The sequence below is a fragment of the Burkholderia sp. YIM B11467 genome, from assembly GCF_052952715.1.
Map to the genome: position 1 here is coordinate 340,057 of NZ_JBQVSQ010000006.1, position 57,671 is coordinate 397,727.

The 57,671-nt window shown below is 66.6% G+C and carries 52 protein-coding genes and 1 tRNA gene (2 of these 53 only partly in view); 16 read left to right on the plus strand and 37 right to left on the minus strand.

Going from position 1 to position 57,671, the window contains the following annotated elements:
* The 10 genes from ACTRWB_RS22525 to ACTRWB_RS22570 all read right to left on the minus strand — a co-directional run.
* Positions 1-105 carry the start of an MBL fold metallo-hydrolase gene (locus ACTRWB_RS22525; protein WP_446903252.1) on the minus strand. It extends 672 nt beyond the left edge of the window, so only the first 105 of its 777 coding nucleotides appear in the window; its start codon is at positions 103-105; the stop codon falls past the left edge of the window.
* A 4-nt stretch (positions 106-109) separates the two neighbouring features.
* A complete protein-coding gene (gene bamC, locus ACTRWB_RS22530; RefSeq protein ID WP_193098673.1) occupies positions 110-1,255 on the minus strand; it encodes an outer membrane protein assembly factor BamC in 1,146 nt (381 codons plus the stop codon).
* Positions 1,256-1,366: 111 nt separating this feature from the next.
* Entirely contained in the window at positions 1,367-2,272 is a 906-nt protein-coding gene (gene dapA / locus ACTRWB_RS22535) for a 4-hydroxy-tetrahydrodipicolinate synthase (RefSeq protein ID WP_048248727.1), read from the minus strand.
* Positions 2,273-2,320: 48 nt separating this feature from the next.
* Positions 2,321-2,923, minus strand: a complete 603-nt coding sequence (locus ACTRWB_RS22540; RefSeq protein WP_412021570.1) for a class I SAM-dependent methyltransferase — start codon at positions 2,921-2,923, stop codon at positions 2,321-2,323.
* A gap of 5 nt (positions 2,924-2,928) precedes the next feature.
* Entirely contained in the window at positions 2,929-4,131 is a 1,203-nt protein-coding gene (locus ACTRWB_RS22545) for a tryptophan--tRNA ligase (protein WP_048248731.1), read from the minus strand.
* Between the two features lie 8 nt (positions 4,132-4,139).
* Complete coding sequence (locus tag ACTRWB_RS22550; RefSeq protein ID WP_048248732.1) at positions 4,140-4,802, minus strand: site-2 protease family protein; 663 nt, start codon at positions 4,800-4,802, stop codon at positions 4,140-4,142.
* A gap of 47 nt (positions 4,803-4,849) precedes the next feature.
* Positions 4,850-5,482 carry an L-threonylcarbamoyladenylate synthase gene (locus tag ACTRWB_RS22555; RefSeq protein WP_129512480.1) on the minus strand — a complete coding sequence of 211 codons (633 nt, stop codon included), beginning with the start codon at positions 5,480-5,482 and terminating at the stop codon, positions 4,850-4,852.
* A gap of 71 nt (positions 5,483-5,553) precedes the next feature.
* Positions 5,554-6,384 (minus strand): 3',5'-nucleoside bisphosphate phosphatase, encoded by an 831-nt coding sequence (locus tag ACTRWB_RS22560; RefSeq protein WP_193098675.1) that lies wholly within the window; start codon positions 6,382-6,384, stop codon positions 5,554-5,556.
* Positions 6,385-6,466: 82 nt separating this feature from the next.
* Positions 6,467-7,357, minus strand: a complete 891-nt coding sequence (locus ACTRWB_RS22565; protein WP_446903253.1) for an alpha/beta fold hydrolase — start codon at positions 7,355-7,357, stop codon at positions 6,467-6,469.
* A 199-nt stretch (positions 7,358-7,556) separates the two neighbouring features.
* Positions 7,557-8,423 (minus strand): ferritin-like domain-containing protein, encoded by an 867-nt coding sequence (locus tag ACTRWB_RS22570; protein WP_446903254.1) that lies wholly within the window; start codon positions 8,421-8,423, stop codon positions 7,557-7,559.
* 143 nt (positions 8,424-8,566) lie between these two features.
* On the opposite strand from ACTRWB_RS22570, the gene ACTRWB_RS22575 reads away from it, so the two are divergent.
* From ACTRWB_RS22575 to ACTRWB_RS22585, 3 genes are all read left to right on the plus strand, one after another.
* A complete protein-coding gene (locus ACTRWB_RS22575; RefSeq protein WP_193098678.1) occupies positions 8,567-9,091 on the plus strand; it encodes a gamma carbonic anhydrase family protein in 525 nt (174 codons plus the stop codon).
* A 25-nt stretch (positions 9,092-9,116) separates the two neighbouring features.
* Complete coding sequence (gene hslO, locus ACTRWB_RS22580; RefSeq protein ID WP_129512485.1) at positions 9,117-10,067, plus strand: Hsp33 family molecular chaperone HslO; 951 nt, start codon at positions 9,117-9,119, stop codon at positions 10,065-10,067.
* A gap of 137 nt (positions 10,068-10,204) precedes the next feature.
* Positions 10,205-10,561 (plus strand): hypothetical protein, encoded by a 357-nt coding sequence (locus ACTRWB_RS22585; protein ID WP_129512486.1) that lies wholly within the window; start codon positions 10,205-10,207, stop codon positions 10,559-10,561.
* Positions 10,562-10,650: 89 nt separating this feature from the next.
* Here the strand turns inward: ACTRWB_RS22585 and ftsB are convergent, their stop codons facing one another.
* The 9 genes from ftsB to ACTRWB_RS22630 form a co-directional block, all read right to left on the minus strand.
* Positions 10,651-11,076, minus strand: coding sequence for a cell division protein FtsB (ftsB, locus tag ACTRWB_RS22590; protein ID WP_446903255.1), 426 nt, complete (start codon positions 11,074-11,076; stop codon positions 10,651-10,653).
* Positions 11,077-11,158: 82 nt separating this feature from the next.
* Positions 11,159-12,442, minus strand: a complete 1,284-nt coding sequence (eno, locus tag ACTRWB_RS22595; protein WP_006751590.1) for a phosphopyruvate hydratase — start codon at positions 12,440-12,442, stop codon at positions 11,159-11,161.
* Between the two features lie 106 nt (positions 12,443-12,548).
* Positions 12,549-13,403, minus strand: coding sequence for a 3-deoxy-8-phosphooctulonate synthase (kdsA, locus tag ACTRWB_RS22600; protein ID WP_446903256.1), 855 nt, complete (start codon positions 13,401-13,403; stop codon positions 12,549-12,551).
* Complete coding sequence (locus tag ACTRWB_RS22605) at positions 13,400-15,058, minus strand: CTP synthase (RefSeq protein WP_446903257.1); 1,659 nt, start codon at positions 15,056-15,058, stop codon at positions 13,400-13,402. The genes kdsA and ACTRWB_RS22605 overlap by 4 nt, the downstream gene beginning before the upstream one ends.
* A 190-nt stretch (positions 15,059-15,248) precedes the next feature.
* Positions 15,249-16,094 carry an alpha/beta fold hydrolase gene (locus tag ACTRWB_RS22610; RefSeq protein ID WP_048248748.1) on the minus strand — a complete coding sequence of 282 codons (846 nt, stop codon included), beginning with the start codon at positions 16,092-16,094 and terminating at the stop codon, positions 15,249-15,251.
* A 136-nt stretch (positions 16,095-16,230) separates the two neighbouring features.
* A complete protein-coding gene (locus ACTRWB_RS22615) occupies positions 16,231-18,714 on the minus strand; it encodes a DNA internalization-related competence protein ComEC/Rec2 (protein WP_446903258.1) in 2,484 nt (827 codons plus the stop codon).
* 57 nt (positions 18,715-18,771) lie between these two features.
* Complete coding sequence (locus ACTRWB_RS22620; RefSeq protein ID WP_129512489.1) at positions 18,772-19,560, minus strand: TatD family hydrolase; 789 nt, start codon at positions 19,558-19,560, stop codon at positions 18,772-18,774.
* A 64-nt stretch (positions 19,561-19,624) separates the two neighbouring features.
* Entirely contained in the window at positions 19,625-20,383 is a 759-nt protein-coding gene (gene lolD / locus ACTRWB_RS22625; protein WP_080970919.1) for a lipoprotein-releasing ABC transporter ATP-binding protein LolD, read from the minus strand.
* Entirely contained in the window at positions 20,376-21,629 is a 1,254-nt protein-coding gene (locus ACTRWB_RS22630; RefSeq protein WP_446903259.1) for a lipoprotein-releasing ABC transporter permease subunit, read from the minus strand. The genes lolD and ACTRWB_RS22630 overlap by 8 nt, the downstream gene beginning before the upstream one ends.
* A 162-nt stretch (positions 21,630-21,791) precedes the next feature.
* Here ACTRWB_RS22630 and ACTRWB_RS22635 point away from each other — a divergent pair, with 162 nt between their 5' ends.
* From ACTRWB_RS22635 to ACTRWB_RS22655, 5 genes are all read left to right on the plus strand, one after another.
* Positions 21,792-22,856, plus strand: a complete 1,065-nt coding sequence (locus tag ACTRWB_RS22635) for a regulator (RefSeq protein WP_412021563.1) — start codon at positions 21,792-21,794, stop codon at positions 22,854-22,856.
* A 14-nt stretch (positions 22,857-22,870) separates the two neighbouring features.
* Positions 22,871-24,568, plus strand: a complete 1,698-nt coding sequence (gene recJ / locus ACTRWB_RS22640) for a single-stranded-DNA-specific exonuclease RecJ (RefSeq protein ID WP_129512492.1) — start codon at positions 22,871-22,873, stop codon at positions 24,566-24,568.
* A 152-nt stretch (positions 24,569-24,720) separates the two neighbouring features.
* Positions 24,721-25,825, plus strand: a protein-coding gene (gene prfB, locus ACTRWB_RS22645) for a peptide chain release factor 2 (protein ID WP_193098685.1) whose coding sequence is annotated in 2 segments (ribosomal slippage) — positions 24,721-24,801 and positions 24,803-25,825 — 1,104 coding nt in all. Because the reading frame shifts where the segments join, the coding sequence is not laid out codon by codon here.
* Between the two features lie 71 nt (positions 25,826-25,896).
* The gene (gene lysS / locus ACTRWB_RS22650; protein WP_129512494.1) at positions 25,897-27,423 is read left to right on the plus strand and encodes a lysine--tRNA ligase; all 1,527 of its coding nucleotides are present in this window, start codon (positions 25,897-25,899) and stop codon (positions 27,421-27,423) included.
* A gap of 348 nt (positions 27,424-27,771) precedes the next feature.
* Complete coding sequence (locus ACTRWB_RS22655; RefSeq protein WP_446903260.1) at positions 27,772-28,509, plus strand: glycine zipper 2TM domain-containing protein; 738 nt, start codon at positions 27,772-27,774, stop codon at positions 28,507-28,509.
* Positions 28,510-28,628: 119 nt separating this feature from the next.
* On the opposite strand, the gene iscX is transcribed toward ACTRWB_RS22655, so the two are convergent.
* The 12 genes from iscX to ACTRWB_RS22715 form a co-directional block, all read right to left on the minus strand.
* A complete protein-coding gene (gene iscX / locus ACTRWB_RS22660; protein WP_010091957.1) occupies positions 28,629-28,838 on the minus strand; it encodes a Fe-S cluster assembly protein IscX in 210 nt (69 codons plus the stop codon).
* Between the two features lie 19 nt (positions 28,839-28,857).
* The gene (gene fdx / locus ACTRWB_RS22665; RefSeq protein WP_006478392.1) at positions 28,858-29,199 is read right to left on the minus strand and encodes an ISC system 2Fe-2S type ferredoxin; all 342 of its coding nucleotides are present in this window, start codon (positions 29,197-29,199) and stop codon (positions 28,858-28,860) included.
* An 88-nt stretch (positions 29,200-29,287) separates the two neighbouring features.
* Positions 29,288-31,156: a Fe-S protein assembly chaperone HscA gene (gene hscA / locus ACTRWB_RS22670; RefSeq protein ID WP_193098686.1), complete on the minus strand. Its 1,869-nt coding sequence runs from the start codon at positions 31,154-31,156 to the stop codon at positions 29,288-29,290.
* Between the two features lie 54 nt (positions 31,157-31,210).
* On the minus strand, positions 31,211-31,738 hold the full coding sequence (hscB, locus tag ACTRWB_RS22675; protein WP_048248918.1) for a Fe-S protein assembly co-chaperone HscB: 528 nt from the start codon (positions 31,736-31,738) through the stop codon (positions 31,211-31,213).
* A 94-nt stretch (positions 31,739-31,832) separates the two neighbouring features.
* Entirely contained in the window at positions 31,833-32,156 is a 324-nt protein-coding gene (gene iscA / locus ACTRWB_RS22680; RefSeq protein ID WP_014896627.1) for an iron-sulfur cluster assembly protein IscA, read from the minus strand.
* 65 nt (positions 32,157-32,221) lie between these two features.
* Positions 32,222-32,629: a Fe-S cluster assembly scaffold IscU gene (iscU, locus tag ACTRWB_RS22685; protein WP_006481982.1), complete on the minus strand. Its 408-nt coding sequence runs from the start codon at positions 32,627-32,629 to the stop codon at positions 32,222-32,224.
* 67 nt (positions 32,630-32,696) lie between these two features.
* On the minus strand, positions 32,697-33,920 hold the full coding sequence (locus tag ACTRWB_RS22690) for an IscS subfamily cysteine desulfurase (RefSeq protein WP_193098687.1): 1,224 nt from the start codon (positions 33,918-33,920) through the stop codon (positions 32,697-32,699).
* Positions 33,921-33,985: 65 nt separating this feature from the next.
* Entirely contained in the window at positions 33,986-34,525 is a 540-nt protein-coding gene (gene iscR, locus ACTRWB_RS22695) for a Fe-S cluster assembly transcriptional regulator IscR (RefSeq protein ID WP_048248765.1), read from the minus strand.
* A gap of 114 nt (positions 34,526-34,639) precedes the next feature.
* Positions 34,640-35,122 (minus strand): low molecular weight protein-tyrosine-phosphatase, encoded by a 483-nt coding sequence (locus ACTRWB_RS22700; protein ID WP_193098688.1) that lies wholly within the window; start codon positions 35,120-35,122, stop codon positions 34,640-34,642.
* A 101-nt stretch (positions 35,123-35,223) separates the two neighbouring features.
* Positions 35,224-35,451 (minus strand): hypothetical protein, encoded by a 228-nt coding sequence (locus ACTRWB_RS22705; RefSeq protein ID WP_343494630.1) that lies wholly within the window; start codon positions 35,449-35,451, stop codon positions 35,224-35,226.
* Positions 35,452-35,580: 129 nt separating this feature from the next.
* Complete coding sequence (locus ACTRWB_RS22710; RefSeq protein ID WP_343494629.1) at positions 35,581-36,993, minus strand: lactate utilization protein B; 1,413 nt, start codon at positions 36,991-36,993, stop codon at positions 35,581-35,583.
* 36 nt (positions 36,994-37,029) lie between these two features.
* The gene (locus ACTRWB_RS22715; RefSeq protein WP_412021559.1) at positions 37,030-37,752 is read right to left on the minus strand and encodes a (Fe-S)-binding protein; all 723 of its coding nucleotides are present in this window, start codon (positions 37,750-37,752) and stop codon (positions 37,030-37,032) included.
* A gap of 183 nt (positions 37,753-37,935) precedes the next feature.
* Here ACTRWB_RS22715 and ACTRWB_RS22720 point away from each other — a divergent pair, with 183 nt between their 5' ends.
* Entirely contained in the window at positions 37,936-38,745 is an 810-nt protein-coding gene (locus tag ACTRWB_RS22720; protein ID WP_129512502.1) for an IclR family transcriptional regulator, read from the plus strand.
* Between the two features lie 97 nt (positions 38,746-38,842).
* Here ACTRWB_RS22720 and pbpG read toward each other — a convergent pair whose 3' ends face one another.
* A complete protein-coding gene (pbpG, locus tag ACTRWB_RS22725) occupies positions 38,843-40,009 on the minus strand; it encodes a D-alanyl-D-alanine endopeptidase (protein ID WP_129512503.1) in 1,167 nt (388 codons plus the stop codon).
* A gap of 654 nt (positions 40,010-40,663) precedes the next feature.
* On the opposite strand from pbpG, the gene ACTRWB_RS22730 reads away from it, so the two are divergent.
* Positions 40,664-41,230, plus strand: a complete 567-nt coding sequence (locus ACTRWB_RS22730; protein WP_048248776.1) for a phasin family protein — start codon at positions 40,664-40,666, stop codon at positions 41,228-41,230.
* Between the two features lie 205 nt (positions 41,231-41,435).
* Here the strand turns inward: ACTRWB_RS22730 and lpdA are convergent, their stop codons facing one another.
* The 3 genes from lpdA to aceE all read right to left on the minus strand — a co-directional run bounded on the left by lpdA (position 41,436) and on the right by aceE (position 47,908).
* Entirely contained in the window at positions 41,436-43,205 is a 1,770-nt protein-coding gene (gene lpdA / locus ACTRWB_RS22735; protein ID WP_446903261.1) for a dihydrolipoyl dehydrogenase, read from the minus strand.
* Positions 43,206-43,484: 279 nt separating this feature from the next.
* Positions 43,485-45,143 carry a dihydrolipoyllysine-residue acetyltransferase gene (gene aceF / locus ACTRWB_RS22740; protein WP_446903262.1) on the minus strand — a complete coding sequence of 553 codons (1,659 nt, stop codon included), beginning with the start codon at positions 45,141-45,143 and terminating at the stop codon, positions 43,485-43,487.
* Between the two features lie 68 nt (positions 45,144-45,211).
* Entirely contained in the window at positions 45,212-47,908 is a 2,697-nt protein-coding gene (aceE, locus tag ACTRWB_RS22745; protein ID WP_129512506.1) for a pyruvate dehydrogenase (acetyl-transferring), homodimeric type, read from the minus strand.
* Positions 47,909-48,181: 273 nt separating this feature from the next.
* Here aceE and fixL point away from each other — a divergent pair, with 273 nt between their 5' ends.
* From fixL to ACTRWB_RS22765, 4 genes are all read left to right on the plus strand, one after another.
* Positions 48,182-50,698, plus strand: coding sequence for an oxygen sensor histidine kinase FixL (gene fixL, locus ACTRWB_RS22750; RefSeq protein ID WP_419684442.1), 2,517 nt, complete (start codon positions 48,182-48,184; stop codon positions 50,696-50,698).
* Positions 50,695-51,333 carry an oxygen response regulator transcription factor FixJ gene (gene fixJ / locus ACTRWB_RS22755; protein WP_006493245.1) on the plus strand — a complete coding sequence of 213 codons (639 nt, stop codon included), beginning with the start codon at positions 50,695-50,697 and terminating at the stop codon, positions 51,331-51,333. The genes fixL and fixJ overlap by 4 nt, the downstream gene beginning before the upstream one ends.
* A 264-nt stretch (positions 51,334-51,597) precedes the next feature.
* On the plus strand, positions 51,598-52,458 hold the full coding sequence (gene folD / locus ACTRWB_RS22760; RefSeq protein ID WP_129512508.1) for a bifunctional methylenetetrahydrofolate dehydrogenase/methenyltetrahydrofolate cyclohydrolase FolD: 861 nt from the start codon (positions 51,598-51,600) through the stop codon (positions 52,456-52,458).
* 243 nt (positions 52,459-52,701) lie between these two features.
* Complete coding sequence (locus ACTRWB_RS22765) at positions 52,702-54,789, plus strand: M3 family metallopeptidase (RefSeq protein WP_446903263.1); 2,088 nt, start codon at positions 52,702-52,704, stop codon at positions 54,787-54,789.
* A 58-nt stretch (positions 54,790-54,847) separates the two neighbouring features.
* On the opposite strand, the gene dinB is transcribed toward ACTRWB_RS22765, so the two are convergent.
* Positions 54,848-56,011: a DNA polymerase IV gene (dinB, locus tag ACTRWB_RS22770; protein ID WP_446903264.1), complete on the minus strand. Its 1,164-nt coding sequence runs from the start codon at positions 56,009-56,011 to the stop codon at positions 54,848-54,850.
* 150 nt (positions 56,012-56,161) lie between these two features.
* Here dinB and ACTRWB_RS22775 point away from each other — a divergent pair, with 150 nt between their 5' ends.
* A complete protein-coding gene (locus ACTRWB_RS22775) occupies positions 56,162-56,854 on the plus strand; it encodes an aspartate/glutamate racemase family protein (RefSeq protein WP_446903265.1) in 693 nt (230 codons plus the stop codon).
* Between the two features lie 94 nt (positions 56,855-56,948).
* Here ACTRWB_RS22775 and ACTRWB_RS22780 read toward each other — a convergent pair.
* Positions 56,949-57,025 (minus strand) — tRNA-Met (locus ACTRWB_RS22780).
* 181 nt (positions 57,026-57,206) lie between these two features.
* Between ACTRWB_RS22780 and xth the strand changes: the two genes are divergently transcribed.
* On the plus strand, positions 57,207-57,671 hold the 5' portion of the coding sequence (gene xth, locus ACTRWB_RS22785) for an exodeoxyribonuclease III (protein WP_446903266.1). It continues 312 nt past the right edge of the window; the window shows 465 of its 777 coding nt (coding positions 1-465); it begins with the start codon at positions 57,207-57,209; its stop codon lies off the right edge, out of view.

A 57,671-nucleotide genomic window follows, 5' to 3' on the forward strand; every position in this document is an offset into this window, starting at 1 on the left:
GGAAAAGCCGCAGTCGAGCAGCACGCGGGTGGTCGTCGTGCCGCTCGAGGCCTCGACGACCAGCGCGTTGCCTTCGCTGCCGCTTCCGAGGCTGGCGAATCGCACGCGCTCAGTTCAGCTGCGCGTGGAGCAGCGAAATGATCCGCTGCGCGTCCGACGAGTTGTCGACCTGGCCGTCTGCGCCGACCACCGCGACCTGCGTGCCGCCGCTGCCTTGCGCGCGCACGTTGACCATGAATTCCTTGCCCGGCTTCGCGGCCGACGGGCCGCCGTAGAACAGCTTGCCGAACAGGCCGTCGCGCTTGAGCTCTTCCATCGAATTCGCATAGCGCACGGTGTACACACCCTTCTCGCGGTCGCGATTGTCGACCGTGAAGTTGGTACGGTCGAGCGCAAGGCCCACGCGCAGCCACGCACGGTCGAACGATTCAGCCAGCTGCAGCGTCGCGGCACCGCTGCTGGTATCGCTGACCTGCGCCGGTGCCGTCGCGGGATGCGCATCGGTCAGCAGTTGCTTCGCCTGCGCGTCGGTCAGGCCGAACTTCTGCATCAGCTTCGACAGGAACACGGCTTCGAGCACCGGGTTGCGCGGACGCTCTTCCCAGCGCGACGACGTGCCGCCCTGCGGACCGACCATCATTTCTTCCATCGCGCTGTGCGTGATCGAGATGTCGGTGTTGCCGTCCGACGTGCGGTTCACGAGCGTACGGAAGCGGTCGCGCGTGCCGGACGAGTACGCGAAATCGATGACCTTGCCGATCGTGCGGCGGAACCAGTCGTCGGGAATGTTCGCGCGGTTTTCAGCCCAGTCGGTGGCCATGATGCCCGTCGACGGTGCATCGGTCTTCAGCGAGAAGCCGTTCTCCTGCCAGAACTCCTTCAGGATCGGCCACAGCTGCTCGGGCGTCCGGCCATCGACGACGAGCCAGCGGCGATCGCCGTCGCGCTCGATGTGCATGCCGAGCGGATCCTGCGCGCTCGGGATGCCGTCGGTCGCGTTGCCGGCCTGCGTCGTGACCCGCGGCGGCAGCGTGCCGAGCCCCGCGTTGGTCGGCGGCGCGACGAACTGCTGGGTCGTCGGCACCGGCTTCAGGTCGCTCGGCACCGCGAGCGGCGGCGCCGAACCGGTGTTCTTGTAGTTGACCCGGTCGGGGGCCAGATAGTCGTTCAGCGTATCGCAGCCAGCGAGCGCGCCCAGCGCCAGCGCCACCACCGACATCTGGATGGCGCGAGAGGAAAAGGCGAAACGTTTCATGAAATCCTTCGTCTTGCTAGAACGCTCGTCAGGAGCGGCGCCGGACGGAGCCGGCCGGTGCGGGTTGATCAGGGGTCGAGCCGGCGGCCGCAGGACGCGGCCGCCTCGGCATCAGGCGAGGACGCCGGCCTCGACAAGGGCCGAACGCACGGCATCGTGGCAGCGCTCGTCGAGCGCCGTGAGCGGCAACCGGATGCCGCCCTGCATCTTGCCCATCGCCTGCAGCGCCCACTTCACCGGGATCGGGTTCGCCTCGATGAACAGGTTCTTGTGCAGCGACAGCAGCTTCATGTGCAACTCGCGGGCCGTCTTCACGTCGCCGGCCAGCGCAGCGCGGCACAGCTCGCTCATCGCGCGCGGCGCGACGTTCGCCGTCACCGAGATGTTGCCGTGGCCGCCGAGCAGCATCAGCGCGATCGCGGTCGGATCGTCGCCGCTGTAGATCGCGAAATGCTTCGGCGCCGCCTTGATCAGCTGCGCGGCGCGATCGATGTTGCCGGTCGCTTCCTTCACGCCGATGATGCCCGGCACCTGCGCGAGGCGCAGCGTCGTCTCGTTCGCCATGTCGGCGACCGTGCGACCCGGCACGTTGTACAGGATCACCGGCAGATCGACCGCTTCGGCGATCGTCTTGAAGTGACGGTACATGCCTTCCTGCGTCGGCTTGTTGTAGTACGGCACGACCTGCAGCGTCGCGTCCGCACCGACAGCCTTCGCGTGTTTCGTCAGCTCGATCGCCTCGGCGGTCGAGTTGCCGCCCGCGCCCGCGATGATCGGGATGCGTTTCGCCGCATGCTCGACCGCCGTGCGGATCATCAGGATGTGCTCTTCGACGTTGAGCGTTGCCGACTCGCCGCTCGTACCGACCACGACCAGCGCATCGGTGCCTTCCGCGATGTGCCAGTCGATCAGTTTGCGAAACGCCGGCAGGTCGAGACTGCCGTCTTCGAGCATCGGGGTGACGATCGCGGGGATGCTGCCGCGGATTTGAATGCCGTCTTGGGTGCCGTTAGCCATGAAACGCGATTGAGATTATGTACCGGTAAACATTGTGATTGTAGCGGATTAGCCGGGCAGTTCGTAACGTGGAATTCCCGCCCCCGCCTTCGGGGTCGCGCCCTCGCGCACCGCGCAGAGACGCTGGACAAACGCCTCGCGCGGCGCGGCAACGAAACCGTCCTCGTACGCAACCACCCGCAGGCGGCCATGCACGGCGTCCAGCAACTCGCCCGGGGCGAGCAGGAACGCGGGGTTGGACGGTTTCCCGACCGTTTCGTTTCCTTGCGCGAAGGTTTCGTAGATCAGCACGCCGCCCGGCGCCACCGCATCGAGCAGATGGGGCCAGAGCGGACGATGCAGATAATGGGTGACGATCACGGCCGAATACCGCTCGCCGGCCGGTAGCGGCCACGGCGCGCCTTCGAGGTCGGCGTCGCGGGCATCGACGCCCGGGATCGCCCGCAACGCAGCCAGCGCGGCCGGATCGCGATCGAGCGCGACGACCGGGTGCCCGTGCGACGCGAACCAGCGCGCATGGCGGCCGCCGCCCGCGGCAACGTCAAGCACCGCACCGCCCGCCGGAACGAGCCGCGACCATTGCGCGACCCAGCGCGACGGCTCGGCCTGGGCGACGTGGCCGCCCGCGGCGGCGATGACGGATGCGCTCATCGGGATCAGTTGTACGACAGGCCCATCGCGTCACGCACGTCGCGCATCGTTTCCGTCGCGTACTTGCGCGCCTTGTCGCAACCGTCCGCGACGATCGCGCGCAGCAGCGACGGATCGTCCATGTACTTCTGCGCGCGCTCGAGCATCGGCTGTTGCTCGCGCAGGATGCCTTCGACGACCGGCTGCTTGCAGTCGAGGCAGCCGATGCCTGCCGAACGGCAGCCCTTCTGCACCCACTCGTGCGTCGCTTCGTCCGTATAGACCTGGTGCAGCTGCCACACCGGGCACTTGTCGGGATCGCCCGGATCGGTGCGGCGCACACGCGCGGGATCGGTCGGCATCGTGCGGACCTTCTTCGTGATCGTCTCGGCGTCTTCACGCAGGCCGATCGTGTTGCCGTACGATTTGGACATCTTCTGCCCGTCGAGGCCCGGCATCCGGGACGCTTCGGTCAGGAGCGCCTGCGGCTCGACCAGGATGATCTTGCGCGCGCCTTCGAGATAGCCGAACAGGCGTTCGCGGTCGCTCATCGACAGGCTCTGCGATTCCTGCAGCATCGCGCGCGCCTGTTCGAGCGCCTCGTCGTCGCCCTCCTGCTGATACGCGTTGCGCAGTTCGTGATAGAGCTTCGCGCGCTTGCCGCCGAGCTTCTTCGCCGCGTCGAGCGCCTTCTCCTCGAAGCCGGGCTCGCGGCCGTACAGGTAGTTGAAGCGGCGCGCGATCTCGCGGGTCATCTCGACGTGCGGCACCTGATCCTCACCGACCGGCACGAGCGAGCCGCGATACAGCAGGATGTCGGCCGCCATCAGCACCGGGTAGCCGAGGAAGCCGTAGGTCGACAGGTCCTTGTCCTTCAGCTTCTCCATCTGCTCCTTGTAGGTCGGCACGCGTTCGAGCCAGCCGAGCGGCGTGCTCATGCCGAGCAGCAGCGCCAGCTCGGCATGCTCGGGCACCTTGCTCTGGATGAACAGCGTCGCCTGTGCCGGATCGATGCCGGACGCGAGCCAGTCGATCAGCACGTCCCACACGTTCTTCTCGATGACCTCGGGCGTCTCGTAGTGCGTCGTCAGCGCATGCCAGTCGACGACGCAGAAAAAGCACGGGTACTCGGACTGCAGCTTCACCCAGTTTTTCAGCACGCCGTGGTAATGGCCGAGGTGCAGCGACCCGGTGGGTCGCATGCCGGAGAAAATACGTTCTGGGAACATGATTGTCGTTAGAAAAGCGAGGCGAAGGGAGACAGGATGGCGCTCAGGACGGCGTAGCCGACATTGACGAGCGGGCGCAGCCAGAAGTTCGTCAGCACGCCCGTCGCGACCAGCACGAGGACGATGATGAAACCGTACGGCTCGATGCGCGACAGCGCGATCGATTGCTTCGGCGGCAGCAGCGCCGCCAGGATGCGGCCGCCGTCGAGCGGCGGCAGCGGAAACAGGTTCAGCACGCCGAGCACGAGGTTCGCGCTGACGCCGGCAAACGCCATCCGCGTGAAGAACGGCTCGTCGACGCCGACGGCGGGCAGCACGAGGGTCAGCAGGCCCCAGACCAGCGCCTGCACGAAATTGCAGGCCGGGCCCGCGAGCGCGACCCACAGGCTGCCCCAGCGCGGATCGCGCAGGTTGCCGAACGAAACCGGCACCGGCTTCGCATAACCGAACAGGAACGCGCCGCCCGTCAGGAAATACATCGCGAGCGGAATCGCGATCGTGCCGATCGGATCGATGTGGCGCATCGGATTGAACGACACGCGCCCCATCATGTAGGCGGTGTTGTCGCCGAGCAGGCGGGCGGCGTAGCCGTGCGCGGCCTCGTGCAGCGTGATCGCGAAGATCACGGGCAGCGCGTAGACGGCGATGGTCTGTATCAGGGAAGCATCCATATCGCGTTATTGTAACAAGCGCACTCGCGCAAAAAAGGACGGCGCGCTTACGCGGCCGAGAGTCCGAACGGTTCGAGGGCGCCGCGCCCCGCGCGCACGAGTTCCGGCTCGTCGCCGGTCAGGTCGATCACCGTCGACGGCTCGCGCGGGCATGCGCCGCCGTCGATCACGAGGTCGACCTGTTTCTCGAGCCGCGCACGGATGTCGTCGGGATCGTTGAGCGGCTCGTCGTCCGGCGGCAGGATCAGCGTCGTGCCGAGCAGCGGCTGGCCGAGCGACTCCAGCAACGCGAGCGTGATCGCGTGATCGGGCACGCGCAGCCCGATCGTCTTGCGCGACGGGTGCGACAGCCGGCGCGGCACTTCCTTCGTCGCCTGCAGGATGAAGACGTACGGGCCCGGCGTCACCGACTTGATCTGCCGGTACTGGCGGTTGTCGACCATCGCGAAGTTGGCGAGCTCGGACAGGTCGCGCACGAGCAGCGACAGGTGCTGCTTCTCGTCGAGGCCGCGAATCCGGCGCACGCGCTCGACCGCATCCTTGTCGTCGAGATGGCACGCGAGCGCATAACTCGAATCGGTCGGCATCGCGATCACGCCGCCCTTGCTGACGATCTCCACGGCCTGCTTGATCAGGCGCGGCTGCGGATTATCCGGATGAATCCTGAAGAACTGGGACATGGGGACACGTAAAGAGGGAGGAATCGGATGCGCAGTCGGCGGCGATACGGGCGGCGGGCAGCCGCCCGGCGTCACAGCCAGCGTTCCCAGACCGGCGTCAGGTCGGGCGGCAACGGCGGCAAGCCGCCGAGTTCGACACGGCCCTCGCCCGGTGCATGGAAATCCGAGCCGCGCGACACTTCGAAGCCGAAGCGGCGCGCAACGTCCGCGTATTCGCGGTACTGGTCGGGCGTGTGGCTACCCGTGACGACCTCGATCGCGCGGCCGCCCAAATCGATGAACTCGCCGAAGAACGCGTCGAATTCGACGGGCGAATAGCGGTAACGGCCCGGATGCGCGACCACCGCTTCGCCGCCCGCCGCGCGAATCCACGCGACCGCATCGGACAGTGCTGCCCAGCGATGCGGGACGAACCCGGGCTTGCCGTCGCCGAGCAGGCGGTCGAACACGTCGGACGTCGATTCGGCGTGACCGTTCTCGACGAGAAAGCGCGCGAAATGCGTGCGCGAGATCAGATCGGGATTCGATACGTACTTGAGCGCGCCGTCGTACGCGCCGGGAATGCCGAGCGTCGCGAGCTGCGCGCCGATCGCCACCGCGCGGGCCGCACGGCCGTGACGCGTGCGGTACAGGCCGTCGACGAGCGCCGGGTTCGCGGGATCGATGTTCAGGCCGACGATGTGCACGGTACGCGACGCCCACGTGACCGAAATCTCGACGCCGCTCAGGTAGCGCATGCCGAGCGCTTCCGCCTCGCTGCGCGCCACCGCCTGACCGCCGATCTCGTCGTGGTCGGTCAGCGCCCACAGGGTCACGCCGCCGGCATGGGCGCGGCGCGCAACGTCGGCAGGCGACAGCAACCCGTCGGAAACATTCGAATGGCAGTGGAGATCAGCGTTCATTGTTGGCATGGCAGGTAAGGCTTCATTCTACTGCAACGCGGCAATCGCGCCGCTCGCCTGCCCCGCCGCTGCCGTCGCGCGCTTACGCGCAGAACGCCTCGATCAGCGCCGCGATCTGCTCGGGCTGGTCGTGATGCACCATGTGGCCGGCATCCTCGACGAGCTTCTCGCGCCAGTCGGGAAACGCGTTGAAACGCGCCTTGAATTCGTGTAGCGGGATGTCGCCGGCGATGTGCGCGAGCGTCGGCGAATTGACGGCCTCGACGTGCAGCACCTTCGCACGCACCTGCGTCCAGGTGGCCATCACTTCGTCCAGCCGGTAAAGCAGCGGGCCAGGCATCTTGTGCGCGGGGTCGGCCAGCAGGTGATAAAGGCCATCATCGCCGCGCTTCGACCAGTGCGCGGCGAGGAACGCAGCGCGGTGCGGATCGAGCCGTGGATTGGTCTTGGTCAGGCGCGCCGCCACTTCGTCGAGGGACGCATAAGCGCGCAGCGCGGGGGGCTCGCGCAACTCGTCCAGCCAGCCGCGCAATCGGCGCGGCGCCTGCTCGGCTCGTGCTGGCGCGAGCCCGAAACCCTCGAGGTCGACCACGCGCCGCACGCGCTCCGGCCGCGCGCCGGCATACAGGCACACGACGTTCGCGCCCATGCTGTGCCCGACCAGGTTGACTTCGCCGGTCGGCGCATAGTGGTCGACGAGCGCATCGAGGTCGCTCAGGTATTCGTGGAACCAGTAGTGGCCGCCTCCCTGCCGCGCGACCGGCCAGTCGGACAGCCCGAAGCCGCGCGCATCGGGTGCGATCACCTGCCAGTCGCCCGCCAGCGCATCGACGACGAACTGGAACGACGCCGCAACGTCCATCCAGCCGTGCAGCATGAACAGCGTCGGCGCATCGGGGCGCCCCCAGCGCCGCACATGCAGCCGGACGCCGCGCACCAGGACGAAATCGGAAACGGAACTCGAGGCACTCATTGCAGTCGCCAGAAAAAAGAATGGTCGTTCGATTATAGCGGCGGCGCCTCCGTTCCGGCGGCCGGCAATCGAGGCACCGCTCTAGCGGCGCGGTCACTCAACGGCCCGCCGGGCGGGCCGGCTGACCGACCGGGAAACGCCGCCAGCCACGCGCGCGCGTCGGCCGGCGGCAAACGAATCGCAGCCGAACACGAACCGGCTAACGCGCCGCTTTTCCGTCAACGCCGTCTGCCCCGTCCTGCGCGGCCAGCTCGTCGAGTTCGGCCTGCTCGAATCCGGCATCGCGACGCGCATCGAAATTGAACGGACCGCGCAGCCGCGGCGCATGGTATTGCTCGGCGAGCTGCCGGTAGGCCGGCACCGGATCGCGGCCGGCTTCGTCGCACAGATGCCGGAACCAGCGGTTGCCGATCGCGACATGGCCGATCTCGTCGCGCAGGATCACGTCGAGGATCGCGGCCGACGCGTCGTCGCCCGCCTGCACGAGCCGCGCGCGGATCGGCGGCGACGCATCCAGCCCGCGGGCCTCGAGCGTGCGCGGCACGAGCGCCATGCGCGCGAGCACGTCACCCTTGGTCCGCTCGCACATCTCCCACAGCCCGTTGTGCGCGGGAAAATCGCCGTACGCATGGCCGAATGCCGCCAGCCGGTCGGACAGCAGCGTGAAGTGATAAGCCTCCTCGGCCGCCACCTTCAGCCAGTCCGCATAAAACGCATCGGGCAGGCCCGGAAAGCGCCAGACCGCGTCGAGCGCCAGGTTGATCGCGTTGAATTCGATATGGGCGAGCGCGTGCAGCAGCACCGCGCGCCCTTCGGGCGAACGCATGCTGCGTCGCTCGAGCTGGCGCGGCTCGACGAGCGTCGGACGCGCCGGACGTCCGGGCAGATCGGCCGGTTCGCGCAGTTCGAGCGACGGTGCGATCGCGGCGCGCCCGGCCAGCAGCGCGTCGTACAACGCGCGCACTTGCGCGGCCTTGGCCGCGGGTTCGGCGACACGCAGCGCGTCGAGCGCGGTACCGCGCACGCAGGCTGGCGCATTGCCGAAAGAAGAAGACTCCATGCTCATAAACGGGGACACCCTGCATGCGCGTCGCGGGAGCGCACGCACGCGACGGTTTACAATATGCGATTGTTCCGCGGCGTAATGCGCCGGGCAAACCAGACGCGCCATTCTACCGGCGCCCATCATCGAAGAGACAAGGAGACTCCGTGACGATCTACAAGCTGGGCGATACGGCCCCGACGATCCACGAAAGCGTATTCGTCGCCGATACGGCGGCCATCATCGGCAAGGTCGTGCTCGAGGAAAACGCGAGCGTCTGGTTCGGCGCGACGATTCGCGGCGACAACGAGCAGATTGCCGTGGGCGCCGGCAGCAACGTCCAGGAAGGCGCGGTACTGCACACGGACCCCGGCTTTCCGCTGACGATTGCCGAAAACGTGACGATCGGGCACCAGGCCATGCTGCACGGCTGCACGATCGGCGAAGGTTCGCTGATCGGTATTCAGGCGGTGGTCTTGAATGGAGCGGTCATCGGCCGCAACTGTCTGGTTGGCGCCGGCGCGGTCGTGACGGAAGGCAAGACGTTCCCGGATAATTCGCTGATTCTCGGCGCACCGGCGAAAGTCGTGCGCGAGCTGTCGGCCGAAGACATCGCGCGGCTGCGCACGAACGCGAAGACGTACGTCGAGCGGCGTGCGCATTTCAAGGAGCAACTCGTGCGGATCGGGTGATTCGCACGGTTTTCAAGGAAGAAGAGTGAGCGACCAGTTACAGAAATTCATGTTCAATGCGGCGCCCGTGCGCGGCGAGATCGTTTCGCTGCGCAATACGTGGCAGGAAGTGCTCTCCCGCCGCGACTACCCTGCCCCCGTGCGCACGGTGCTCGGCGAGATGATGGCCGCGTGCGCGCTGCTGTCCGCGAACCTGAAATTTCACGGCACCCTGATCATGCAGATCTTCGGCGACGGGCCGGTCCAGATGCTGGTCGTCCAGTGCAGCTCGGATCTGTCGATGCGGGCCACCGCGAAGTTCTCCGGCGATACGGCGCAGACGATCGGCGACGACATGAGTTTCGCGTCGCTCGTCAACGCGAGCGGTCACGGCCGCTGCGTGATCACGCTCGACCCGGCCGACAAGCTGCCGGGCCAGCAGCCGTACCAGGGCATCGTGCCGCTGAACGGCGTCGACGGCCCGCTCGAATCGGTGTCGCAGGTGCTCGAGCATTACATGCATCACTCCGAGCAGCTCGACACGCGGCTGTGGCTCGCGGCCGATCGCGACCGTGCGGTCGGCATGCTGTTGCAGAAGCTGCCTGGCGACGGCGGCATCGTGCCGCGCAACGCCGAAACCGATCTCGACACGTGGGAGCGTGTCTGCGCGCTCGGCGGCACGCTGTCCGCGCAGGAACTGCTCGAAGTCGAACCGGAAGTCGTGTTCCGCCGGCTGTTCTGGCAGGAGAACGTGCAGCACTTCGAACCGGCCGGCACGCGCTTCCAGTGCTCGTGCTCGCGCGAGAAGGTCGCTGCGATGCTGCGCATGCTCGGCCACGACGAAGTCGACAGCGTGATCGTCGAGCGCGGCCACGTCGAGATCCACTGCGAGTTCTGCAACCAGCGCTACGAGTTCGATCCCGTCGACGTCGCGCAGTTGTTCGCGACACCCGCGGTCGAGACCGGCATCGCGCCTGCGACCGACCAGCGTCACTGAGCGGCGCGCCCGCTGCCTGCCGTCCGGGCGCGGGCGCATAATGACGCACACGAGCGTCGCACGCACGGCTCCGGCGCCGGAGGCTCGACCTTCGGCGCAAGCTGCTTCCCGTCGTCGGCGCGCTGCAGGAGAACCCCATGAATCGTCCGTTTCGCATCATCGTCCTGACGAGCGTCGCAGCCGGCACGCTCGCGCTCGCCGGCTGCGCGGTGCCGCCGCCGACTGCCACGATCCTGAGCCGCCTGCCCGAACCGGGCGCGTCGGGCGGCCAGCCGCCCGTGCTGTCGAGCGCCGAACGCAAGCGCTACGACGAGATCGACCGGCAGGTCCTGCGCGAACAGGACAGCGCGATAGCAGCCGAGGCGGCCGCGCGCGCATGGGCGTATTACTCGCCGCCGCCGGTGACCGTCTACGGCGGGTATTACGGCGGATGGGGAAATCGCTGGGGCACGGGCATCGGCTACGGTTACGGCTACCCGGGCTGGTGGTGGTGAGCGTGTATCGCCCGGTCGATTGATAACTGGCAGGAAATAAAAAAGCGCGGCATTTACCGCGCTTTTTCAATGGATTCGCGTTGTCGCGCTCAGTGATGCGCAGCCTTGCCCTTGTCGCCGCCATGATGCCGCGACGGCTTCGCCATCGACTGCGGATTCGGCACGACCCGCACCGGCGCCGCGGACACGGCACCACGCGTCGACGTGCTCGAAGGCGTGTTGTTGAGCGGCCCTGCCGGCGCATTCGGCGACACGAACTGCACGAATACTTCGCCGTCCTTCACCATGCCCATCTCGTAGCGCGCGCGCTCCTCGATGGCCGCGGTGCCGCTCTGCAGATCCTGCACTTCGCCGGCGGTCCGCTCGTTGCGCAGCTTCTCGTCCGCATTCTTCTGGAGCTGGTCGCCAAGCTGCTGACGCAATTCATGCACCCGCAGCCAGCCGCCGTGTCCCCACCATAGGGGGTACTGAATGAGCACCAGCAAGGCAATCAGGACGACAGTGACAAGCCGCATGTAAGAGACGCAGATATAAGAAGCGCCGCTCTACGCATCATGCACAGAGCGGCGTCGATATGACAAACCCGATAGTAGCGCGTTAGCGCAGGTTATAGAAAGCCGATTTACCCGGGTAGCTCGCGATGTCACCGAGATCTTCCTCGATGCGCAGCAGCTGGTTGTACTTCGAGATGCGGTCGCTGCGCGACAGCGAACCCGTCTTGATCTGACCGGCATTCAGGCCGACCGCGATGTCCGCGATCGTCGAGTCTTCCGTTTCGCCCGAGCGGTGCGAGATCACGGCCGTGTAGCCCGCGCGCTTCGCCATTTCGATCGCCGCGAACGTTTCGGTCAGCGTACCAATCTGGTTGATCTTGATGAGGATCGAGTTAGCGATGCCCTTCTCGATGCCTTCCTTCAGGATCCGCGTGTTCGTGACGAACAGGTCGTCGCCGACCAGCTGCACCTTCTTGCCGAGGCGCTCGGTCAGCAGCTTCCAGCCTTCCCAGTCGCTTTCGTGCATGCCGTCCTCGATCGACACGATCGGGAACTTGTCGGCGAGCGTCGCGAGGTAGTCGGTGAATTCAGCCGACGACAGTTGCAGGCCTTCGCCCGCGAGCTGGTACTTGCCGTCGTGGTAGAACTCGGATGCCGCGCAGTCGAGCGCGAGCAGCACGTCTTCGCCCGCACGGTAGCCGGCCTTCTCGATCGCCTGCAGGATCGTCGACAGGCACTCGTCGTTGCTGCCGAAGTTCGGCGCGAAGCCGCCTTCGTCGCCGACTGCCGTGCTCATGCCGCGGTCGCTCAGGATCTTCTTCAGCGCGTGGAACACTTCCGCGCCGCAACGCAGGGCTTCACGGAACGTCGGCTGGCTGACCGGGACGATCATGAATTCCTGGATGTCGAGGCTGTTGTTCGCGTGAGCGCCGCCGTTGACGATGTTCATCATCGGCACCGGCAGTTGCATCGCGCCCGAACCGCCGAAATAGCGGTACAGCGGCAGGCCGGCCTCTTCGGCGGCAGCCTTCGCGACCGCCATCGACACGGCCAGCATCGCGTTCGCGCCGAGGCGCGACTTGTTGTCGGTGCCGTCCAGCTCGAGCAGCGTCTTGTCGAGGAACGCCTGTTCCGACGCGTCGAGGCCCATGATGGCTTCGGAGATTTCGGTGTTGATGTGCTCGACTGCCTTCAGCACGCCCTTGCCGTTGTAGCGGCCGGCTTCGCCGTCGCGCAGTTCGATCGCTTCACGCGAGCCCGTGGACGCGCCCGACGGCACCGCCGCGCGGCCCATCGTGCCCGATTCGAGCAGCACGTCGCATTCGACGGTGGGGTTGCCGCGCGAATCCAGAATCTCGCGGCCGATGATATCTACGATTGCACTCATGGGTTTCCTCTGAGAATGACGATGGATTCTTCAAACTGCGACGGCATGCGTGCCGGAACCGCTTTCGCTACAGACGCGCGAAGCCGTCGCAAGGTTCATTCGATCTTTAGTTGAAATCGTTTTCCAGGAACGGATTGCGCTTCACCGCCTGGTCGAGCGTGACGAGGGTCTCCAGCAACGCGCCCATGCGGTTCAGCGGCACCGCGTTCGGGCCGTCCGACTTCGCCTCGGCCGGATTCGGGTGCGTTTCCATGAAGAGGCCCGCGACGCCCGTCGCGACCGCCGCACGCGCGAGCACCGGCACGAATTCGCGCTGGCCGCCCGAGCTCGTGCCCTGCCCGCCCGGCAGCTGCACCGAGTGGGTCGCGTCGAACACGACCGGCGCGTTCGTCTCGCGCATGATCGCGAGCGAACGCATGTCCGACACGAGATTGTTGTAGCCGAACGAGACACCGCGCTCGCACGCCATGAAGCGGTCGTCCGACAGCCCGGCTTCACGGGCCGCGTCGCGCGCCTTGTCGATCACGTTCTTCATGTCGTGCGGCGCGAGGAACTGGCCCTTCTTGATGTTGACGGGCTTGCCCGAGCGCGCGCACGCATGGATGAAGTCGGTCTGGCGGCACAGGAACGCGGGCGTCTGCAGCACGTCGACGACCGACGCGACCTGCTCGATCTCGTCGATCGAATGCACGTCGGTCAGCACCGGCAGGCCGAGCTGACGCTTCACCTCGGACAGGATCCGCAGGCCCTCGTCCATTCCGAGGCCACGAAACGACTTGCCCGAGCTGCGGTTCGCCTTGTCATAGGACGACTTGTAGATGAACGGTACGTTCAGCTTCTCGCAGATTTCCTTCAGGCGGCCCGCCGTGTCGATCGTCATTTGCTCCGACTCGACGACGCAGGTACCCGCGATCAGGAAAAACGGCTTGTCGAGACCAACCTCGAAATCGCACAGCTTCATGCTTTCACTCCGCGCGCTTGCTTGCCGGCCAGCGCGGCTTCGACGAACGACTTGAAGAGGGGATGACCGTCACGCGGCGTGGACGTGAATTCCGGGTGGAACTGGACGCCGACGAACCACGGGTGCATCGAACGCGGCAGTTCCATCATTTCCGGCAGATCCTCGCTCGGGGTACGGGCGCTGATGATAAGGCCGCCGGCTTCGAGCTGGGGCACGAAGCGGTTATTGACTTCATAACGGTGGCGATGGCGTTCGTTCACGTCCTTGCCATAGATTTCTTCCGCCATCGTGCCGGGCTTGATCGGGCAGCGCTGCGAGCCGAGGCGCATCGTGCCGCCGAGATCGGATTCCTCGGTGCGCGTCTCGACCTTGCCGTCGCGGTCGAACCACTCGGTGATCAGCGCGACCACGCGTTCCGGCGTGTCCGGATCGAATTCCGTGCTGTTCGCCTGCTTCAGGCCGACGACGTCGCGCGCGAACTCGATCACCGCGAGCTGCATGCCGAGGCAGATGCCGAGATACGGCACCTTCGCCTCGCGCGCATAGCGGATCGCCGCGATCTTGCCTTCGGTGCCGCGACGGCCGAAACCGCCCGGGACCAGCACCGCGTCGAGGTGCTTCAGGCTGTCGACGCCGTTCGACTCGATCTCTTCCGAGTCGATGTACTCGATGTTGACCTTGGTCGACGTGTGCAGCTGTGCGTGGCGCAGCGCCTCGATCAGCGACTTGTACGACTCGGTCAGGTCGACGTACTTGCCGACCATGCCGATCGTCACTTCGTGCTTCGGGTTCTCCAGCTTCTCGACGAGTTCCGACCACATGCTCAGGTCGGCATCGTGCGGCGACAGCTTCAGCTCCTCGCAGATGATCTTGTCGAGGCCCTGGTCGTGCAGCATCTGCGGAATCTTGTAGATGCTGTCGGCGTCCCACACCGAAATCACGGCGTCTTCCGGCACGTTCGAGAACATCGAGATCTTCTTCGATTCGTCGTCGGGAATGCGGCGGTCCGCACGGCACAGCAGCACGTGCGGCAGGATGCCGATCTCGCGCAGCTTCTGCACGCTGTGCTGGGTCGGCTTCGTCTTCAGTTCGCCGGCCGTCGCGACGTACGGCACGAGCGTCAGGTGCACGAAGCACGCGCTGTTGCGGCCGAGGCGCAGGCTCATCTGGCGCGCGGCCTCGAGGAACGGCAGCGACTCGATGTCGCCGACCGTGCCGCCGATCTCGACGATCGCGACGTCCGGCTCGCCGCAGGTGGCCGATGCGGCCCCGCGCTCGATGAACGCCTGGATTTCGTTCGTGATGTGCGGAATGACCTGCACGGTCTTGCCGAGATAGTCGCCGCGGCGTTCCTTGCGGATCACCGATTCGTAGATCTGGCCGGTCGTGAAGTTGTTGGCCTTGCGCATCTTCGTGCTGATGAAGCGCTCATAGTGGCCGAGGTCGAGGTCCGTCTCCGCCCCGTCTTCCGTCACGAACACTTCCCCGTGCTGGAACGGGCTCATCGTGCCGGGGTCGACGTTGATGTACGGATCGAGTTTGAGGAGGGTGACTTTCAGACCGCGCGATTCAAGGATCGCGGCGAGGGAAGCGGCGGCAATACCCTTGCCAAGGGAAGAAACTACGCCGCCGGTGACGAAAACATATTTGGTCATCGCTGGATGCTCGCGGGAAAAACGGATTATACCGTAAAGCCCGCCCTTTTCTCAGCAATTGCCGGGACGACACGCGGTGATCGCGCCCTTTCGTGCGGACCCGCGCCGGCCTTTCGAGCCGGGGCAAACCGGTCGGACGGACGGCGCGACCTCACGTGCCGCGGCGCGTGCCCGGCGGCCGGACGACGCGTCACGCGCGCCTGGCCAGCGGGGCGCCACCCCGCGAAACCTCACCCTCCTCCGCCTTCAGCGAATTCAGCATCCGCTGCAATGCGCGGGCGGTCTCGAGCGGCCGCTCCATCGGGAACAGGTGACTGCCCTCGAGCCATTCGACGCGGCCGCGCGCCGCACGCCGAGTCGCGTCGAGCCCGACTTGGCGCACCTCGCGCGAACGCGTGCCGGCGAGGAAACCGAGCGGCACCGGCGCGCCGTGCGCGAGCCGCGGGCCGAGCGTGTGCGGCAACGTCCGGTAGATCAGGTATTCGACCTGCCGGTCGAACGCGAGCGCACGCTCGCCGTCGGCGCCGGCCTGCGGAATGCCGTAGTCGATGTAGTCGGCCAGCATCCGTTCGTCCCAGCGCGCGAACGCGGGCTTCTCGCGGAAGTGCCGCCAGACTTCGTCGCGGCTCACCCAGCGCGTGCGCCGGTTGCGCGTCGCGGCGGCCGGCGACAGCCGCTCGTCGAGCCCCGCCCACTGGCTCGCGCGCAACGCGCCGGCGCGCCAGCCGGCGATGATCGGCGAATCGATCATCACAACCCCGCGCACCCATTGCGGCTTCTTCAGCGCGGCCATCAGCGACAGGTAACCGCCGAGCGAATGGCCGACGAGCCAGACGGGACGCTCGTAGCGGCTGCCGATATCGTCGAGCAGCTGCTCGACGAGATGCGGCCAGTCGCGCGTCACCGGATAACGACGGTCGTGACCGATCCGTTCGATGTAGCGCAGCTCGTAGTCGTCGGCCAGTTCGGCAAAGATCGTCCGGTACGTCGATGCCGGAAAGCCGTTCGCATGCGAGAAATGGAGGATGTCCTTCAAACGCCGATGTCTCCTTTGTCGACCGGAGTTGGCGCTTTAGCGCCTATTCCGGCCTCATGCTTCGCGGTCGACGGGAGTGAGGGTTTTGGCGCTTACTCCCGTCCCATGCTTTCTTGATAAGCGGCCTTCGCCGAGGTCACCGGTCCATCCAGTATCGCCGCTGGCCGTCGCGATGACGCTCGAAAGCGAACCCGCCATCGGCCGGCGCGACGTCGAACCGCACGGCGCCGTCGCGATCCGTGCGCGGCAGCGGAATCCCGCGCGCCTCGTAACGCGCGAGGACGCTCCGGTGCGGATGCCCGAAACGATTGCGATAGCCTACAGGAAATACCGCGACGCGCGGCCCGACCGAATCGAGGAAAGGCTCGACCGACGACGTGCGGCTGCCGTGGTGCGGAACGACCAGGATCTGCGCAGCCAGCGCGTCGCGCGCAGTGTCCACGAGCTGGCGTTCGGCGGGCGCTTCGATGTCGCCCGTCAGCAACGCGGACGTACCGCCCGCGTCGATGCGCAGCACGCACGACTGCCCGTTCGGCGAACCCGTGCCCGGACCGCCGTGCGGCCAGAGCATCGTGAAGACGACGCCGTCCCAGGTCCAGCGCTGCCCGGCCGCGCACGGCAGCCGGTCGGCAACGCCGGCGGCGGCCGCATCGCGCCACAGCCCGCTCTTCGGCGAAATGCCGGCCAGCAGTTGGCGCACGTCGGCTACCGCATAGACGGCCGGCACGCCGCCCGTGTGATCGGCGTGCGCGTGACTGAGCACGAGCGAGTCGATCACCGCGATGCCGCGCGAGCGCAACGCCGGCGCGACGATCCGCGCACCGGCGTGGGTCGACTCCGCGCCCGGCCCCGCGTCGAACAGCAAGGTCCGCCGCGCGGTCTCCACCAGCACCGACGCGCCCTGCCCGACGTCGAGCACGGTCAGCCGGAAACCGCCCGGCGGCGGCGCATCGGCCGCCGGCGCGACGAGCGGCAGCCACGTGAGCGGCGCCGCCCAGCGCAACGGCCAGCCGCGCGGCATCAGCGCCCATGCGACGCCCACGCATGCCAGCGCCAGCACCGGCCAGTCGGGCATGCGCAGCCAGAACACGCCGGCAGGCCAGTCGGCGAGGTGCCCGAGCAGCACCATCATCGGTTCGAGCGCCGCATGCGCGAGCCGGAACGCGAGCGCATCGAGCGGCGCGGGCAACGCGATGCCGGCCAGCACGATCGGCGTCACGACCGTGCTCACCCACGGAATCGCGAACGCATTGCCGAACGGACCTGACAGGGAAATCTGCGCGAACCACGCCGCCGTCAGCGGCGCGAGACCGATCGTCACCGCGTACTGCACGCGCGTGGCCTCGGCGACACGGCGCGCGACGCGCGTGCCCCACGCGCGCAACCGGCTCGACAGGTCAGGCGTAGCGTCCCGCTCGACGTCCTCCGCGTCGACCTCGCGCGCCGCGCGCCAGCCGGCAACGGTCAGCAGGATCACGCCGACCGCCCCGAACGACAACCAGAACCCGGCCGACAGCACGGCCCAGGGATCGGCGAGCAGCACGCCGCCGATTGCCGCGCACCACACCGCGGAGGTCGGTACGCTGCGCCCGGCCAGATACGCGACGCCGCCCGCCGCGATCATCCACCATGCGCGCTGCGCCGGCACGTTGAAGCCTGCGAGCGCCGCATAACCGGCCGCGGCCGCCAGCGCGGCAAGCGACGCCGCGTACGGCGCCGGCAACACGAGCGTCGCGGCCCGCGCGCGCCAGCGCACGCGCCGCCAGACCATCGCCACGAGCCCGCCCGCGATTGCGCCGACGAGCCCGACATGCAGACCGGAAATCGCGACCAGATGGCTCGTGCCGGTGTTGCGCAGCACGCGCCAGTCGTCGTCGCCGATGCCCGACTGATCGCCGATCGCAAGCGCGGCGACGATACCGCGATGACCGGCGTCGACCCCGAGCGTCTCGCCGATGCGTGCCCGCAGCGCGTCGCGCAGCCGATCGATCGTTGCACGCCATCCCGCTGCGCGCGCATCGAGCAATTCGGCCCGCCCGGGCGCGCTGACATAACCGATCGCGCGAATGCCTGCGGCAAGCCACGCCGCCTCGCTGTCGCGCACGCCGGGATTGGCCTCGGCGTGCGGGTGCTTCAGGCGCACGACGAAGCGCCAGCGCTGCGCGGCACGCAGGTCGGGAAGCGGATCGCGTGTCGCGGATGGGCCATACGCGCGCCACGACAACCGGATCAACGGAGGAAAACGGGCCAGCCCCGCATCGTTCGACTCGACCGCGAACAGCAGTCGCGCGCCCGTCTCGTCCACGACGGGCAACCCCCGGATCACGCCGGTGACGACGATGTCGCGCCCTTCCCATTCGACGGGCAGGCTGTCGCTCAGCCGCCATTCGGCCCGCGCGGCCGCATAACCGAACCCCGCCACGCAGGCCGCGATTGCGCACACACCCCATCCGAGCGCGACGGTCGCACGCGTGCGCGGGTGACGCATGCACCACGCGCCCAAAGCCATGCAGCCCGCGAGCGCGAGCGCACCGGCCGCCCATCCGATCGCGCCCGGCAACGCCGCCTGCCGCTGCAGCACGACGACGCCGAGCGCGAACGCGATCCACCACACGCGCATCCCGCCTCCTCGTCGACCGGGTGCCGCCCTGACGAATGCGGCACCTACCAGCAACGATTATGCGGACGAAAGGGCGAGTCGCGGCAGCGCGGCGAGTGCGTTGGCCGAAGTGGATAGACCGAGTGAACTGGCGTCCAGACCGCGCAGTTCGGCGAGCACATCGCCGATGCGCGGCACCTGGTCGGGGGTATTGCGGGATTTGTACGCCCATTCGGGCGCGATGTCGGGCGCATCCGTCTCGACGACGATCGCGTCGAGCGGCAATTGCGCCGCGAGCCGGCGAATCTGCAGCGCGCGTGCGAAGGTCACGTTGCCGCCGAAGCCGAGATGGAGCCCCTGCGCGAGATACGCGTCAGCCTGCTGAAAACTGCCGTTGAAGGCATGCGCGATGCCGCGCCGCACGCCGAACCGGCGCAGCCCGGCGAGCACGCGATCCTGCGACTTGCGCACGTGGCACAGCACGGGCAGGTCGAATTCGCGCGCCAGCTTGAGCTGCCCCTGATAGAAGAACTGCTGCCGCTCTTCGTCGAGCCCCGGCACGAAATAGTCGAGACCAATCTCGCCGATCGCGACGAAACGCGGATCGTCGAGGCTCGCCTCGATCTCCATGCGCAGCCGGTCGAGATCCTCGTCGCGCGCCTGCGGCGTATACATCGGATGGATGCCGAGCGCATAGACCGCGCCCGGTGTGCGCTGCGCGAGTTCGCGCACCGTCGTGAAGTTGTCGCGCCCGATGCTCGGGATCACGATGCGCGACACGCCGGCCGCGCACGCCGCACGCACGACCGCGTCGCGGTCGGCGTCGAACTCGGCGGCATCGAGATGGCAGTGCGTATCGATCCACATGGCAGCATTCCTGCGCCCTTGCGCGGTGCCGGGATGCACCCGGCACCGCGCGAAGGGCGTGCGTTCAGACCGGCAGCGCCGGCTCCTCGTGCAGCACGCCGTCGCGCAGCCGCATGATGCGGTCACAGCGCGCGGCGAGATCGGGATCGTGCGTGACGATCACGAAGCTCGTTTCGAGCGTCTCTGACAGTTCGAGCATCAGGTTGAACACCGTGTCGGCCGTCGTGCCGTCGAGGTTGCCGGTCGGCTCGTCAGCGAGCACGCATGCCGGCTTCGTGACCAGCGCGCGCGCGATCGCGACGCGCTGCCGCTCGCCGCCCGACAGCTCGCCCGGCCGGTGCTTCGCGCGCGGGCCGAGACCGACCCGCTCGAGCATCGTCTGGGCCTGCTCGCGTGCATCCTCGGTCGTCATCCGGCGGATGCGCAGCGGCATCGCGACGTTGTCGAGCGCGGTGAATTCGGGCAGCAGGTGATGGAACTGGTAGACGAAGCCGAGCGCGCGGTTGCGCAACTCGTTGCGCTCGCGTTCGGCGAGTTGCGTAAACGGCTTGCCGAGCAGCGACACTTCGCCCGCGCTCGGCTCGTCGAGCCCGCCCAGCACGTGCAGCAGCGTGCTTTTCCCGGAACCCGACGCGCCGACGACCGCGAGCTTCTCGCCGCGACGCACCGTCAGTTCGGTATTGCTGAGCACCTGCACGTTGAAGCCGCCCTGTACGAACGCCTTCGTGATCCCGCGCGCCTGAAGCACGTATTCCTGCATACCTGCCGAATCCTGTCTGTTGTGTTGTCGTGAATCCGCGAATGCGGTCGCGCGGTCATTCATAGCGGAGCGCCTCCGCCGGCTTCACCTTCGCGCCGCGCCAGCTCGGATAAAGCGTCGCGACGGCCGACAGCACGAACGCGATCAGCCCGATCCGGATCACGTCGCTCGCGACCAGTTCGGACGGCAACTCGCTGATGAAGTACACGGACGGCGGCAGGAACTGCACGCCGAACAGATGCTCGATCATCGGGATCAGCCACGGGATGCTCCATGCGATCAGGCAGCCGAGCGCGACGCCCGACGCCGTGCCGACGAAACCGATCGTCACGCCCTGCACGACGAAGATCTTCATGATCGAACCCGGCTGCGCGCCGAGCGTGCGCAGGATCGCGATGTCGGCCTGCTTGTTGGTCACCGTCATCACGAGCGACGACACGAGGTTGAACGCGGCCACCGCGATGATCAGCGTCAGGATGATGAACATCATCCGCTTCTCGATCTGCACGGCCGAGAACCACGTCTTGTTCTGCTGGGTCCAGTCGCGGATGTACAGGCTGCCCGACAGCGTATGCGACAGCTCGACCGCGACCTGCGGCGCCTTCTGCATGTCCGTCAGCCGCAGCCGCACGCCGGTCGGCGCGGACATCCGGAACAGCGCCTCGGCGTCGCGGATGTTGATCATCGCGAGCGTGCTGTCGTATTCGTAATGGCCCGACTCGAACACGCCGACGACCGTGAACTGCTTCAGGCGCGGCATCATGCCGGCCGGCGTGATCGAGCCCTCGGGCGCGACGAGCGTGACCTTGTCGCCGATCGTCACGCCGAGGTTGCCGGCGAGCGCGTCGCCGAGCACGATGCCGAACTGGCCCGGCACGAGCGCGGCGAGCTGCCCGGCCTTCATGTCCTTGCCGATGTCGGACACCTGCGGCTCGAGCGTCGGCTCGACGCCGCGCAGCATCACGCCGCTCACCGCGTCCTGGCGCGTCAGCAGCGCCTGCGCATCGACGTACGGCGCCGCGCCGACGACCGACGGATTGCGGCGTGCTTCCTGCGCAGTCAGTTGCCAGTCGGGCATCGAGCCCGTCGGCGAGAACACCTCGACGTGCGCGAGCACCGACAGCATGCGGTCGCGCACTTCCTTCTGGAAGCCGTTCATCACCGACAGCACGACGATCAGCGCCGCGACGCCGAGCGCGATCCCGAGCATCGACACGAGCGCGATGAAGGAAATGAAGCCGTTGCCGGTCGTGCGTTTGCCGGCGCGCGTGTAGCGCCAGCCGATCTGCCATTCGTACGGAAGTTTCAAGCGAATCCTTTCTGCTGGTTACGGCGGGGAGACGCCCCGCGGCCGGACCGCCGCCCGGCGGCGGCCACCGGCCCGGGCACGGTCGGAAAACGGCCGCCGGACGCGAACGGGCCGTCAGCCGGCCCGATCACGCGCGCAGTTTGCCATACAATGCGCACCATCATGCACGACCGACGCCTCCATTTTCTCGTTCCGTTCGCGCTGCCGTCGGCGGCCGATGCGGCCTCGTCCCTGCACACGCTGGACAGCCCCGCGCTCGAAAAGTTGCTCGCCCGCGCGAGTCTCGTCGAGCGCGTGGCCGGCGAGGACTTCCAGCGCACGCTGCCGCACGAGCGCTGGCTGGCCCGCCAGTTCGGCGCGACCCGGGGCAACGCCGCGGACGAAGCGCCGCTCGCGCCCTACATGCTGCTGGCGGACGGCGGCGACCCCGGCGCGCAAGCGTGGGCGTGCGTCGAGCCCGTGCACGTCGAAATCGCGCACGATCACCTCGTGCTCGTCGATCCGGCCGCCCTCGCGCTCGACGACGGCGACGCCGCCGCACTGCTCGCGGTCGCGCGGCCGCTGATCGAGGAGCTCGGCGTGCGGCTCGAAGCGCCGAATCCGGCGCGCTGGTACCTGTCGAGCGAACAGCTCGCCCGGCTCGCCGGCGCCGCGCCGCTGCGCGCGAGCGGCCGCAACATCGAGATCTGGCTGCCGCACGAGGCCCACACGGGCGAGCGCTCGCGGATGTGGATGAAACTGCAGAACGAAGTGCAGATGGCGTGGTTCCAGCACCCGGTCAACGAAGCCCGCGAGGCGCGTGGCCTGCCGGCCGTAAATTCGATCTGGTTCCATGCGCAGGGCACGCTGAAGCCGGTCGGCAAGCCGTTCGCGCGCGTGCTGTCCGAATCGCCCGCGGCGCTCGGCCTCGCGCGCGCCGCGCAAGCCGAAGCCGGCCCTGCCCCGGCCGCGTTCGGCACGCTGCCCGCCGCCGACGGCGCGACGCTCGTCGAACTGCCGGCGCTCACCACCCCGTTCATCGAGCAGGACTGGGCACGCTGGCACGATGGGCTCGCCGCGCTCGAGCGCGACTGGTTCGCACCGGCCCTCGCCGCGCTGCAGGACGGCGCGCTGGCAAGCGTCGATTTCACGCTGTGCGGCGACACGAGTTCCGTGACGCTACACGCGACGCGCGGCGACCTGCGCAAGTTCTGGCGCCGCCGCGCGCTCGCCTCCCTGTTCGAATAACAAGCAGAGCCCGAATGACCCGGATCGTTACCCGCCCCGTCGCGCCCGCCGACGCAGAAGTGCTCGCGCGTCACGGCCTGCATCCCGTGCTCGCGCGCCTTTACGCGTCGCGCGGCGTGCAGTCCCCGACCGACATCGAGACCGCACTCGCGCGCCTCGTTCCGCCCACCGAGCTGAAAGGCTGCGCCGACGCGGCGTCGCTGCTCGCCGACGCGATCGCCGACCAGCGACGCCTGCTGGTCGTCGCCGACTACGACTGCGACGGCGCGACCGCATGCGCGGTCGCGGTGCGCGGCCTGCGCATGTTCGGCGCGCAAATCGACTACCTGGTGCCGAACCGCTTCGAATACGGCTACGGCCTCACGCCCGAGATCGTCGAGCTCGCGGCCGCGCGCAAGCCCGATCTGCTGATCACCGTCGACAACGGGATCGCGAGCGTCGCGGGCGTCGAAGCCGCGAACGCGCGCGGCATCGACGTGCTCGTGACCGACCACCACCTGCCCGGCGACGCGCTGCCCGCCGCCCGTGCGATCGTCAACCCGAACCAGCCCGGCTGCGCGTTCCCGAGCAAGAATATCGCCGGCGTCGGCGTGATGTTCTACGTGCTGCTCGCGCTGCGTGCCGAGCTGCGCCGCCGCGGCGCATTCGCGAGCAAGGAAGCCGAGCCGCGCCTCGACGGCCTGCTCGACCTCGTCGCGCTCGGCACCGTCGCCGACGTCGTACGGCTCGACGGCAACAATCGCGTGCTCGTCGCACAGGGGCTGCAGCGCATCCGCAACGGCCGCATGCAGCCGGGCATCGCCGCGCTGTTCCGCGCCGCCGCGCGCGAAGCGCGCACCGCGTCGGGCTTCGACCTCGGCTTCGGCCTCGGCCCGCGACTGAACGCCGCGGGGCGGCTCTCCGACATGTCGCTCGGCATCGAGTGCCTGATCACCGACGACATCGGCCGCGCGTGGGATCTCGCGCAGCAGCTCGACGTGATGAACCGCGAGCGCCGCGAGATCGAGGCCGGCATGCAGCAGCAGGCGCTCGCCGATCTCGCCGACGTCGACCCGGCAGACGCGTGCACGATCACGCTGTTCAACCCCGAGTGGCACCAGGGCGTGATCGGCATCGTCGCCGGCCGGCTCAAGGAAAAATTCCACCGCCCGTCGTTCACGTTCGCGCACGCCGACGAGGAAGGCAAGCGCGTCAAGGGTTCGGGCCGGTCGATCGCCGGTTTTCACCTGCGCGATGCGCTCGACCTCGTGTCGAAACGCGAACCGGACCTGATCGTCGCGTTCGGCGGCCACGCAATGGCGGCCGGCCTCACGCTCGACACCGAGAACGTGCCGCGCTTCGCGGCCGCGTTCGAGGCCGTTGCGCGCGAATGGCTGTCCGACGACGCGCTCGCCCGCGTGATCGAGACCGACGGCGAACTCGAGGATGCGTATTTCACGCCGCAGTTCGTCGGGCTGCTCGACGAGGCCGTCTGGGGGCAAGGTTTTCCGGCCCCGCTTTTCTCGGGCGAATTCGACGTCGTGTCGCAGTCGCTCGTGAAGGACAAGCACCTGAAGCTGCAGCTTGCGCGCGGCCGCCAGCGCTTCAACGCGATCTGGTTCAACCACACCGAGCCGCTGCCGGCGAGCGCGCTGATCGCATACCGCCTCGTCGCCGACACGTGGAACGGCGTCACGCGCGTCCAGTTGATCGTCGAGCACGCGGCCGGCTGAGCGCGGGCCGCCCGGCCCGCGGTGCCCGCCAACGCATGCCTGCCGCGCCGGACGGGGCCGCGGCGCGCATGCGGGCACCATTCGCGTCACCGGGCAACCCTGCCGATCGGCTATAATTCCGCTTTTTTACGAAGCAAGAATAGCGAGCGATCATGGAAGCGGAACGTCTCAACGCGATCGAAAGCTCCCTGCTCGACCTGCGCAATCGCGCGGGCGAGCTCCGGGGGTATCTTTGACTACGACGCCAAAGCTGCGCGTCTGATTGAAGTCAACAAGGAACTGGAAGACCCGAACGTCTGGAGCGATTCGAAGAACGCCCAGGCACTCGGCCGCGAAAAGAAGCTGCTCGACGGCGTCGTCTCGACGCTGACGGTGCTCGATAGCGACCTGCGCGACGCGCTCGACCTGTTCGAGATGGCTCGCGAGGAAGGCGACGAAGATACCCTCGTCGCGTCGGAAGACGATGCCGCGAAACTCGAAGCGCGCGTCGGCGACATCGAGTTCCGCCGGATGTTCTCGAACCCGGCCGACCCGAACAACTGCTTCATCGATATCCAGGCCGGCGCCGGCGGCACCGAGGCGTGCGACTGGGCGTCGATGCTGCTGCGCCAGTACCTGCGCTACTGCGAACGCAAGGGCTTCAAGGCCGAGGTGCTCGAAGAGTCCGACGGCGACGTCGCCGGCATCAAGAACGCGACGGTCAAGGTCTCGGGCGAATACGCGTACGGCTACCTGCGCACCGAAACGGGCATTCACCGCCTCGTGCGCAAGTCGCCGTTCGATTCGTCGGGCGGCCGCCACACGTCGTTCTCGTCGGTGTTCGTGTATCCGGAAATCGACGACTCGATCGAAGTCGAGGTGAACCCGGCCGACCTGCGCATCGACACCTACCGCGCGTCGGGCGCGGGCGGCCAGCACATCAACAAGACCGACTCGGCCGTGCGGATCACGCACATGCCGACCGGCATCGTCGTGCAGTGCCAGAACGACCGCTCGCAACACCGCAACCGCGCCGAAGCGATGGCGATGCTGAAGTCGCGCCTGTACGAAGCCGAAATGCGCAAGCGTCAGGCCGAGCAGGACAAGCTCGAGTCGAGCAAGACCGACGTGGGCTGGGGTCACCAGATCCGCTCGTACGTGCTCGACCAGAGCCGTGTGAAGGACCTGCGCACGAACGTCGAAATGAGCAACACCCGCGCGGTGCTCGACGGCGATCTCGACGACTTCATCAGCGCGAGCCTCAAACAGGGCGTGTAAGCGCCGCGGCGCGGCCTGGCCGCGCCGCCCTTCCCGTTTGCGTTGCCGCACCAATCCGAATTCCGACCATCATGACCGAACCGACCCAAACGCAGCCCGCCGTCGCAGCGGACGAAAACCAGATCATCGCCGAGCGCCGCGAGAAGCTGCGCGCCTTGCGCGAGCAAGGCGTCGCCTACCCGAACGATTTCCGGCCGACGCATCACGCGGCCGATCTCCAGGTGAAATTCGCCGACTCGGACAAGGCCGCGCTCGAAGCGAACCCGGTCGAGGTGTCGGTCGCCGGCCGCATGATGCTCAAGCGCGTGATGGGCAAGGCGAGCTTCGCGACGGTGCAGGACGGTTCGGGCCAGATCCAGTTCTTCGTGACGCCGAACGACGTCGGCGCGGAAACCTACGACGCATTCAAGAAGTGGGACCTCGGCGACATCGTCGCCGCGCGCGGCGTGCTGTTCCGCACCAACAAGGGCGAGCTGTCGGTCCAGTGCAAGGAGTTGCGCCTGCTGTCGAAGGCGCTGCGTCCGCTGCCGGACAAGTTCCACGGCCTCTCCGACCAGGAAATGCGCTACCGCCAGCGCTACGTCGACCTGATCGTCACGCCGGAAACGCGCGACACGTTCCGCGCACGCACCAAGACGATCGCGTCGATCCGCAAGTTCATGGATTCGGCCGACTTCATGGAAGTCGAGACGCCGATGCTGCACCCGATCCCGGGCGGCGCAACGGCGAAGCCGTTCGTCACGCATCACAACGCGCTCGACATGCAGATGTTCCTGCGCATCGCGCCGGAGCTGTACCTGAAGCGCCTGATCGTCGGCGGCTTCGAGCGCGTGTTCGAGATCAACCGTAACTTCCGGAACGAAGGCGTGTCGCCGCGTCACAACCCGGAATTCACGATGATGGAGTTCTACGCCGCGTACACCGACTATCGCTGGCTGATGGACTTCACCGAGCAGCTGATCCGCCAGGCGGCGATCGATGCGCTCGGCACCGCGACGATCCAGTACCAGGGCCGCGAGCTCGACCTCGCGAAGCCGTTCCATCGGCTGACGATCACGCAGGCGATCCAGAAGTACGCGCCGCAGTACACCGACGGCCAGCTGTCGGACGACGCGTTCGTGCGCACCGAACTGAAGCGCTTCGGCGTCGACGTGTCGCAGCCGGCGTTCCTGAACGCAGGCATCGGCGCGCTGCAGCTCGCGCTGTTCGAGGAAACGGCCGAAGCGCAACTCTGGGAGCCGACGTTCATCATCGACTATCCGGTCGAGGTGTCGCCGCTCGCACGCGCATCGGATACGGTGCCGGGCATCACCGAGCGTTTCGAGCTGTTCATGACCGGCCGCGAGATCGCGAACGGCTTCTCCGAGCTGAACGATCCGGAAGACCAGGCCGCGCGCTTCAAGAAGCAGGTCGAGCAGAAGGATGCGGGCGACGAGGAAGCGATGTTCTTCGACGCCGACTACATCCGCGCGCTCGAATACGGGATGCCTCCGACCGGCGGCTGCGGGATCGGCATCGACCGTCTCGTGATGCTGCTGACCGACAGCCCGACGATCCGCGACGTGCTGCTGTTCCCCCATCTGCGCCGCGAAGACTGATCGCCGCGCCCGCGTGTGCGCCGCGCCCCGTGGCGCGCACGCATCAGCTTTGTAACGACGCGTAAATCCCGCCAGCCGGCGTCGGCCGGCTCTCGATCCTCCCCCGTTTTATTCCCTCGTCGCGACGGCCTCCCCCGGGTTTTCCCGGTCACGATCGCCGGCGCCCTGCTGCAATTCGTTACACCTTGATACGGTGCGCCCCGCGCCGGTATACGACACTCCGTTTGCGTCACCACGCATGACCACGGGACCAGAACAAGGCGCAGGAACGCCGAGTCTGCTCGCTCCCGAAGCGTGGGATCCGGCCCGGCGCCAACGTGCCGATCCGGATCGACATCGGAGAAAAAAATGGACAACCAGAATCAGACCACGCCGCAAAAGCAACGCCTCCACCCGCTCATCGCCACCGCAGCCGGTGCCGTCATCGTCGCCAGCCTCGCGGCGACGGCAGCAATCACGGGCGTCTTCCCGAAGGCCAGCAGCAGCAACGAACAGAACGGCCAGACCCAGGCTGCGCTGATCGCATCGCAGCCGGCCGTCGATACGGCCGCAGCGGCAAGCGCCGCGCTGGCCGCGCAAGCCCAGCAGCAGGCAGCCGAACAGGCCGCCGCGCAAGCCGCCGCGCAGCAGAAGGCGATCGCGCAGGCCGAACCGAAGCCCGCGCCGCGCCCGGCGACGACGCACCGCCGTCACACCGCGGCCCCGCAGCCGCCGCAATACGCGCAGCAGCCGTCGGCGCCTGCCCAGACCTACTGCCAGAGCTGCGGCACGGTCGTCGCGATCACGCAGACGCGCACGCCGGGCCAAAGCTCGGGGATCGGCGCCGTGGGCGGCGCCGCGGCCGGCGGCCTGCTCGGCAACCAGTTCGGCCACGGTAACGGCCGCACCGCGATGACGATCATCGGCGCGCTGGGCGGCGGTCTCGCCGGCAACCAGGTCGAGAAGCAGGTGCGCGCGGAAACCGACTATCAGGTGCAAGTGCAGATGGAAAGCGGCGCGACGCGCACGTTCACGTACCACAACGCACCGCCGTTCGGCCAGGGCCAGCGCGTGCGGGTCGAGAACGGCACGCTGGTCGGCGTGTAAGCGTTCCCTGCCCGCGTGTCGTGCGTGGGCGGCGCGACCTGAAAACAAAAACGGCTCGTGAGCAATCACGAGCCGTTTTTTATCGCAGGCCAAGTGCGCCATTGCGGTGCACGCCGTACTCAGTCCTCTTCGTCGAAGTCCGATTCGTCGATCCAGTGCGCCTGGATCGCTTCGAGGATCTTCTCGCCGGAGTGCTTCGGATCGTCGTCGAAACCGTCGAGTTCGAGCACCCACTGGCGCAGGTCGACGAAGTTGATCCGCTGCGGGTCGATGTCCGGGTGCTTGTCCGCCAGCGCAATCGCTATTTCACGCGAATCGGTCCATTTCATCGCCTGCCTCCGGTTCCTGTCAGTGGTTTTCCTTCGCGTGGTTGATCGAGTACTTCGGAATCTCGACCACCAGGTCCGAATCTTCCTTCACGATCGCCTGGCACGACAGGCGCGACGTCGGCTCGAGGCCCCACGCCTTATCCAGCAGATCGTCCTCGTCCTCCTCGGACGGCGTCAGATCGTTGAAGCCTTCGCGGATCACCACGTGGCACGTCGTGCACGCGCACGATTTCTCGCATGCATGCTCGATCTCGATCCCATGGTCGAGCAGGTTGTCGCAGATACTCTTGCCGGGCGTCGCGTCGATCACTGCACCGTCCGGGCACAGTTCGACGTGAGGCAGCACCACCAGTTGAGGCATGTCCGTTCCGTCAGTCAGGGTGCGGCGGCGGGCGCCGCACGGTTCATTATCGCGCGGGCCGTCGCCGGCCGATGCGCAGTTCGTAGATTCAGATTTCGTCGAGACGGCGGCCCGACAGCGCGCGCTTGATGCTCTTGTCCATCCGGCGCGCCGCGAATTCGTCGGTGCCGTCGGCAAGCGTCTTGGTCGCGGCTTCGATCGCATTCGTATCGTCGCCTTGCGCGACCGCGCGCAGCGCCGCGGCGAGCGCGTCGACCTGCGTGCGCTCGTCCGCATCGAGCAATTCGCCGTCGGCCGCCAGCGCGGCCTGCGTCGCCTCGAGCATCCGCTGGGCCTCGACCTGCGCTTCGCGCAGCGCGCGTGCACGCATGTCGATTTCGGCGGTCTTGAAGCTGTCCTCGAGCATCTTCGCGATGTCGTCGTCGGCAAGGCCGTACGACGGCTTCACGACGACCGACGCCTCGACGCCCGACAGTTGTTCGCGCGCAAACACCGACAGCAGGCCGTCGGCGTCGACCTGATAGGTCACGCGAATCCGCGCGGCGCCGGCCGTCATCGGCGGAATGCCGCGCAGCTCGAAGCGTGCGAGCGACCGGCAGTCGGCGACGAGCTCCCGCTCGCCCTGCACGACGTGGATCGCCATCGCGGTCTGGCCGTCCTTGAAGGTCGTGAATTCCTGCGCGCGCGCGACCGGAATCGTCGAGTTGCGCGGAATGATCTTCTCGACGAGGCCGCCCATCGTCTCGACACCGAGCGACAGCGGAATCACGTCGAGCAGCAGCCAGTCGTCGCCGGTGCCGCGGTTGCCCGCGAGCAGGTCGGCCTGGATCGCCGCGCCGAGCGCGACGACCTGGTCCGGATCGAGGTTCACGAGCGGCGGTTGGCCGAAGTATTTCGCGACCGCGTCGCGGATCACCGGCATGCGCGTCGCGCCGCCGACGAGCACAACGCCCTTGATGTCGGCCGGCGTCACCTGCGCGTCGCGCAGCGCCTTGCGGGTCGGCGTGAGCGTGCGTTGCACGAGCGGCTCGACGAGCGACGCGAACGTGTCGTGCGAGATCGTCTGCACGAGATGCTGGCCACCCGACAGCGTCACGTCGAGCGACGCCTGCGGCGCGGACGACAGCGCTTCCTTCAGCACGCGCACGCGATCGAGCAGCAGACGCACGTCCTCGGGCGCCAGCGTCTTCGCGTCGATGCCGGCCTGCGCGAGCACCTGACCGAACAGCGCGTGATCGAAATCGTCGCCGCCGAGCGCGGAATCGCCGCCTGCAGCCAGCACTTCGAACACGCCCTTCGTCAGCTTCAGGATCGACAGGTCGAACGTGCCGCCGCCGAGGTCGTACACCGCGTAGAGGCCTTCGGCCGCGTTGTCGAGGCCGTAGGCAATCGCCGCGGCGGTCGGTTCGTTCAGCAGGCGCAGCACGTTGAGGCCCGCGAGGCGCGCGGCATCCTTGGTCGCCTGACGCTGCGCCTCGTCGAAATACGCGGGCACCGTGATCACCGCGCCGACCAGATCGTCGCCGAGCGAATCCTCGGCGCGATAGCGCAGCGTCGCGAGAATCTCGGCCGACACTTCGACCGGGCTCTTCACACCGTCGATGGTGCGAATCTGCACCATGCCCGGCGCATCGACGAATTCGTACGGCGCGTTCGCCGCGCCTTCGACCTCGGCCTTGCCGCGGCCCATGAAGCGCTTGACCGACACGATCGTGTTGCGCGGATCGGTCGCGGCCTGCTCTTTCGCTTCGTGACCGATGCGGCGGCCACCCTTCTCGAGGTAACGGACCACCGACGGCAGCAGCACACGGCCCGCTTCGTCCGGCAGAACTTCGGCCACGCTGTTGCGCACGGCCGCGACGAGCGAGTTGGTCGTGCCGAGATCGATCCCGACGGCGAGTCGCCGCTGATGCGGTGCCGGCGCCATGCCCGGTTCGGAAATTTGCAGTAAAGCCATCTTGGTTCGTTCGGGCGCTCGGCCCGTTTGCTGCGCGTGCCGCAAGGCACGCGGTTAAGTTTCGAGGCGCTCGATCTGCGCGCCCACTTCCGACGCGACCCGTTCGATGAACATCAGCTGGCGCACGGCCTCTGCTGCAGCCTGATCGGCACCGCTGTCGAGCAGCGTGCCGAGGCGTTCGACGCGCACGCGCTTCTCGTCGCGCAACTCGGCAAGCAGCGCATCGAGCGCGTCGACATTGCGGGCGGCCGCGGCATCCTCGATGCTTTCGCGCCACTCCATCTGCTGCATCAGGAACGCGGGCTCCATCGCGGTATTGTTTTCCGCGCCGATGTCGACGCCGCGCAGCGACAGCAGATAGGACGCGCGCTTCAGCGGATCGCGCAACGTGCGATACCCCTCGTTCGCGCGGGTGGCCCATTGCATCGCGATGCGCTTCTGCGCGTCGCCGGCCGCCGCGAAGCGGTCGGGATGCACCTGCGTCTGCACCGTCCGATAGGCGGCGTCGAGCACCGCCTCGTCGAGCGCGAATTGCGCCGGCAGATGAAACAGGTCGAAGTGGCTGTCTTTCAGCGAGACCATCGTCGCGTTCAATTCCGGTTCGTCGCGCGGCAAACGCCGCACATTAAAAAGGCGGCCCGTGCCGCCTCTTGCCCGCATCGCGCGGAGATCCGCGTCACACGCGGAACGATTCGCCGCAGCCGCACTCGTCCTTCACGTTCGGGTTGTTGAACTTGAACCCTTCGTTCAGGCCTTCGCGGGCGAAGTCGAGCTCGGTGCCGTCGATATACGCGAGGCTCTTCGGATCGACGATGACCTTCACGCCATGGCTCTCGAACACCTGATCCTCGGGAGCCAGCTCGTCGACATACTCGAGCTTGTACGCGAGCCCCGAGCACCCGGTCGTGCGAACGCCAAGCCGCAGGCCCACCCCCTTGCCGCGACGGACGAGGTATTTCTGGACGTGCTGTGCTGCTTTTTCGGTCAGTGTAATTGCCATGATGTCCTTGCCGCGGCGCGCCACCGGGGTTCGCCGCGTTTCCTTCTGAAGCCGCTCGATGCCGCTCAGGCCGCTGCCTGATCGCCTTCCTTCGTGTCGTGGCGCTTCTTGTAGTCGGCCACGGCTGCCTTGATCGCGTCTTCCGCGAGGATCGAGCAGTGAATCTTCACCGGCGGCAGTGCGAGCTCTTCGGCGATCTGCGTGTTCTTGATCGAGAGCGCCTCGTCGAGCGTCTTGCCCTTCACCCATTCGGTCACGAGCGAGCTCGACGCGATCGCCGAACCGCAACCGTAGGTCTTGAACTTCGCGTCTTCGATCACGCCGTCCGCGCCGACGCGGATTTGCAGCTTCATCACGTCGCCGCAAGCCGGCGCGCCGACCATGCCCGTGCCGACCGTGTCGTCGTCCTTCGCGAACGAACCGACGTTGCGCGGGTTTTCGTAGTGATCCAGAACCTTGTTGCTGTAAGACATGACTCAGACTCCTTGACTCGTTACGTCTGCGTGCGCCAATCCGCCCGCGGGTGCATTCAATGCGGTATTAGTGTGCGGCCCATTCGATCGTCGACAGATCGATGCCTTCCTGGTGCATTTCCCAAAGCGGCGACAGTTCACGCAGCTTCGCGATCTTGCTGTTCAGCAGGTTGATCACGAAGTCGACTTCCTGCTCCGTCGTGAAGCGGCCGACCGTGAAGCGGATCGAGCTGTGTGCGAGCTCATCGTTGCGGCCGAGCGCACGCAGCACGTACGACGGCTCCAGCGACGCCGACGTGCACGCGGAGCCCGACGACACCGCGACGTCCTTGATCGCCATGATCAGCGACTCGCCTTCGACGAAGTTGAAACTGATGTTGAGGTTGTGCGGGACACGCTGTTCCATGTCGCCGTTCACGTACGTTTCCTCGATCTGCGACAGGCCGCGCAGCAGCTTGTCGCGCAGCATGCGGATGCGCTCGTTCTCGGTCGCCATTTCCTCGCGCGCGATACGGAACGCTTCGCCCATGCCGACGATCTGGTGCGTCGGCAGCGTGCCCGAACGCATGCCGCGCTCGTGGCCACCACCGTGCATCTGCGCTTCGATGCGCACACGCGGCTTGCGGCGCACATACAGCGCACCGATGCCCTTCGGGCCGTAGGTCTTGTGTGCCGAGAACGACATCAGGTCGACCTTCAGCGTCGCGAGGTCGATCGTGACCTTGCCGGTCGATTGCGCGGCGTCGACGTGGAAAATGATGCCCTTCTCGCGGCAGATCTCACCGATCGTCTCGATGTCCTGGATCACGCCGATCTCGTTGTTCACGTGCATCACGGACACGAGAATCGTGTCGGGGCGCAGCGCGGCCTTGAGCACGTCGAGGTCGATCAGGCCGTCATCCTTCACGTCGAGGTAGGTGACTTCGAAACCGTCGCGCTCGAGCTCGCGACACGTGTCGAGCACGGCCTTGTGCTCGGTCTTCACCGTGATGATGTGCTTGCCCTTGCCCTTGTAGAAGTTCGCGGCACCCTTGATGGCGAGGTTGTCCGATTCCGTTGCGCCGGACGTCCAGATGATCTCGCGCGGATCCGCGTTCACGAGCGCGGCCACCTGCTCGCGCGCTTCCTCGACCGCGCGCTCCGCGTCCCAGCCGTATGCGTGGCTGCGCGACGCCGGGTTGCCGAACTGCTCGCGCAGGTACGGCACCATCTTGTCGACCACGCGCGGATCGACGGGCGTCGTCGCGCTGTAATCCATATAGATGGGCAGGTGGAGAGTCTCTTGGGTCATCTGTCGCTCCGGGTATTCTGTGCAGGGACTATGTGCGTTATGGGGTATGGCGGGCGCCTTGGCGCTCACGAACTCGCGATGTTGAACACCGAATTGGGGCCGAGCGGCATCGTGCGCACCGGCTCGGCCGGCGCGGCGACGGGCTCCGCCGTGCGCCGATCGCGCAGCACCGCGGGGGCACCCTCGCGTGCGCGCTGCTGATCGACGAGATCCTGCAGCGACACCGAATCGAGGTATTCGACCATCTTCTGGTTGAGCGTCGACCACAGCTCGTGCGTCATGCAATGGCCGTCGGGCTGCTTCGAGCCGTCGCACGTGCCTTTGCCGCCGCACTGCGTGGCGTCGAGCGGCTCATCGACCGCAATGATGATGTCGGCAACGGTGACGTCCTGCGCGCGACGCGCGAGGTTGTAGCCGCCGCCCGGGCCGCGCACGGATTCAACGATTTCATGCCTGCGCAGCTTCCCGAACAGCTGTTCGAGATACGAGAGCGAAATCCGCTGGCGCTGGCTGATGCCTGCAAGCGTCACCGGGCCCTGCTCCTGGCGCAGTGCCAAGTCAATCATCGCCGTGACGGCGAAACGGCCTTTGGTGGTGAGTCTCATGGTGTCTAGGGGACTGCAATCTTGACGATTTTGGTCAAGTATAAATATTTGACAGATTTAGTCAAGTATCCATGCCTTTGATAGGGTATTCGCAGATCGCTGAATACCGCGCGATCAACGCTCCGTGCGGGCCCGAAGCGTCTCCAGCAGGCCCGCGCACGCGCGTTCGACCTGATCGAGCACCTGTTCGAAGCCCTGCGCGCCGCCGAAATACGGATCGGCCACTTCGGTTTCGGTCGTGTCCGCCGCGAATTCCATCAGCAGGCGCACCTTGTCGCGATGCTGCGGCGGGCAGCGCCGGTGCAATTCCGCGAGATTGGCTTCGTCCATCGCGAGCAACAGGTCGAAACGCTCGAAATCGGCCGCACTCACCTGCCGCGCGCGCAGCGCCGACAGATCGTAGCCACGGCTGTGCGCGGCGGCCTGTGCACGCGTGTCGGGCGGCTCGCCCACGTGCCAGTCGCCGGTGCCGGCCGAATCGATCGCGATCCGGTCGGCCAGCGCGGCCGCGTCGACCTGATGGCGCATCACGCCTTCCGCAGTGGGCGAACGGCAGATGTTGCCGAGACAGACGAAACAGATCGCAACGCGGGTCATCGCACTATCGAAAAGCCGCGGCGGACCGCGTGGGAGAAGAGCACGCCATTATACAAAGGCGCCCGAAATCGCGCCGCCGCGCAAAGCGACGGCGCCGTGCATTACAGCGCCTTCGGCGCCGCGAGCACGACGTCGCCGGATGCGGCCGGCAGCGGCTTCGCCGCGTCGTCGACCAGCCCGAACGACACCGCGCGCGCCAGCTCGGCGGACGCCTGGTGAACCGCGAGCGGACCGCGCGACGGCGCATCGGCCATTGCGTGCAGATAGGCAGCCGCGGCCAGCGGAACCACGATAACCAGCGGCCAGTACATCGATATTGTCTTTCTCATGATGCGGACCTCCTTGACCTCGTTCCCCGAAACCCAATTCCGGGGACTACAGACAGGATTCTATAGACCGCATCTATCGAGATAAATATGCAAATAGCGAACGCACTGTTGCCGCCCGATGAACAGTCGTCAGCCGAGGTGGCTTTGCGATGCCGCGTAGAGTTCGCGGAACGTGCGCCCCGTCGGTGTCGGCATGTCGCGCGTGTCCATCCAGCCGCCCATCATCGGCAGGCGCCGCAGCGTGCCGCCGTTGCCGCCCAGCCGCTCGAGGACGCGCACCGCGAGCTTGGTCGTCAGCGCGTACAGCATCGGCCGCCGCGCGAAGAAACCCCATGCGGCGAGCGCCGCCCGCTCGCGCCACGGCCGCAGGTGCCGTTCGACCTGCTTCTCGCGCAGCGTGCGCAGCAGGCCGGACAACGGAATCCCGACCGGGCACACGCTGTCGCATTCGCCGCATAGCGTGGCGGCCTGCGGCAGGTCGAGCGCGCGGTCGAGGCCAACGTAGCTCGGCGTCAGCACCGAGCCCATCGGGCCGGGATAGACCCAGCCGTATGCATGGCCGCCGACCTTCTGGTAAACCGGGCAATGGTTCATGCACGCGCCGCAGCGGATGCAGCGCAGCATCTCCTGGAACTCGCCACCGATCAGCCCCGTGCGGCCGCCGTCGACGAGCACCACGTAGTTGTGTTCGGGGCCATCCTCGTCGCCCGGGCCGCGCGGCCCGGTCAGCAGCGAGAAATAGTTCGACGTCTTCTGCCCCGTCGCGGATCGCGGCAGCAGGCGCATCGCGGTCGCGAGATCCTCGAGCGTCGGCAACACCTTCTCGATGCCCGTCACCGCGACATGCACGCGCGGCATCACCGTGCACATCCCCTCGTTCCCTTCGTTCGTCACGATCGCGACCGAACCCGTCTCGGCGATCACGAAGTTGCCGCCCGTCACGCCCATGTCGGCCGACATGAAATGCGGGCGCAACACTTCGCGCGCCTCGCGCGTCATGTCCGGAATCTCGGTGAGCCGCTCGCGATGGTGGGTGCGCGCGAACAGGTCGGCGATCTCGTCCTTGTCCTTGTGCACGACGGGCGCAATGATGTGGCTCGGCGGCTCGTTGTCGTTGATCTGCAGGATGTATTCGCCGAGGTCCGTCTCGATCGACTGCACGCCCATCTCCGCGAGCACCGCATTCAGGCGCATTTCCTCGGACACCATCGACTTGGTCTTGATGACCTTCTTCACGTCGTGACGGCGCGCGATGTCGGCCACGAGCCGCGCGGCATCCGCGGTCGTTTCGGCGAACAGCACGGTCGTGCCGCGTCGCGTCGCCTCGCGCTCGAATGCCTCGAGCCACACGTCGAGATTCTCCAGCGCGCGGTTGCGGCGCGCCTTGAGCGCGGCGCGCGTGGCCGGGAAGTCGATCGCGGTCATCGCGTCGGCGCGCGCGGACACGAACTTCGTCGACAGCTTCTTCAGGTTCTGCTGCAGGCGCTGGTCGGCCAGCTTCTGGCCGGCGCGCGCCTTGAAATGCATCGATTGGACTTGCATCGCGGTATCGGGGAGGAAAGTGAGCGGAACCGGGCGTCAGACGTCGCCCGCCAGCACCTGCGCGACGTGCAGCACGCGCGTGTCGCGGTCGCCGGTGCGGCGCAACCGCCCTTCGATGTTCAGCATGCAGCCGAGATCGCCGAGCACGACGGCGCCCGCGCCCGACGCCCGCACGTTCGCGCATTTCTCGTCCGCGATGGCCGCCGAAATGTCGCCGTACTTGACCGCGAACGTGCCGCCGAAGCCGCAGCAGTGCTCGCAGTCCTTCATCTCGGTGAGCGCGACGCCGCGCTGCGCGAGCAGCGCGCGCGGCTGCGCCTTCACGCCGAGCTCGCGCAGGCCCGAGCACGAGTCGTGATAGGTGACGGGCCCGGTGAATTCGCCCGGCTCGAGCGAAACCCTGGCGACGTTCGCGAGGAAATCGGTCAGTTCGTAGACCTTCTGCTGGAACCGCCCATAGCGCCCCATCAGTTCGGGATCGTCGCGGAACAGGTCGCCATAGTGCGCGCGAATCATTCCGCCGCACGAACCGGACGGCGCGACGACGTAATCGAACTGCTCGAACTCGCGCAGCGTCTTCTCCGCGAGATCGCGCGCGAGCGCGCGGTCGCCCGAGTTGTACGCCGGCTGGCCGCAGCAGGTCTGCGCGGGCGGCACGATCACCTCGTAACCGGCGTCGCGAATCAGCTTGAGCGCCGAGAAACCGATTTCGGGACGCATCAGATCGACCAGGCAGGTCACGAACAAACCGACTCGCATACGTGCTCCTTCGAGAAAACGGCTCTCATTATCCGCCGTTTGGCCAGCAAGACCAACGCCGGTTCGCGCGCAAGCCCGCTGTGCGCGAAACGAGGACTTCCTCGAACGGCGTTCGCTTTTTTCACAATACGAGATACAATCGTTGCAACACCGCCTGCCGCGTCAACCGATTTCTCCCCCGACATGAGCCAACCCACCCCGGATTCAAAAACGTCGATCCAGGTGATCGAACGCATGATGCGGTTGCTGGACGCGCTCGCCGCGCACAGCGACCCTGTCAGCCTGAAGGAGCTTGCGCAGCGCACGGAGCTGCATCCGTCGACCGCGCACCGCATCCTCAACGACATGGTGACCTGCCGTCTCGTCGACCGCTCCGATCCTGGCACGTACCGTCTGGGCATGCGGCTGCTCGAGCTCGGCAACCTCGTGAAGGCGCGCCTGTCGGTACGCGACGCGGCGCTGACGCCGATGCGCGAGCTGCACCGCCTCACCGGGCAGACCGTGAACCTGTCGGTGCGCCAGGGCGACGAGATCGTCTATATCGAGCGTGCGTATTCGGAGCGCTCGGGGATGCAGGTCGTCCGCGCGATCGGCGGCCGCGCGCCGCTGCACCTCACGTCGGTCGGCAAGCTGTTCCTCGCGGCGGACGAAACGTCGCGCGTGCGTGCTTATGCAACGCGCACGGGCTTGTCCGGCCATACGCAGAACAGCATCACCGACATCGCGAAGCTCGAGCGCGAGCTGACGATCGTCCGCCAGCAATCGTGCGCACGCGACAACGAGGAGCTGGAGCTCGGCGTGCGCTGTATCGCGGCCGGCATCTACGACGATTCGGGCAAGCTCGTCGCGGGCCTGTCGCTGTCGGCACCGGCCGATCGCCTGCAGGACGCGTGGCTTGGCCAGCTGAGCCGGACGGCCCTCACCATCTCGGAATCGCTCGGCTACCGGCCGGCGCCCACGAAGGATACGGACGGACTGCAGCGGCAGGCGTAAGCCGCGCCACCGGCCCCGGTTCTCCGAAACGAAAAAGCCCCGCGATTGCGGGGCTTTTTTTCATCCGTCGGCGCGGCGGCGAACCGCCGCGGCACGATCAGGTCCCGCCGTTCGGCGTGTTGGCCGCCGTCAGGCGCTCGCCGCCGCCGGCATCGAGCCAGTTGCGCAGGCGCGCCGCGTCGGCGAAGCGCGAATACTTGCCGAACGAATCGAGCAGCACCATCACCATCGGCCGGCCGTGGATCGTCGCCTGCATCACGAGGCATTCGCCTGCTTCGTTGATGAAGCCCGTCTTCTGCAGGCCGATGTCCCACGAGCCGTTGCCGCGGATCAGCGCGTTCGTGCTGTTGTAGGCGAGATTGCGCTTGCCCGTGTACACCTCGTAGCTGCGATCGGTCGAGAACTGGCGGATCATCGGGTACTGGTACGCCGCATTGACCATCTTCACCAGATCGCGCGCGCTCGACACGTTCGAGCTCGACAGGCCGGTCGAATTCTCGAAGTGCGTATCGGCCATGCCGAGCGACTTCGCCTTCGCGTTCATCGCCGCGATGAATGCCGGACGACCACCCGGGTAGTAACGCGACAACGCGGCGGCCGCGCGGTTTTCCGACGCCATCAGCGCGATGTGCAGCATGTCTTCGCGCGACAGCACCGAGCCGACCGACAGGCGCGAGCCCGTGCCCTTTTCATAGTCACGGTCTTCGTCCGTGACTTCGATCTGGTCGGTCATCGGCGACTTCGAATCGAGCACGACCATCGCCGTCATCAGCTTCGAGATCGACGCGATCGGCACGACGGCGTGCGAATTCTTGTCGAACAGCGGCTCGCCGGAATTCTGGTCGACGACGTACGCGACGCTCGAACGCAGCGCGAGCGCGTCCGGCGTGTCGTGCAGGCCGAACGCCTGGCCGACGGTCGGACGACGCGGCTGGAACGCGACCTTGCGGACCGCGCCGCGGTGGACGCCGTGCACGTTCGCCGCGAGCGTCACGCGCTTGCGCGACGCCTTCGCGCGCGGCGCATCGGCCGCGGCGACCTTGGCGGATTTCTCGGAGCTTGCCTTGGCCGACTTCTTCTTCGCGGACGAAGCAGGAGCGGCGGCCTTTTTCTTGGCGGCTTGTTGGGTACTCGCAGTGGCGGCAAAGGCGTCAGCAGGCGCGACGGACGCGGTGGTCGCCAGCAAGGCGACTGCGACCGACACAGCCGTGCCGAGCGTCATGCTCTGCAACAATCTGCGCGGTGAAAACGATTCGGCTTTCATTGGGGTCTGGACAAAGCGGGCGGGAGGTTTCCGCAAGTGTAGTTAAAGCTGAAAAAAAGAGCAATATTAGGCACTTACCGATCGTCGTTAAACCGGAATGTAAGAGTCGGCCAACCTCTGGCAAATCGACCCTCCCGCTCCCATCGAAAAAATCCATGGGATGCGCTGCCCGACAGTACCCGTCTCCCGATTACCACACGGTTAATTGAGATAACGTCACTTCGGAGGCGATTTAAAGCGGGGAAACTACGTATCCGGCGCTCGGCGTGCCAGGGGCGCCGGTCTCGACCGTGGCGGCGGCACGTCGCCACGGCACGCGCATCGAAACGGCGCGCTTTTCGACAGGAACAGAAGGATAACGTTCCATCGGCCTGTCAGGTTTACCTGTGCATGCTCATGGTGCGCCGCGCTTGCCCCGCAGCCGTGCGCACCATTTGGGATCGCGCGTGAAACCGATTCCGAACGACCACGATAACTCGTTGTTTTATCGATAATTTGTCGCGATTGTGCAACGCACAAAAAATACTTGACATCCGTTTTCTCTGCCCTAAAATACGCTTCATTGCTGCGTTGCACAAAGCACGCGCATCCGAGGTTCCCCGTCGTAGTGCCCTTTACCCAGCGATCGACGCGATCGCTTTTCAGGAGCTGGACATGTCCTTGCTGACCCCCGAGCAAATCGCCGCTGCACAGAAAGCCAACCTCGAAAGCCTGTTCGGTCTGACGACCAAGGCGTTCGAAGGCGTCGAAAAGCTGATCGAACTCAACCTGCAGGTCGTGAAGTCGACGCTGGCCGAAGGCCAGGAAAACGCACAGCGCCTGCTGTCGGTGAAGGACGCGCAGGAACTGATCGCGCTGCAAGCGAGCCTGTCGCAGCCGGTCGCGGAAAAGGTGCTGTCGTACGGCCGTCACCTGTACGAAATCGCGTCGTCGACGCAAGCCGAATTCGCGAAGGTTGCTGAAGCGCAATTCGAAGAGCAGAACAAGAAGGTCCAGGCACTCGTCGACAACGTCGCGAAGAATGCCCCGGCCGGTTCGGAAACGGCTGTCGCCGCGCTGAAGTCGGCACTGAACGCTGCGAACACCACGTACGAAACGGTTCAGAAGGCTGCGAAGCAAGCCGTCGAAATCGCCGAGACGAACTTCAACGCCGCTGCTGCCGTCGCAACGAAGGCTGCTACCGCCGCTGCTGCACGTCGTACGAGCAAGCCGGCCGCGTAAGCGTCCCCTGCTCCTGAAAAAGCCGCGCACAGCGCGGCTTTTTCGTTTCCGGCGCCGGAACACGCACGAACCGGCCGCCGCCCGCCTGCCTGCCTCGAACGGTCGTTTGAACGCCGGCCGCGAACCAAAGAAAACGCCGCCGCCCGGATTGCCCGAGCGGCGGCGTTTTTTCGTGGCCGGCGCATGGCCGGCCGTGCCGGTCGCGTTACTTCTTGCGTTGCGGCGGCAGGTCCGTACAAACGCCTTCGTACAGTTCGGCGGCCATGCCGACCGATTCGCCGAGCGTCGGGTGCGGATGGATCGTCTTGCCGATGTCTTCCGCGTCCGCGCCCATCTCGACGGCGAGGCACACTTCGCTGATCAGGTCGCCCGCATTCAGGCCGACGATCGCACCGCCGATCACGCGATGGGTTTCCTCGTCGAAGATCAGCTTCGTGAAGCCTTCGTCGCGACCGTTCGCGATCGCGCGGCCCGAAGCGGCCCACGGGAACACGGCCTTGCCGTACTTGATGCCTTCGGCCTTGCACTGGTCTTCCGTCTTGCCGGCCCATGCCACTTCCGGATCGGTGTAAGCCACCGACGGGATCTGCAGTGCGTCGAAGTAGGCCTTCTCGCCGTGCGCGGCTTCCGCTGCGACGTGGCCTTCATGCACGGCCTTGTGCGCAAGCATCGGCTGGCCGACGATATCGCCGATCGCGAAGATGTGCGGGACGTTCGTGCGCATCTGCTTGTCGACGTCGATGAAGCCGCGATCCGTGACGGCGACGCCGGCCTTGTCGGCGCCGATCTTCTTGCCGTTCGGGCTGCGGCCCACCGCGACGAGCACGAGGTCGTAGCGCTGCGCTTCCGCCGGCGCCTTTTCGCCCTCGAACTTCACGTAGATGCCGTCTTCCTTCGCTTCCGCGCCGACCGTCTTGGTCTTCAGCATCACGTTGCCGAAGCGCTTCGCGTTGTACTTTTCCCAGACCTTCACGAGATCGCGGTCCGCGCCCATCATCAGGCCGTCCATCATTTCCACGACATCGATCTCGGCGCCGAGCGTCGCGTATACCGTGGCCATTTCGAGGCCGATGATGCCGCCGCCGATCACGAGCATGCGCTTCGGCAGCTGGCGCAGTTCGAGCGCGCCCGTCGAATCGACGACACGCGGGTCTTCCGGCATGAACGGCAGCTTCACCGCCTGCGAGCCCGCGGCGATGATCGCCTGCTTGAACCTGACGACCTTCTTGCCGTTTTCGCCCTGCACTTCCATGTGATACGGATCGACGAATGCGCCGACGCCCGTGACGACTTCGACCTTGCGCGCCTTCGCCATGCCGGCGAGGCCCGTCGTCAGCTTCTTGACGACGCCGCCCTTGAAGTCGCGCAGCTTGTCGAGATCGACTTCCGGCTTGCCGAACGAGATGCCGTGCGACGCGAGCGCCGCGGCTTCGTCGATGACGAGCGCCGTGTGCAGCAGCGCCTTCGACGGAATGCAGCCCACGTTCAGGCACACGCCGCCGAGCGTCGAGTAGCGTTCGACGAGCACCGTCTTCATGCCGAGATCGGCTGCGCGGAACGCGGCCGAATAGCCGCCGGGGCCGGCGCCGAGCACGAGCATGTCGCACTCGATGTCGACTGCGCCGGCGTAGCTGCCGGCTTGCGGCGCGGGTGCCGGAGCGGCTGCGGCCGGTGCCGGTGCAGCCGCTGCTGCAGGCTTGGCCGGTTCCGGTGCTTTCGCGGGTGCGGCTGCGCCTGCCGAGGCTTCGACGATGGCGATGACGGTGCCTTGCGAGACTTTCTCGCCGGCCTTGACCTTGATTTCCTTGACGGTGCCGGCGACGTCGCTGGGCACTTCCATGGAGGCTTTGTCCGATTCGAGCGTGATGAGCGTCTGCTCTTTTTCGATCACGTCGCCCGGCTTCACATTGACTTCGATGACATCGACGCCGCTGAAATCGCCGATATCCGGAACCTTGACTTCGATGAGACTCATTACTGTCCCCTTCTTGATTAGCTGCAGACAGAGAGGGAGCAACCCGCGATGACCCGATGACGGCCGCGAAAGAACGGAACGCGAACCTGGGCAGAACCACCTTTGCCGTCCGCCCAAGGACGCGCCTTTCTTTTGGTTACTTTTCTTTGGAAGACAAAGAAAAGTGACCGCCGCCCCGCGCAGGGGCGACGCTGACAGACCGTTAGCAATACAGGTTCAACGACGAAGCGTGGATAACCGCTAAAAAACCCACGCCCCCGCGAGCCAACTCCCCGCTCATCAAAGAATGATGCGACGGAAATCGCCGAGCAACGCACCGAGATACGCGTTGAACCGCGCGGCTTCCGCGCCATCGATCACGCGATGGTCATACGACAGCGACAGCGGCAGCATGAGACGCGGCACGAACTGCTTGCCATCCCACACCGGCTTCGTCTGGCCGCGCGACAACCCGAGGATCGCCACTTCCGGCGCGTTGATGATCGGCGTGAAGTTCGTCCCGCCGATCCCGCCGAGCGACGAGATCGAGAAGCAGCCGCCCTGCATCTGGTCCGGCTTCAGCTTGCCGTCGCGCGCGGCCTTCGACAGGTCGCTCATTTCCTTCGCGATGTCGACGAGACCCTTCTTGTCCGCATCGCGGATCACCGGCACGACGAGGCCGTTCGGCGTATCGGCGGCGAAACCGACGTGGAAGTACTGCTTGAACACGAGGTTGTCGCCGTCGAGGCTTGCGTTGAAGGTCGGGAATTTCTTCAGCGCGGCAACGACCGCCTTGATCACGAACGCGAGCATCGTGAACTTCACGCCCGCCTTCTCGTGCTCCTTGTTCAGCTGGACGCGCAGCGCCTCGAGCTCGGTGATGTCCGCTTCGTCGTTGTTCGTGACGTGCGGGATCATCACCCAGTTGCGATGCAGGTTCGCGCCCGAGATCTTCTTGATGCGCGACAGCGGCTTCGCCTCGAACGGGCCGAACTTCGAGAAGTCGACCTTCGGCCACGGCAGCAGGTTCAGCTCGCCGCCGCCTGCCGGCGCGGCTGCCGCGACCGGCGCTGCGCGCTGGCCCGTCATCACGCCCTTCACGAAGCCCGTGACGTCTTCCTTCGTGATGCGGCCCTTCGGACCCGAACCCTGCACGCGTGCGACTTCGACGCCGAGTTCGCGCGCGAACTTGCGCACCGACGGCGATGCGTGGCTTGCGCGGTATTCGCCCGACGGCGCGGCAGCCGGTGCGGCTGCAGCCGGCGCCGGTGCAGGTGCGGCCGGCGCGGCGGCGGCGGGTGCCGGAGCCGGCGCGGCAGCGGCCGGAGCCGGTGCGCTCGCCTGCGGTGCGGCAGCCGGTGCGCCTGCGGCGTCGAGCAGCACGATCAGCGTGCCTTCAGACACCGAGTCGCCCACCTTCACCTTGATTTCCTTCACGACGCCGGCGGCCGGGCTCGGCACGTCCATCGTCGCCTTGTCCGACTCGAGCGTGACCAGCGACTGTTCCTTCTCGACCGTGTCGCCGACCTTCACGCCGATCTCGATCACCGGGACGTCCTTGTAGTCGCCGATGTCGGGCACCTTCACTTCGAGCGTGCCGCCGGTTGCTGCCGGTGCTGCTGCGACCGGTGCCGGCGCGGCGGCGGCCGGTGCTGCGGCCGGCGCGGCGGCGGCCGGTGCTGCGGCCGGCGCGGCCGCACCATTGGCCTGCGCCGCGGCGCCGCCTTCGAGCAGGATGATCAGCGAGCCTTCCGACACGGAATCGCCCACCTTGACCTTGATTTCCTTCACGACGCCCGCTACCGGGCTCGGCACGTCCATCGTCGCCTTGTCCGACTCGAGCGTGACGAGCGACTGCTCGGGCTCGACCGTGTCGCCGACCTTCACGCCGATCTCGATCACCGGCACGTCCTTGTAATCGCCGATATCCGGCACCTTCACTTCGATCGCTTGACTCATCTGTTTCTGTCTCCATGGCCGCGCGCGCCTCTCGCGGAAGCGGCGCGCGGCATCACACGGCGTGTGCGTTAAACGGTCATCGGGTTGGGCTTGGACGGATCGAGGTTGTACTTGGCGATCGCTTCCGCGACCACCTTGCGCTCGATCGTGCCTTCGTCTGCCAGCGCGTTGAGCGCCGCGACGGTGACCCAGTGACGGTCGACCTCGAAGAAGTGACGCAGCTTCTCGCGCGTATCCGAGCGGCCGAAGCCGTCGGTGCCCAGCACGACGAAGCGGCGATCGACCTGGCCGCGGATCTGGTCGACCAGCGCACGGACGTAGTCGGTCGATGCGATGACCGGGCCCTGCGTGTCCTTGAGGCACTTCTGCACGTGCGACAGACGGCGCTCCTCGGTCGGATGGAGCAGGTTCCAGCGCTCGACCTGATGGCCTTCGCGCGCGAGTTCGGTGAAGCTCGGCACGCTCCACAGATCGGCGGCGACGCCCCAGTCGTTCTTCAGCAGGTCGGCGGCAGCGATCACTTCGTTGAAGATCGTGCCCGCGCCGAGCAACTGGACGCGCGGCGCCTTCTTGTCGGCGTCGGCCTTCCTGAACGCGTACATGCCCTTGATGATGTCGGCCGCCACGTGCTCGCCCTGCGGAATCGCCGGGTGCTCGTAGTTCTCGTTCATCACCGTGACGTAGTAGTACACGTCTTCCTGATCCTGCACCATGCGGCGCAGACCGTCCTGGATGATCACCGCGAGTTCATAGCCGAACGTCGGGTCGTAGCTCACGCAGTTCGGCACCGATGCCGCCCACAGGAGCGAGTGGCCGTCTTCGTGCTGCAGGCCTTCGCCGTTCAGCGTCGTACGGCCCGCCGTGCCGCCGAGCAGGAAGCCGCGCGAGCGCATGTCGCCCGCGGCCCATGCGAGGTCGCCGATCCGCTGGAAGCCGAACATCGAATAGAAGATGTAGAACGGCACCATGATCTCGCCGTGCGTCGAGTACGACGTCGCCGCCGCGATCCAGTCGCACATGCCGCCCGCTTCGTTGATGCCTTCCTGCAGGATCTGGCCGGTTTCCGATTCCTTGTAGAACATCAGCTGGTCGGAATCTTCCGGCACGTACTTCTGGCCCTGCTGGTTCCAGATACCGATCTGGCGGAACAGGCCTTCCATGCCGAACGTACGCGATTCGTCCGGGACGATCGGCACGACGCGCTTGCCCAGCGCCTTGTCCTTCAGCAGGATGTTCAGGATTCGTACGAACGCCATCGTCGTCGAGATCTCGCGGCCTTCGCCCGTGCCCTTCAGCAGCGGCTCGAACGCGTCGAGCGCCGGCACCGGCAGCGACGTCGCCTTCTCGCGGCGGTGCGGCAGGTAGCCGCCGAGGTCCATGCGCTGCTTGCGCATGTATTCGAGTTCCTTCGAGCCTTCCTCGAACTTCAGGTACGGCACGTCGGCGATCTGTTCGTCGGTGATCGGCAGGCGGAACTGGTCGCGGAACTTCTTCAGTTGCTCGACCGGCAGTTTCTTCTGCTGGTGCGTGATGTTCATCGCCTGACCCGACTCGCCCATCCCGTAGCCCTTGATGGTCTTCGCGAGGATGACGGTCGGCGCGCCCTTCGTGTTGCTGGCTTCGTGGAACGCCGCGTAGATCTTGTGCGGATCGTGGCCGCCGCGGTTCAGCGCCCAGATGTCGTCGTCCGACCAGTCGGCGACGAGCGCCTTCAGTTCAGGCGTGTTGAAGAAGTGCTCGCGGACGAACGCGCCCGATTCCGACTTGTACGTCTGGTATTCGCCGTCGACGACATCCATCATGCGGCGCATCAGCGCGCCCGACTTGTCGCGTGCGAACAGCGCATCCCAGCGGCTGCCCCAGATGACCTTGATCACGTTCCAGCCGGCGCCGCGGAATTCCGATTCCAGTTCCTGGATGATCTTGCCGTTGCCGCGCACCGGGCCGTCGAGACGCTGCAGGTTGCAGTTGATCACGAACACGAGGTTGTCGAGCTTCTCGCGGCTCGCCATCCCGATCGCGCCGAGCGATTCCGGCTCGTCCGTCTCGCCGTCGCCGAGGAATGCCCACACCTTGCGGCCTTCCGTCGTTGCGATGCCGCGCGCCTGCAGGTACTTCATGAAGCGCGCCTGGTAGATCGCCATGATCGGGCCGAGGCCCATCGACACGGTCGGGAACTGCCAGAAGTCCGGCATCAGCCACGGGTGCGGGTACGACGAAATGCCATTGCCGTCGACTTCCTGGCGGAAGTTGTCGAGCTGCTCTTCCTTCAGGCGGCCGAGCAGGAACGCGCGCGAATACACGCCCGGCGACGAGTGACCCTGCACGAACACGAGATCGCCGCCGTGCTGGTCGGACGCTGCGTGCCAGAAGTGGTTGTAGCCGACGTCATAGAGCGTCGCGGCCGACGCGAACGACGCGATGTGGCCGCCGACGTTCGTGTCCTTGCCCGCGCGCAGCACCATCGCCAGCGCGTTCCAGCGCGTGTACGAACGGATGCGGTGCTCGATGTCCTGGTCGCCCGGGATCTTCGCCTGGCCCGAGACCGGGATCGTGTTGATGTACGGGGTATTCGCGGAGAACGGCAGGTGTTCGCCGTGCATGCGGGCGAACTCGATCTGCTTTTCGATCAGGTAATGCGCGCGGCCAGTGCCCACAGAGGAGATTACGCCATCGAGCGACTCCAGCCACTCAACGGTTTCTTGCGGGTCGTCGTCACGTTCGGCGGCGACATATTTCATCACTTCGTTCGGTACAGCGGACATTCTCGTCTCCTGGGTCCTGGAATGTGAGGATCGCTCTCGTGCAGACGACGCGACGCGACCGGCTGCGGGCAAGCTCCGGCGGATTGTAATGAGCGTGCGGGGGCCTGCGCAACAAAATTTTCGAATCGTGAGATCTTTTCTCGTAATGCGGAATATTGCTGCGCTGCACCCACATTTCGGGGCGCTCCGGCGCGTCCCGGCTGAACAAATCCGTTTCCGTTCAACATATCCGGTATAGGTTTTCCATGTATTGCGCTGCGCTACAATCCTGCCATGTTGACCGATCGGCTTTTCGCACGCTCGGCGCGACCGTCGGGCCCGCCGGCGGAGTCGCAGCCGTCCCGTTGGCACCACGGACCGTGGTGGTCCAATTCCTATTTGCTGACGCCGCTGCTGTCGATCCTCGTGTTCCTCGTGGTGATGAGCCTCATCCTGTGGAGTCTCAACCGCCGCGAGCAGCAGCAGCAGGAAGACACGCTGTTCCGTAACGTCGCATGGGCGCAGCAGCAGATCCGCCTGTCGATGACGGGCGCGCAGGAGCAGCTGCAGGCGCTGTCGCGCGATCTCGCGTCCGGCCGCCTCGACCAGAACGCGTTCCAGATGGCCGTCGCCGACGTGATGCAGACGCATCCGGAAATCCTCTACCTGAACTGGTATACGGCGCCCGGCGTGCAGCGCTGGCCGACCGTGCATCCGCCGCTGCTCGGCCAGCGGCTCGCGAAGCCCGGCGACGCGCAGATGCAGGACGCCGTGCGCGGCGCCTACGACGAAGCGCGCAGTACGCGCCGCCAGGCCTATTCGCCGCTGATCTACGACGACTTCGGCAACGGCTTCATCACGCTGCAAACGCCCGTGATGCGCGGCGACCGCGAATATCTCGGCTCGATCGCCGCGGTGTTTTCGGTCGAAGGCATCCTCAAGCACGACATCCCGCAGGAACTGTCGTCGAAGTACAAGATCTCGATCACCGACGCGAACAACCGAGAGCTGTCGTCCACCTCGACGCGCCCGCGCCTGCCGCGCGACTCCCACTACGACCTGCCGCTCGATCCGCCCGGCCAGGGGCTGACCGTGCGCGTGTACGCGTTCCCGCAGCTCACCAACCTGACCAACAACACGCTCGTGTGGCTCGTCGCGGGGCTGTCGTGCTTCGTGCTGTGGAGCCTCTGGAGCCTGTGGAAGCACACGCGCCAGCGCTTCGAGGCGCAGCAGGCGCTGTACGCGGAAGCGTTCTTCCGCCGCGCGATGGAAAACTCGGTGCTGATCGGCATGCGCGTGCTCGACATGCACGGCCGCATCACGCACGTGAACCCCGCGTTCTGCCGGATGACGGGCTGGGACGAAACCGATCTCGTCGGCAAGGTCGCGCCGTTCCCGTACTGGCCGCGCGACGCTTACCCGGAAATGCAGCGCCAGCTCGACATGACGCTGCGCGGCAAGGCGCCGAGCTCGGGCTTCGAGCTGCGCGTGCGGCGCAAGAACGGCACGCTGTTCCACGCGCGACTGTACGTGTCGCCGCTGATCGACAGCTCCGGCCGCCAGACCGGCTGGATGTCGTCGATGACCGACATCACCGAGCCGAAGCGCGCGCGCGAGGAACTCGCGGCCGCGCACGAGCGCTTCACGACGGTGCTCGAAAGCCTCGACGCCGCGGTGTCGGTGCTGGCCGCCGACGAGGCCGAGCTGCTGTTCGCGAACCGCTACTACCGCCACCTGTTCGGCATCCGCCCGGACGGCCATCTCGAACTGTCCGGCGGCGGCTTCGACCGCGCGCAGGCGTCGTCCGACTCGATCGACATGGTCGACGCGTTCGCGGGCCTGCCGGCCGCCGCGCTGACGAGCAGCACCGCCGATGCGCAGGAGGTGTATGTCGAGAGCATCCAGAAGTGGTTCGAGGTGCGCCGTCAGTACATCCAGTGGGTGGACGGCCACCTCGCGCAGATGCAGATCGCGACCGACATCACGACCCGCAAGAAGGCGCAGGAACTCGCGCACCAGCAGGAAGAGAAGCTGCAGTTCACGAGCCGATTGATGACGATGGGTGAAATGGCGTCGTCGATTGCTCACGAATTGAATCAGCCGCTCGCCGCGATCAACAACTACTGCTCGGGCACGCTCGCGCTCGTCAAGAGCGGCCGCGGTACGCCCGAGACGCTGCAGCCCGCACTCGAAAAGACCGCGCAGCAGGCGCTGCGCGCGGGGATGATCGTCAAGCGGATCCGCGAATTCGTGAAGCGCAGCGAGCCGAAGCGCCAGCCGGCGCGCGTCGCGGACATCGTCGCCGACGCGGTCGGGCTCGCCGAAATCGAGGCAAGAAAGCGCAGGATCCGGATCGTCACGGAAATCCTCGCAAGAATGCCTATTATTTATGTCGACCCCGTGCTGATCGAGCAGGTCCTGATGAACCTGATGAAGAACGCGGCCGAAGCAATGGCCGACGTGAAGCCGGCGTCGGCGGACGGCGTGATCCGCGTCGTTGCCGACATCGATGCGGGATTCGTCGACATCCGCGTGATCGACCAGGGCCCGGGCGTCGACGAAGCGACCGCCGAGCGCCTGTTCGAACCGTTTTACAGCACCAAGTCCGATGGCATGGGCATGGGGCTGAACATCTGCCGTTCGATCATCGAATCGCATCGGGGGCGTCTGTGGGTGGTCAACAACGTCGAGCCGGATGGCCGCATTTCCGGCGCGACGTTCCACTGCAGCCTGCCCATTGGGGAACCCGCTGATCTCGGCCGAGGGGGGCGCGAGGCATCGGCATCACATACCGTAACGGGAGAACTATGAATAGCCCTGTCACCACCACTCAGGAAACCGTCTTTGTCGTCGACGACGACGAGGCCGTACGGGACTCGCTGCGCTGGCTGCTGGAGGCGAACGGCTATCGCGTGCAATGCTTCTCGAGCGCCGAGCAATTCCTCGATGCGTATCAGCCGGCGCAGCAAGCCGGCCAGATCGCCTGCCTGATCCTCGACGTCCGGATGTCGGGCATGAGCGGCCTCGAACTGCAGGAGCGCCTGATCGCCGACAACGCCGCGCTGCCGATCATCTTCGTCACGGGTCACGGCGATGTGCCGATGGCCGTGTCGACGATGAAAAAGGGTGCGATGGACTTTATCGAGAAACCGTTCGACGAAGCCGAGTTGCGCAAGCTCGTCGAGCGGATGCTCGACAAGGCCCGAAGCGAAAGCAAGAGCGTCCAGGAACAGCGCGCCGCGAGCGAACGCCTGTCGAAGCTGACCGCGCGCGAGCAGCAGGTGCTCGAACGGATCATCGCGGGCCGCCTGAACAAGCAGATCGCCGACGATCTCGGCATCAGCATCAAGACGGTCGAAGCGCACCGCGCGAACATCATGGAAAAGCTCAACGTCAACACGGTGGCCGACCTGCTGCGCCTCGCGCTGTCGAAGAAACAGGCCTGAGCGTTCGCCGGCTGCGGCGGCACTGCCCGCCCGGCCCAGGGGCCTGTCCACGCCGATGGCGTGCTTGGCCCCCTGCCGCCCCGCGCGATGCGGCCCACTCGCGCGGCGGCGGCGTTTCTTCCCGGCGCGCGAGCGCCGCGGCCATGACGCTTTGCGCTGATTCGCTGTCGGACGGCAGCAGGCGACCGGTATAATTGCGTGCTTTGCTGCAGCGCTTCGAGCGCCGCACGCCCGCATTCCAACTTCCCGGCAGGACCCACCACCATGACAGCCCTCCTCATTGACGGCAACGGCCTTTCGAAGACCCTGCGCGCGCAGGCCGCCGAACGCGCCGCCGCCCTGACCGCACGCGGCCACCAGCCCGGTCTCGCGGTGATCCTCGTCGGCGCGAACCCGGCGAGCGAAGTCTACGTGCGCAACAAGATCAAGGCGTGCGAGGACAACGGTTTCTTCTCGCTGAAGGATGCCTACCCGGCGACGCTGTCGGAAGCCGACCTGCTCGCGCGCATCGACGAGCTGAACCGCGATCCGAAGATCCACGGCATCCTCGTGCAGCTGCCGCTGCCCGCGCACATCGACAGCCACAAGGTGATCGAGGCGATCGCGCCGGAGAAGGACGTCGACGGCTTTCACGTCGCGAACGCCGGTGCGCTGATGACGGGCAAGCCGCTGTTCCGCCCGTGCACGCCGTACGGCGTGATGAAGATGTTCGAAGCCCACGACATCGCGCTGCAGGGTGCGAACGCGGTCGTGATCGGCCGCTCGAACATCGTCGGCAAGCCGATGGCGATGATGCTGCTGGAAGCCGGCGCAACCGTGACGATCTGCCACAGCAAGACGCGCGACCTCGCCGCGCACACGCGTGGCGCCGACATCGTGGTCGCCGCGGTCGGCAAGCGCAACATCCTGACCGCCGACATGGTGAAGCCCGGCGCGACGGTGATCGACGTCGGCATGAACCGCGACGACGCGGGCAAGCTGTGCGGCGACGTCGACTTCGCGGGCGTGAAGGAAGTGGCCGGCCACATCACGCCGGTGCCGGGCGGCGTCGGCCCGATGACCATCACGATGCTGCTGATCAACACGATCGAAGCCGCCGAGCGCGCCGCCGCCGCGGCCGCCTGACCGCGCGCCTGTTCAGCCGGCGCGCGGTTCACGTGCGCCGGCGTCTCACCGGCCGCCCCGCGCCGGCCTCGCCTCGCCAGACCGCCCTCCGCCCCGCATCCGACCCTGCGTCAATCGCACCGTTAGAAACTAACGATTGGAAAGCGCACGATGCGCCCCAATAATGTCGGTATCGGGCGCCGTCGCGCCTTACCGCCGTTACCCTTTTTATCCCGGTTCATCCGGCAACAGACAGGGAGTCTTATGTCCGCCAGCGCCAACACCAATCCGCTCCTCGACTTCTCCGGCCTGCCCCGCTTCGGCGAGATTCGTCCGGAACACGTGACGCCCGCGCTCGATACGCTGCTCGACGCAGCCACCCGCGCGGTCGAAGCCGCGAGCGCACCCGCGACGCCGTCGACCTGGGCCGATGTGGTCGAGACGGTCGAACACGCGTCGGAGCCGCTCGGTCGCGCATGGGGCATCGTCGGTCACCTGAACGCGGTCGCCGATACGCCCGAGTTGCGGGCCGCCTACGGCGAGAACCTGCCGCGCGTGACCGAATTCTGGTCGAGCGTCGGCCAGAATCTCGCGCTGTACGAGAAGTACAAGGCGATCGCCGCGAGCGCCGAATACGCGACGCTGTCCGCCGAACGCAAGAAGATCCTCGACAACGCGCTGCGCGATTTCCGCCTGTCGGGCGCCGAGCTGCCCGAGGACCAGAAACCGCGCTTCGCGGAATTGCAGGAACAGCAGGCCGCGCTGTCGAAGGCATTCTCCGACCACGTGCTCGACGCGACCAACGCGTACGCGTACTTCGTGCAGGACGAGGCCGAGCTGGCCGGCCTGCCGGGCGACGCGATCGAGGCTGCCCGCGAAGCCGCGCAAAAGGACAGCAAGGACGGCTGGAAATTCACGCTGCACTTCCCGTCGTACTTCCCGGTGCTGCAGTACGCGAACAACCGCGCGCTGCGCGAGACGCTCTATCACGCGTATGCGACGCGCGCGTCGGAACTCGGGCCGCAGTACGGCGACGGCAAGGCCGATTGGGACAACACGGCGATCGTCGCCGACGAGCTGAAGCTGCGCCGCGAAGAGGCGCAGATGCTCGGCTACCGCAACTTCGCCGAAGTGTCGCTCGCGCCGAAGATGGCCGAATCGCCGCAGCAGGTGATCGCGTTCCTCGAGGATCTCGCGACGCGTGCGCGCCCGCACGCGGACAAGGACTGGGACGAACTGCGCGCATTCGCCGCGAAGGAACTCGACCTGGCCGAACTCGCGCCGTGGGACATCGCGTATGCGGCCGAAAAGCTGCGCCAGCAGCGCTACGCCTTCTCGGAAAACGAGGTCAAGCAGTACTTCCCGGAACCGGCCGCGCTGAAGGGCCTGTTCACCGTCACCGAGGCGCTGTTCGGCGTGCGGATCAAGCCGGACGACGCGCCGGTGTGGCACAAGGACGTGCGCTTCTTCCGCGTCGAGAACCGCGACAGCTCGCTCGTCGCGCAGTTCTATCTCGACCTGTACGCACGCGAAGGCAAGCGCGGCGGCGCATGGATGGACGACGCGCGGTCGCGCGCGAAACGCGGCAGCGACGTGCAGACTCCCGTCGCCTACCTCACCTGCAACTTCTCGGCGCCGGTCGGCGGCAAGCCCGCGTGCTTCACGCACGACGAAGTCATCACGCTGTTCCATGAATTCGGCCACGGGCTGCACCACATGCTCACGCGCGTCGACGAGCTCGGCGTGTCGGGCATCAACGGCGTCGAATGGGATGCGGTCGAGCTGCCGTCGCAGTTCATGGAAAACTTCTGCTGGGAATGGGACGTGCTGTCGTCGATGTCGTCGCACATCGACACGGGCGCCGCGCTGCCGCGCGAGCTGTTCGACAAGATGATTGCCGCGAAGAATTTCCAGAGCGGGCTCGGCACGCTGCGCCAGATCGTGTACTCGATGTTCGACATGCTGCTGCACGTCGACTTCGACCCGGCGGGCGCCACCGGCGTGAACGCGTTCGCGCGCGAGATCAACGAGCGCTACCACGTGATCCCGCAGGCGGCGTTCTCGCGCTGGCCGAACACGTTCAGCCATATCTTCGCGGGCGGCTATGCAGCCGGCTACTACAGCTACAAGTGGGCCGAGGTGCTGTCGGCCGACGCGTACGCGGCATTCGAGGAAGCGGCCGCCGCAAGCGGCAGCGTGCTCGACGCGGCAACCGGCACGCGCTATCGCCGCGAAATCCTCGAGGTCGGCGGCAGCCGCCCGGCGATGGATTCGTTCAAGGCGTTCCGCGGCCGCGAGCCGAAGATCGATGCATTGCTGCGCCACAACGGGATGGCCGCGCCCACGCACTGAGCGCGCTGCCCGGCTCGGCCGGCAGGAACGACAGGCACCGCTTCGGCGGTGCCTTTTTTCATGGTGCGGACGATTCGTCGTCGAACAGCGAAAACTGCCCGTGACGCTCGGCCGTGTCCTCGTCGATGCGCACGCCCACGCCGAGCAGCCGCACGGCCTGCGCGCGCCGCTGCAACCCCTTCGCGAGCAGCGTGACGGCCGTGTCCGCATTCGTCGCGTCGGCCACGCACTCGACCGTCGTGCGCTGGAAATCGGCGAAGCGAATCTTCACGTACAGCTTGCGGATCGACCGCGCGGCGCCCGCGCGCGCGATGCGTGCATCGAGCTCCACGACAAGGCGGCGGATCTCGTCCGCGCATTGCTCGAGCGTCGTCAGGTCGGTCACGTAGGTCGTCTCGACGCTGACCGACTTGCGCTCCTGGTCGGCCTGCACGGGCCGCTCGTCGATCCCGCGCGACAGTTCGTACAGCCGCCGCCCGAACGTGCCGAACTCGCGATGCAGGTCGATCAGCGGCCAGTCGCGCAACTGCGCGCAGGTCTGGATGCCGAGCCGGTCGAGCCGCGTGGCCGTCACCTTGCCGACGCCGTGCAGCTTGCGCACCGGCAGCGCCGCGACGAATGCGTCGATCTCGTGCGGCCGCACGACGAACAGGCCGTCGGGCTTGTTCCAGTCGGACGCGATCTTCGCGATGAACTTGTTCGGCGCGACACCGGCCGACACCGTCACGCCGACGGTGTCGTGCACGCGCTGGCGGATCTCGCGCGCAATCAGCGTCGCACTGCCCTGGCACCGCTCGGAGCCGCTGACGTCGAGGTACGCCTCGTCGAGCGACAGCGGCTCGACGTCGGGCGTGTAATCGCGATAGATCGCCATGATCTGCCGCGACGCCGCGCGGTACTTGTCCATCGCGGACGGCAGGATCAGCAGGTCCGGGCACTTGCGCATCGCGAGCGCCGACGACATCGCCGAATGCACACCGTAGCGCCGCGCCTCGTAGTTGCAGGTCGCGATCACGCCGCGCTGGTCGGGCCGGCCGCCGACCGCAAGCGGCCGGTTGCGCAGCGACGGGTCGTCGCGCATCTCGACCGATGCGTAAAAGCAGTCGCAATCGCAGTGGATGATCTTGCGCATGCGCGGCAGCGCGTCGCCCGGCGGCGGTGCGTGCGGATCGGCAGGCGGAATGGTGGTCGGGTTCACGGTGCCGATACTGTACAAAAACACAGTGCCGGTTTCAACTGTCGCGTGTGCCCGCCATCGGCCGCCCGGCCCGGCGGTGCCGTACCGGTCCGCTTCACGCGGATCGTACCGCCCGTGCGCCGGTTGCGGCCCCTATACTCGTCTGCCACGACACACGACATGCAGAGGCGACGGATGAAGACGATCGGACTGATCGGCGGAATGAGCTGGGAATCGTCGGCCGAGTACTACCGGCTGATCAACCGCCACTCGAAAGTGCTGCACGGCGGGCACCACAACGCGAAAAGCGTGCTGGTGACGGTCGATTTCGCGGAGATCGAAGCGCTGCAGCGCGCGCACGACTGGGACGCGCTCGGCGAACGGATGGCCGACGCCGCGCGGCAGCTCGAAGCGGCCGGCGCCGATCTCGTCGTGCTGACGACCAATACGATGCACCGCGTGCACGAAGCGATCGAAGCCGCGGTGACACTGCCGTTCCTGCATATCGCCGACCCGACCGGCGCCGCGCTGCGCGACGCGGGCATCGAGCGCGTCGCGCTGCTCGGCACGCGCTACACGATGGAGTTGCCGTTCTATGCGCAGCGGCTGCGCGAAAAGTTCGGGATGGAGGTGCTGGTGCCGGACGAACGCGGCCGCGACGACGTGCACCGGATCATCTACGACGAGCTGTGCCACGGCATCGTCGACGCGGCGTCGCGCGCGACATACGTGACGATCATCGAAGGTCTGGCGGCGCGCGGCGCGCAGGCCGTGATCCTCGGCTGTACGGAAATCACGCTGCTGATCGGCGCGGACGACTCGCCGCTGCCGGTGTTCGACACGACCGCGCTGCATGCGAAGGCGGCCGTGGAGTGGGCGGCACGCTGATACGCGCGCGGAAAACAAAAAACCCGGCACGGGGCCGGGTTCCTGTCGACGAAGCGCGCAGTGGTCACTTGCGCTGCACATCGTCTGGTGTGCTTGGTTGCGGGGGTAGGATTTGAACCTACGACCTTCGGGTTATGAGCCCGACGAGCTGCCAGACTGCTCCACCCCGCGTCAGAGAAATAAATTATAGGGTGAGGAAGTACTTACGTCAACACTTTTGTCACAATCCTTTCTACCCGCCCCGATGCAGTGCCCCTGATGCGTGTGCCTTCATCGCGACGCGCACGTTCGCACCACGTGCTCGCGGTAAGATGGCGCCCTCCGCATTTATCCCGCACGCACACTTCCGTTCATGAAAATCGCCACCTGGAACGTCAACTCGCTCAACGTCCGCAAGCAGCACGTGCTCGACTGGCTCGCGCAAAGCGGGACCGACGTGCTGTGCCTGCAGGAACTGAAGCTGCCGGACGAGAAATTCCCGCGCGCCGATCTCGAAGCGGCCGGCTACCGCAGCTGGTTCACGGGCCAGAAGACCTACAACGGTGTCGCGATCCTCGCGCGCGACACGCTGCCCGTCGACGAAGCGGATGTCGTGCGCAACATCCCCGGTTTCGACGATCCGCAGCAGCGCGTGGTCGCCGCGACGGTCGACGGCGTGCGCATCGTGTCCGCGTATTTCCCGAACGGCCAGGCGCCCGACTCCGACAAGTTCGCCTACAAGATGCAGTGGCTCGACGCGCTGCAAGCGTGGCTGCGCACCGAACTGCAGCGCTACCCGAAGCTCGCGCTGCTCGGCGACTACAACATCGCGCCGGAA

Coding starts and splice junctions, on each gene's coding strand:
- ACTRWB_RS22705 (WP_343494630.1), bottom strand. CDS start 35,451: ATGAGAAAGACAATATCGATGTACTGGCCGCTGGTTATCGTGGTTCCG.
- kdsA (WP_446903256.1), bottom strand. CDS start 13,403: ATGAAGCTGTGCGATTTCGAGGTTGGTCTCGACAAGCCGTTTTTCCTG.
- fixJ (WP_006493245.1), top strand. CDS start 50,695: ATGAATAGCCCTGTCACCACCACTCAGGAAACCGTCTTTGTCGTCGAC.
- aceE (WP_129512506.1), bottom strand. CDS start 47,908: ATGTCCGCTGTACCGAACGAAGTGATGAAATATGTCGCCGCCGAACGT.
- ACTRWB_RS22570 (WP_446903254.1), bottom strand. CDS start 8,423: ATGAGCATGGAGTCTTCTTCTTTCGGCAATGCGCCAGCCTGCGTGCGC.
- ACTRWB_RS22720 (WP_129512502.1), top strand. CDS start 37,936: ATGAGCCAACCCACCCCGGATTCAAAAACGTCGATCCAGGTGATCGAA.
- ACTRWB_RS22545 (WP_048248731.1), bottom strand. CDS start 4,131: ATGTTCCCAGAACGTATTTTCTCCGGCATGCGACCCACCGGGTCGCTG.
- ACTRWB_RS22540 (WP_412021570.1), bottom strand. CDS start 2,923: ATGAGCGCATCCGTCATCGCCGCCGCGGGCGGCCACGTCGCCCAGGCC.
- ACTRWB_RS22690 (WP_193098687.1), bottom strand. CDS start 33,920: ATGACCCAAGAGACTCTCCACCTGCCCATCTATATGGATTACAGCGCG.
- iscX (WP_010091957.1), bottom strand. CDS start 28,838: ATGAAATGGACCGATTCGCGTGAAATAGCGATTGCGCTGGCGGACAAG.
- ACTRWB_RS22560 (WP_193098675.1), bottom strand. CDS start 6,384: ATGAACGCTGATCTCCACTGCCATTCGAATGTTTCCGACGGGTTGCTG.
- folD (WP_129512508.1), top strand. CDS start 51,598: ATGACAGCCCTCCTCATTGACGGCAACGGCCTTTCGAAGACCCTGCGC.
- ACTRWB_RS22775 (WP_446903265.1), top strand. CDS start 56,162: ATGAAGACGATCGGACTGATCGGCGGAATGAGCTGGGAATCGTCGGCC.
- eno (WP_006751590.1), bottom strand. CDS start 12,442: ATGAGTGCAATCGTAGATATCATCGGCCGCGAGATTCTGGATTCGCGC.
- ACTRWB_RS22620 (WP_129512489.1), bottom strand. CDS start 19,560: ATGTGGATCGATACGCACTGCCATCTCGATGCCGCCGAGTTCGACGCC.
- iscU (WP_006481982.1), bottom strand. CDS start 32,629: ATGTCTTACAGCAACAAGGTTCTGGATCACTACGAAAACCCGCGCAAC.
- pbpG (WP_129512503.1), bottom strand. CDS start 40,009: ATGAAAGCCGAATCGTTTTCACCGCGCAGATTGTTGCAGAGCATGACG.
- ACTRWB_RS22700 (WP_193098688.1), bottom strand. CDS start 35,122: ATGACCCGCGTTGCGATCTGTTTCGTCTGTCTCGGCAACATCTGCCGT.
- ACTRWB_RS22730 (WP_048248776.1), top strand. CDS start 40,664: ATGTCCTTGCTGACCCCCGAGCAAATCGCCGCTGCACAGAAAGCCAAC.
- ACTRWB_RS22715 (WP_412021559.1), bottom strand. CDS start 37,752: ATGCGAGTCGGTTTGTTCGTGACCTGCCTGGTCGATCTGATGCGTCCC.
- recJ (WP_129512492.1), top strand. CDS start 22,871: ATGACCCGGATCGTTACCCGCCCCGTCGCGCCCGCCGACGCAGAAGTG.
- bamC (WP_193098673.1), bottom strand. CDS start 1,255: ATGAAACGTTTCGCCTTTTCCTCTCGCGCCATCCAGATGTCGGTGGTG.
- iscR (WP_048248765.1), bottom strand. CDS start 34,525: ATGAGACTCACCACCAAAGGCCGTTTCGCCGTCACGGCGATGATTGAC.
- ACTRWB_RS22710 (WP_343494629.1), bottom strand. CDS start 36,993: ATGCAAGTCCAATCGATGCATTTCAAGGCGCGCGCCGGCCAGAAGCTG.
- ACTRWB_RS22565 (WP_446903253.1), bottom strand. CDS start 7,357: ATGAGTGCCTCGAGTTCCGTTTCCGATTTCGTCCTGGTGCGCGGCGTC.
- ACTRWB_RS22765 (WP_446903263.1), top strand. CDS start 52,702: ATGTCCGCCAGCGCCAACACCAATCCGCTCCTCGACTTCTCCGGCCTG.
- lpdA (WP_446903261.1), bottom strand. CDS start 43,205: ATGAGTCTCATCGAAGTCAAGGTTCCGGATATCGGCGATTTCAGCGGC.
- lolD (WP_080970919.1), bottom strand. CDS start 20,383: ATGAATGACCGCGCGACCGCATTCGCGGATTCACGACAACACAACAGA.
- dapA (WP_048248727.1), bottom strand. CDS start 2,272: ATGGCTAACGGCACCCAAGACGGCATTCAAATCCGCGGCAGCATCCCC.
- ACTRWB_RS22605 (WP_446903257.1), bottom strand. CDS start 15,058: ATGACCAAATATGTTTTCGTCACCGGCGGCGTAGTTTCTTCCCTTGGC.
- aceF (WP_446903262.1), bottom strand. CDS start 45,143: ATGAGTCAAGCGATCGAAGTGAAGGTGCCGGATATCGGCGATTACAAG.
- fixL (WP_419684442.1), top strand. CDS start 48,182: ATGTTGACCGATCGGCTTTTCGCACGCTCGGCGCGACCGTCGGGCCCG.
- lysS (WP_129512494.1), top strand. CDS start 25,897: ATGACCGAACCGACCCAAACGCAGCCCGCCGTCGCAGCGGACGAAAAC.
- iscA (WP_014896627.1), bottom strand. CDS start 32,156: ATGGCAATTACACTGACCGAAAAAGCAGCACAGCACGTCCAGAAATAC.
- ACTRWB_RS22550 (WP_048248732.1), bottom strand. CDS start 4,802: ATGGATGCTTCCCTGATACAGACCATCGCCGTCTACGCGCTGCCCGTG.
- hscA (WP_193098686.1), bottom strand. CDS start 31,156: ATGGCTTTACTGCAAATTTCCGAACCGGGCATGGCGCCGGCACCGCAT.
- ftsB (WP_446903255.1), bottom strand. CDS start 11,076: ATGCGGCTTGTCACTGTCGTCCTGATTGCCTTGCTGGTGCTCATTCAG.
- fdx (WP_006478392.1), bottom strand. CDS start 29,199: ATGCCTCAACTGGTGGTGCTGCCTCACGTCGAACTGTGCCCGGACGGT.
- ACTRWB_RS22585 (WP_129512486.1), top strand. CDS start 10,205: ATGAATCGTCCGTTTCGCATCATCGTCCTGACGAGCGTCGCAGCCGGC.
- ACTRWB_RS22635 (WP_412021563.1), top strand. CDS start 21,792: ATGCACGACCGACGCCTCCATTTTCTCGTTCCGTTCGCGCTGCCGTCG.
- hscB (WP_048248918.1), bottom strand. CDS start 31,738: ATGGTCTCGCTGAAAGACAGCCACTTCGACCTGTTTCATCTGCCGGCG.
- ACTRWB_RS22555 (WP_129512480.1), bottom strand. CDS start 5,482: ATGTCCCAGTTCTTCAGGATTCATCCGGATAATCCGCAGCCGCGCCTG.
- ACTRWB_RS22615 (WP_446903258.1), bottom strand. CDS start 18,714: ATGCGCGTGTGGTGGATCGCGTTCGCGCTCGGCGTCGTCGTGCTGCAG.
- ACTRWB_RS22655 (WP_446903260.1), top strand. CDS start 27,772: ATGGACAACCAGAATCAGACCACGCCGCAAAAGCAACGCCTCCACCCG.